36 protein-coding genes, 3 tRNA genes and 2 pseudogenes are annotated in these 41,560 nt (G+C 70.8%); 29 read left to right on the top strand and 12 right to left on the bottom strand.

Annotated features, from left to right (window positions below; genetic code table 11):
• Positions 1-1,426, top strand: a 1,426-nt coding sequence (locus VF557_18610; GenBank protein HEX8082226.1) for a DNA polymerase, incomplete at its 5' end; no start/stop codon positions are given.
• A gap of 19 nt (positions 1,427-1,445) precedes the next feature.
• Here VF557_18610 and VF557_18605 read toward each other — a convergent pair.
• Positions 1,446-2,171: a class I SAM-dependent methyltransferase gene (locus VF557_18605; protein HEX8082225.1), complete on the bottom strand. Its 726-nt coding sequence runs from the start codon at positions 2,169-2,171 to the stop codon at positions 1,446-1,448.
• 124 nt (positions 2,172-2,295) lie between these two features.
• On the opposite strand from VF557_18605, the gene VF557_18600 reads away from it, so the two are divergent.
• Positions 2,296-3,750, top strand: a complete 1,455-nt coding sequence (locus tag VF557_18600) for a hypothetical protein (protein ID HEX8082224.1) — start codon at positions 2,296-2,298, stop codon at positions 3,748-3,750.
• Here VF557_18600 and VF557_18595 read toward each other — a convergent pair.
• Positions 3,747-4,955: a hypothetical protein gene (locus tag VF557_18595; GenBank protein HEX8082223.1), complete on the bottom strand. Its 1,209-nt coding sequence runs from the start codon at positions 4,953-4,955 to the stop codon at positions 3,747-3,749. The genes VF557_18600 and VF557_18595 overlap by 4 nt on opposite strands.
• Positions 4,956-5,165: 210 nt before the next feature.
• Here VF557_18595 and VF557_18590 point away from each other — a divergent pair, with 210 nt between their 5' ends.
• The gene (locus tag VF557_18590) at positions 5,166-6,992 is read left to right on the top strand and encodes a hypothetical protein (GenBank protein ID HEX8082222.1); all 1,827 of its coding nucleotides are present in this window, start codon (positions 5,166-5,168) and stop codon (positions 6,990-6,992) included.
• On the opposite strand, the gene VF557_18585 is transcribed toward VF557_18590, so the two are convergent.
• Positions 6,973-8,244 (bottom strand): glycosyltransferase family 4 protein, encoded by a 1,272-nt coding sequence (locus VF557_18585; GenBank protein HEX8082221.1) that lies wholly within the window; start codon positions 8,242-8,244, stop codon positions 6,973-6,975. The two genes, VF557_18590 and VF557_18585, sit on opposite strands and share 20 nt — an antisense overlap.
• A 92-nt stretch (positions 8,245-8,336) precedes the next feature.
• The gene (locus tag VF557_18580; protein ID HEX8082220.1) at positions 8,337-8,516 is read right to left on the bottom strand and encodes a hypothetical protein; all 180 of its coding nucleotides are present in this window, start codon (positions 8,514-8,516) and stop codon (positions 8,337-8,339) included.
• A gap of 105 nt (positions 8,517-8,621) precedes the next feature.
• On the opposite strand from VF557_18580, the gene VF557_18575 reads away from it, so the two are divergent.
• From VF557_18575 to VF557_18565, 3 genes and pseudogenes are all read left to right on the top strand, one after another.
• Entirely contained in the window at positions 8,622-9,929 is a 1,308-nt protein-coding gene (locus VF557_18575) for a S8 family peptidase (protein ID HEX8082219.1), read from the top strand.
• 204 nt (positions 9,930-10,133) lie between these two features.
• Positions 10,134-10,868, top strand: a complete 735-nt coding sequence (locus VF557_18570; protein HEX8082218.1) for a class I SAM-dependent methyltransferase — start codon at positions 10,134-10,136, stop codon at positions 10,866-10,868.
• Positions 10,865-13,981: pseudogene (locus VF557_18565) on the top strand (alpha-(1->3)-arabinofuranosyltransferase family protein). Before VF557_18570 ends, VF557_18565 begins: the two are co-directional and overlap by 4 nt.
• A gap of 926 nt (positions 13,982-14,907) precedes the next feature.
• Here VF557_18565 and VF557_18560 read toward each other — a convergent pair.
• On the bottom strand, positions 14,908-16,119 hold the full coding sequence (locus VF557_18560) for an acyltransferase (GenBank protein ID HEX8082217.1): 1,212 nt from the start codon (positions 16,117-16,119) through the stop codon (positions 14,908-14,910).
• Positions 16,116-17,993 (bottom strand): hypothetical protein, encoded by a 1,878-nt coding sequence (locus tag VF557_18555; protein ID HEX8082216.1) that lies wholly within the window; start codon positions 17,991-17,993, stop codon positions 16,116-16,118. The genes VF557_18560 and VF557_18555 overlap by 4 nt, the downstream gene beginning before the upstream one ends.
• Before the next feature lie 215 nt (positions 17,994-18,208).
• On the opposite strand from VF557_18555, the gene VF557_18550 reads away from it, so the two are divergent.
• Positions 18,209-19,150, top strand: coding sequence for a DUF3068 domain-containing protein (locus tag VF557_18550; protein ID HEX8082215.1), 942 nt, complete (start codon positions 18,209-18,211; stop codon positions 19,148-19,150).
• A 63-nt stretch (positions 19,151-19,213) separates the two neighbouring features.
• Here the strand turns inward: VF557_18550 and VF557_18545 are convergent, their stop codons facing one another.
• Complete coding sequence (locus VF557_18545; GenBank protein ID HEX8082214.1) at positions 19,214-20,041, bottom strand: class I SAM-dependent methyltransferase; 828 nt, start codon at positions 20,039-20,041, stop codon at positions 19,214-19,216.
• Between the two features lie 216 nt (positions 20,042-20,257).
• Between VF557_18545 and rpsA the strand changes: the two genes are divergently transcribed.
• The 6 genes from rpsA (at position 20,258) to VF557_18515 (ending at position 23,631) form a co-directional block, all read left to right on the top strand.
• Positions 20,258-21,715, top strand: coding sequence for a 30S ribosomal protein S1 (rpsA, locus tag VF557_18540; GenBank protein ID HEX8082213.1), 1,458 nt, complete (start codon positions 20,258-20,260; stop codon positions 21,713-21,715).
• Between the two features lie 203 nt (positions 21,716-21,918).
• Positions 21,919-22,596 (top strand): hypothetical protein, encoded by a 678-nt coding sequence (locus VF557_18535; protein HEX8082212.1) that lies wholly within the window; start codon positions 21,919-21,921, stop codon positions 22,594-22,596.
• An 11-nt stretch (positions 22,597-22,607) separates the two neighbouring features.
• Complete coding sequence (gene coaE, locus VF557_18530; protein HEX8082211.1) at positions 22,608-23,216, top strand: dephospho-CoA kinase; 609 nt, start codon at positions 22,608-22,610, stop codon at positions 23,214-23,216.
• 110 nt (positions 23,217-23,326) lie between these two features.
• A tRNA-Gly gene (locus tag VF557_18525) sits at positions 23,327-23,399 on the top strand.
• A gap of 44 nt (positions 23,400-23,443) precedes the next feature.
• Positions 23,444-23,514: transfer RNA gene (locus tag VF557_18520), tRNA-Cys, on the top strand.
• 42 nt (positions 23,515-23,556) lie between these two features.
• Positions 23,557-23,631 (top strand) — tRNA-Val (locus VF557_18515).
• 227 nt (positions 23,632-23,858) lie between these two features.
• Here VF557_18515 and VF557_18510 read toward each other — a convergent pair.
• Positions 23,859-24,794, bottom strand: coding sequence for a DMT family transporter (locus tag VF557_18510; protein ID HEX8082210.1), 936 nt, complete (start codon positions 24,792-24,794; stop codon positions 23,859-23,861).
• A gap of 96 nt (positions 24,795-24,890) precedes the next feature.
• On the opposite strand from VF557_18510, the gene VF557_18505 reads away from it, so the two are divergent.
• The 9 genes from VF557_18505 (at position 24,891) to VF557_18465 (ending at position 32,239) form a co-directional block, all read left to right on the top strand.
• Positions 24,891-25,814: a LysR family transcriptional regulator gene (locus VF557_18505; GenBank protein ID HEX8082209.1), complete on the top strand. Its 924-nt coding sequence runs from the start codon at positions 24,891-24,893 to the stop codon at positions 25,812-25,814.
• A gap of 1,245 nt (positions 25,815-27,059) precedes the next feature.
• A complete protein-coding gene (locus tag VF557_18500; GenBank protein HEX8082208.1) occupies positions 27,060-27,692 on the top strand; it encodes a hypothetical protein in 633 nt (210 codons plus the stop codon).
• Positions 27,685-28,188 carry a hypothetical protein gene (locus VF557_18495; protein HEX8082207.1) on the top strand — a complete coding sequence of 168 codons (504 nt, stop codon included), beginning with the start codon at positions 27,685-27,687 and terminating at the stop codon, positions 28,186-28,188. Before VF557_18500 ends, VF557_18495 begins: the two co-directional genes overlap by 8 nt.
• Positions 28,185-29,138: an FAD:protein FMN transferase gene (locus tag VF557_18490; GenBank protein ID HEX8082206.1), complete on the top strand. Its 954-nt coding sequence runs from the start codon at positions 28,185-28,187 to the stop codon at positions 29,136-29,138. The genes VF557_18495 and VF557_18490 overlap by 4 nt, the downstream gene beginning before the upstream one ends.
• A complete protein-coding gene (locus VF557_18485) occupies positions 29,135-29,782 on the top strand; it encodes a hypothetical protein (protein ID HEX8082205.1) in 648 nt (215 codons plus the stop codon). The genes VF557_18490 and VF557_18485 overlap by 4 nt, the downstream gene beginning before the upstream one ends.
• Positions 29,782-30,996, top strand: coding sequence for an NADH-ubiquinone oxidoreductase-F iron-sulfur binding region domain-containing protein (locus VF557_18480; GenBank protein ID HEX8082204.1), 1,215 nt, complete (start codon positions 29,782-29,784; stop codon positions 30,994-30,996). The genes VF557_18485 and VF557_18480 overlap by 1 nt, the downstream gene beginning before the upstream one ends.
• Positions 30,993-31,229 carry a ferredoxin gene (locus VF557_18475; protein ID HEX8082203.1) on the top strand — a complete coding sequence of 79 codons (237 nt, stop codon included), beginning with the start codon at positions 30,993-30,995 and terminating at the stop codon, positions 31,227-31,229. Before VF557_18480 ends, VF557_18475 begins: the two co-directional genes overlap by 4 nt.
• Positions 31,230-31,232: 3 nt before the next feature.
• On the top strand, positions 31,233-31,649 hold the full coding sequence (locus VF557_18470) for a GNAT family N-acetyltransferase (protein ID HEX8082202.1): 417 nt from the start codon (positions 31,233-31,235) through the stop codon (positions 31,647-31,649).
• Positions 31,650-31,702: 53 nt separating this feature from the next.
• Complete coding sequence (locus VF557_18465; protein ID HEX8082201.1) at positions 31,703-32,239, top strand: helix-turn-helix transcriptional regulator; 537 nt, start codon at positions 31,703-31,705, stop codon at positions 32,237-32,239.
• 349 nt (positions 32,240-32,588) lie between these two features.
• Here VF557_18465 and VF557_18460 read toward each other — a convergent pair whose 3' ends face one another.
• The 3 genes from VF557_18460 to VF557_18450 form a co-directional block, all read right to left on the bottom strand.
• Complete coding sequence (locus VF557_18460) at positions 32,589-32,993, bottom strand: PIN domain-containing protein (GenBank protein ID HEX8082200.1); 405 nt, start codon at positions 32,991-32,993, stop codon at positions 32,589-32,591.
• Positions 32,990-33,250 (bottom strand): type II toxin-antitoxin system prevent-host-death family antitoxin, encoded by a 261-nt coding sequence (locus tag VF557_18455; protein HEX8082199.1) that lies wholly within the window; start codon positions 33,248-33,250, stop codon positions 32,990-32,992. Before VF557_18455 ends, VF557_18460 begins: the two co-directional genes overlap by 4 nt.
• A gap of 96 nt (positions 33,251-33,346) precedes the next feature.
• Positions 33,347-34,579 (bottom strand): PQQ-dependent sugar dehydrogenase, encoded by a 1,233-nt coding sequence (locus VF557_18450; GenBank protein HEX8082198.1) that lies wholly within the window; start codon positions 34,577-34,579, stop codon positions 33,347-33,349.
• Between the two features lie 399 nt (positions 34,580-34,978).
• On the opposite strand from VF557_18450, the gene VF557_18445 reads away from it, so the two are divergent.
• The 7 genes and pseudogenes from VF557_18445 (at position 34,979) to VF557_18415 (ending at position 41,238) form a co-directional block, all read left to right on the top strand.
• Positions 34,979-35,278: a hypothetical protein gene (locus VF557_18445; GenBank protein ID HEX8082197.1), complete on the top strand. Its 300-nt coding sequence runs from the start codon at positions 34,979-34,981 to the stop codon at positions 35,276-35,278.
• Positions 35,278-36,285 carry an AAA family ATPase gene (locus tag VF557_18440; protein HEX8082196.1) on the top strand — a complete coding sequence of 336 codons (1,008 nt, stop codon included), beginning with the start codon at positions 35,278-35,280 and terminating at the stop codon, positions 36,283-36,285. The genes VF557_18445 and VF557_18440 overlap by 1 nt, the downstream gene beginning before the upstream one ends.
• Positions 36,282-37,226: a DUF58 domain-containing protein gene (locus VF557_18435; protein ID HEX8082195.1), complete on the top strand. Its 945-nt coding sequence runs from the start codon at positions 36,282-36,284 to the stop codon at positions 37,224-37,226. The genes VF557_18440 and VF557_18435 overlap by 4 nt, the downstream gene beginning before the upstream one ends.
• Positions 37,223-38,173, top strand: a complete 951-nt coding sequence (locus VF557_18430; GenBank protein ID HEX8082194.1) for a VWA domain-containing protein — start codon at positions 37,223-37,225, stop codon at positions 38,171-38,173. The genes VF557_18435 and VF557_18430 overlap by 4 nt, the downstream gene beginning before the upstream one ends.
• 28 nt (positions 38,174-38,201) lie before the next feature.
• Positions 38,202-39,188 (top strand): trypsin-like peptidase domain-containing protein, encoded by a 987-nt coding sequence (locus VF557_18425; GenBank protein ID HEX8082193.1) that lies wholly within the window; start codon positions 38,202-38,204, stop codon positions 39,186-39,188.
• Between the two features lie 230 nt (positions 39,189-39,418).
• The gene (locus VF557_18420; GenBank protein HEX8082192.1) at positions 39,419-40,129 is read left to right on the top strand and encodes a response regulator transcription factor; all 711 of its coding nucleotides are present in this window, start codon (positions 39,419-39,421) and stop codon (positions 40,127-40,129) included.
• A 35-nt stretch (positions 40,130-40,164) separates the two neighbouring features.
• Positions 40,165-41,238, top strand: a pseudogene (locus tag VF557_18415) (HAMP domain-containing sensor histidine kinase).
• 144 nt (positions 41,239-41,382) lie between these two features.
• Here the strand turns inward: VF557_18415 and VF557_18410 are convergent.
• Positions 41,383-41,556 carry a DUF4396 domain-containing protein gene (locus tag VF557_18410; protein ID HEX8082191.1) on the bottom strand — a complete coding sequence of 58 codons (174 nt, stop codon included), beginning with the start codon at positions 41,554-41,556 and terminating at the stop codon, positions 41,383-41,385.
• Positions 41,557-41,560: the final 4 nt, after the last annotated feature.

Raw genomic sequence — 41,560 nt, 5'->3', positions numbered from 1 at the left:
CTACGACCTCGCCGACCTCACGCTCCGCTACCTCAAGCGCGAGCTGCGTGCCGACGTCCCCGAGGACGAGGGGCAGCTCACCCTGGAGGCGGTGGGCGACCCGACGCCCGGTGAGACGACGATGCTGCAGGCCCGTGCCGTGCTCGACCTGGCCGCTGCTCTCGACGAGGAGCTCGCCGACCGGGGCGGCACCGCGCTGCTCACGGACGTGGAGCTCCCGTTGGTGCGGGTGCTGGCCGAGGTGGAGCAGACCGGCATCGCGGTGGACGTCGCGCGGCTGGAGGCGCTCGAGGCGCAGTTCGCCGACGGCGTCCGGAGCGCCGCGGAGGAGGCCTACGCGGTCATCGGCGCGGAGATCAACCTCGGCTCACCCAAACAGCTCCAGACGGTGCTGTTCGACGAGCTCGGGATGCCGAAGACCAAGCGCACCAAGACCGGCTACACCACCGACGCCGACGCGCTGGCCTGGTTGGCCGAGGCCAGTGACCACCCGCTGTTGCCCTACCTGCTGCGGCACCGCGAGGTCACCCGGCTGAAGTCGGTGATCGACTCGCTGCTGCCGATGGTGGACGAGCTGGGCCGGGTGCACACCACCTTCAATCAGACGATCGCCGCGACCGGGCGGCTGTCCAGCGTCGACCCGAACCTGCAGAACATCCCGGTGCGCACCGCCGAGGGCCGCCGGATCAGGCAGGCGTTCATCGTCGCCAGCCGTCCCGAAGGGGCGTTCGAGTCGCTGATGACGGCTGACTACAGCCAGATCGAAATGCGCATCATGGCCCACCTGTCCGAGGACGCCGGGCTGATCGAGGCCTTCACCTCCGGTGAGGACCTGCACACCTTCGTGGCCGCCCGGGCCTTCGACGTGCCGGCCGAGGCGGTCGACGCCGACCTGCGCCGCCGGGTGAAGGCGATGAGCTACGGCCTGGCCTACGGCCTGTCGGCCTACGGACTGGCACAACAGCTCAAGATCACCCCGGACGAGGCCAAGGGGCAGATGGAGGCCTACTTCGCGCGGTTCGGCGGCGTCCGGGACTACCTGTACTCGGTGGTCGAGGAGGCTCGCCGGACCGGTTACACCGAGACCATCATGGGTCGCCGGCGCTACCTTCCCGACCTGAACTCCGACAACCGGCAGCGCCGCGAGATGGCCGAGCGGATGGCGCTCAACGCCCCGATCCAGGGCAGCGCCGCCGACATCATCAAGGTGGCGATGCTGGGGGTGCAGCGCTCGCTGCGCGCGGCCGGGCTGGCCTCACGGCTGCTGCTGCAGGTGCACGACGAACTGGTCCTCGAGATCGGCGCCGGCGAGCGCGAGCAGGTCGAGGAGCTGGTGCGGGGCGAGATGGCGGCCGCGGTCCAGCTCACGGTGGAGCTCGACGTCAGCGTCGGCGTCGGTCCGAACTGGGACGCCGCCGCGCACTGAGCTGACACGCTTCGGCGGCTCAGTACGGGTCGGCCCGGTCGTGGTGCCCGACCAGCCGGGCCAGCGGGTACAGCCGCAGCCGAAGCAGCACCTTGACACCCACATTGCGCAGCCACCACGGCAGTTCCGCCAGGATGCGCAGCCGGTCAGCCGCCGACACCGGCGCGACCTCGAACCGCGCCAGCGAGCCGGTCCGGTCCAGGTAGCGCAGCCGCCGGCTGGGCAGCACATGCCGCAGCAGCCCGAGCGTGACGCCGATCGAGGAGTAGGCGTCATGAATGCAGACCCGGGCGCCGTCGGGCAGGAACTCACTCCAGCGCAGGTCATCCGACAGCGTCCAGTAGTCGTGCTTGCCGTCGATGTAGAGAAAGCCGATCGGCTCGGTCCAGGACCGCCGCAGCTGGGTGCTCTTGGCCTGGCGCAACTCGACCCGCCCGGCCAGGCCGGTCCGTTCCAGGTTCGCCTGGAACCGGTCCCGGGTAGCCAGGCCGCCGAACATCGCGCCGTCGACGAAGGGATCGATCGCGATCACCTTGGCCTGGGGCGCCGCCGCGGCAAGCACGACCGTGGACCGGCCCTGATGGCTGCCGATCTCCACGATCAGGTCACCGGCGGGCACTGGCCGGGCCTCGTCCCACAACGCGCGGGCCTGGGCCTGGGTCAGCCAGCCGCCGATCTCACGGACCTGGCCGAACACCGTCTCGAAGTCGGGCGTCGGCGTGGGGGACTGCTGTTCTGCGGGCACCGCTGGACAGTACGCCCGCGCCGGCCCGGATCGCGACGCCGGATCACGACGCCAGATCACGATGTAGCCACGCGCCGGCACCGCACGGGGTCGATAAGCCGGGTGGTGGTGTTGGATGTGCGGCATGCCCGTACCCCACTTCACCCGAGGCGGCGCGGTCGCAGCAACCGGCGCCGCCCTCGCGCTACTGTTGTCGGCCTGCGGCCAGGACTCGACCCCACTGTCGGACCGCCAGCAGGACGTGCGTTCGAGCGACACCAACGTCAAGATGACCGATTGCGCCTCGCAGTGCACCGGCGAGCTGGACGGCGCGAGGTACTCCATCAAGCTGCCGGTGCGATGGAACGGCACCTTGCTGCTGTACTCCCACGGCTACCGGTTCGCCGCGCCCGCCCCGCCCAGCTTCGACCCGGTCGACACCGACGCCCAGGTGAGCTCGACCGACACCGACGGCACCGGCTCCGACCCGTTGAGCGAGAGCCTGCTCGAGGCCGGCTACGCCCTGGCCGGCTCGTCCTACAAGTCCAACGGCTGGGCCGCCGCCGACGGCGTCAAGGCCGGTGAGGACCTGCGCGCCCAGTTCGTGAAGCTGGTCGGCACTCCGAAGCGGACCTACCTCTGGGGCGACTCGCTCGGCGGGCTGGTCACCCAGCTGCTCGCCGAGAAGCACCCGGAGTGGGTGGACGGGGCCGCGCCGATGTGCGGCGTGCTGGCCGGGCCGAACTACAACTTCGACGCCGCGCTGGACGTCGCCTTCGCGGTCAAGGCGCTGATCGACCCGCAGCTGAAGCTGACCGGCTACACCGACCAGCAGGACGCCAGCGCCAACTGGCAGCACGCCTCGGAGGCCGTGCAGAAGGCGGCCGCGGACGTGGCCGGCGGCGGCACCGCCAAGGTGATGTTCATCGCCTCGCTGGTGGACGCCCCCACGGCGACCACCACCTACGACGGTCACGACCTGCCCTCGCAGGTCAAGGCCCGGGTCGAGGCGCTGCTCACCGCGCTGGCCTTCGGCACCAGCGGCCGCTACGAGCTGGAGCAGCGGGTCGGCGGCAACCCCTCGAACAACACCGAAGCCGACTACCCGGGCCGGATCGACGACGCCGAAGCCAGCCTGATCGGCACGGTCGGCGGCAAGGTCGACACCCTGCAGCAGCAGCTGGAAGCCGCGCCGCGGATCACCGCCGACCCCACCGCCCGGTCGGCCTTCGACGAGCTCGGCGACCCCACCGGCAAGCTCACGGTGCCGACGGTCACCATGCACACCCAGCAGGACCCGCTGGTGCTGGTGCAGAACGAGACGGTCTTCGCGGCCCGGGCCCGCGCCGAGCAGCGCGGGGACAAGCTGGTGCAGTTCTACATCGCGCCGCCCAAGACCTACTCCGAGACCGAGAAGGCGCCCTACGGGGCGGGGCACTGCAGGTTCTCAGACGGTCAGCGGCTGGGCCTGGTCAACGTCCTGGACGGCTGGGTGCGGCGCTCCATCTACCCGAGCCCGGCCGGCTCGGCCGTCCTGATCGGTGAGGGCATCGACCCGGTCTACCAGCCTGGTCCCTGGCCGGGCGAGCAGTCCAGCTAGCCGGTCGCCCGGCTGCCGGCCCCTCGGGCCCGGTAGCCGGGCGCCAGCCGCAACAGCACCGCGGCAGCCGCGGTCAGCAGGTTGAGCCCGGCCATCAGCCCGATCACCAGCCGCACCGACGGTTCGGGGCCCAGGCTCAGGACCAGCACCGCCTCACCGACCACGGTGGCCCAGATCAGCGCCGTGACCGCCATGTTGCGGACCGCCAGCCCGGCGACCAGGGTGAACTGCAGGACGGCCAGGCAGCCGCCGAGCATCGCGAACAGCCAGGCGTCCTCGCGTAGCTGGGGATAGCGGCCGCCGCCGACCACGGCGGTCACCAGGGCGCTGAGCAGCCAGCTGCCGGCCACGATCGCCAGCCCCAGGCCGGCGATCCCGGCGACTGCCCGGGCGAAGACCCGGTGGTGGCGGTCCTCGTCGGTCAGGGTGGCGAACAGCACGCTGGCCACCGACTGCGGCAGCCACAGGCTGGCCTTGGTCAGCACCGAGCCGGCCGCGTAGACCGCGGCGGCCGAGGTGCTGAGCACGTGCCGGGCCAGCAGCACGTCGCTGACGCTGAGCAGCAGGAACACCCCGTAGGCGTGCGAGGCGTGCCCGGCCTCGGTCACCAGTGACAGCAGCGCCCGCCGGCTGCGGCGGCGCAGCTCGGGCAGCGCCAGGACGCAGCCGGCGGCCGGCACGCTCAGCCCGACCGCCAGGCAGGCGAGCGCGGTGGTGCTGGTGCCGCCCACGAACAGCCCGAGCAGGCCGGCGCCGGAGCGGCCGGCGGTGCCGGCGAAGGTCGCCACCGCCAGCCCGATCAGCCGCCGCTCGCCCTGCCAGACGCCCTGGCACAGCCCCTGCAGGGCGGTCCCTGGCATCGACAGCGCCACCAGCAGCGGGCCGGTCAGCCCGGGCAGGTGCAGAAAGGCCACCAGCGCCGGTGACAGCGCCGCGATCAGCAACGCCGCCGCCAGCCCGATCACCGCACCCGCTTCGAGCAGCCCATCCGCCGAGCCGGTGGCCACCCGCCGGGCGGCGACCGCCTGCAGCGCGAACGCGGGCACCGAGCCGATCAGCAGCACGTTGAGCAGGGTGACCAGCTCGGCGTAGTCCGCGGTGCCCAGCCGGCGGGCGGCGGCCAGCAGCAGCAGGTAGCTGAGCACGTTGCCCAGCCAGCCGGCCACCGTCACCCAGAGCAGGCCGCGGCCCATCGGCGCTGGCACGGCTGCCCCCGGCTGCGACGGCGGGACGGCGGCTGGGAGTGGATCAGCGCCGGTGGGCGGTGCCTGACCCGGCCGTGACCGGAATGGCAGTGCCCCCTTGACCAAGTCGCCCAGCCTCTCTGAGGTAACGGATACAGTCTGGAGTCGGCCCGCACGCAGGGCGTCAGCTGGGAATGAGCCTAACGACCCGGACGGCGAGAGGAGCGGTGCGTGCGTCCCCGGACCCGATCGGTGTTGCTGGCCGACTGCTGGGTGCTCGGGTTGAGCGTCCTGCTGCTGTGGCCGCAGCGGCTGGCCGGTTACGGCTTGGGCCACGACATGGTGTTCACCCCGCGCCAGCCGCTCACCGACCAGTCCCTGGGCCTAGGGTCGGTGGCGCCGCGGGCGGTGCCGCTGGACGCCGTGGTGGCCCTGGCCAGCCGGGTTCTCGACGGCGCGGTGCTGGGCCGGATCGCGCTGCTCGCGCCGTTGCTGATGGCCGGCTGGGGCTGCACCCGGCTGCTGCGGGCCGGCTCACGGCCCGGGTCGCCGGCCGGTTCGCTGGCCGGCTCGCTCGCGGTGGCCGGCTTCGCGGTCTGGAACCCGTTCGTCATCGAGCGGCTGGCGCTGGGGCAGTGGGCGCTGCTGTGGGCCTACGGGGCGCTGCCCTGGGTGATCCGGGCGGCCAGCCGGTTCAGCGCCGAGCCACCGCCAGGCCAGGCGCCATCCGCCGAGCCGCCGGGACCGGGCAGTCGCGGCACTGGTTGGCTGCACCCGACCGCTGTTCTGCTGTGCTGGCTGGCCTGTTGCGCGATCACCCCCACCGGCGCCCTGATCGGAGCCGGGGTGGCGGTGGTGGTGGCGGCCTCCCGGCAGTGGAAGCGGCTGGCGCCGGTGCTGGCGGTCGCGGTGCTGGTGCAGCTGCCCTGGTTGGCGCCGGCGCTCACCTCGGCGGCCGGCGTCACCAGCGACCCGGGAGGGGTGGCGGCCTTCGCGGCTCGCTCGGAACGTCTGGGCGGCGCCTGGGCGAGCCTGTTGGGGCTGGGCGGCATCTGGAGTGCCGACGTCACCCCGGCCAGCCGTGCGGGCCTGCTCGGCTATCTCAGCACCGTGGTGGTGCTGGCCGCGTTGCTGTTCGGCCTGCCCGCGTTGCGGGCCGGCCTGGCTGAGCGGTTGTGGCGGCGGCTGGTGCTGCTGGGCCTGGCCGGCCTGGTGCTGGCGGTCGCGGGCACGGTGCCGGGCCTGGCCGCCGTGCTGCGGTGGGCGGTGCGGGAGCTGCCCGGCGCCGGGCTGCTGCGCGACGGGCAGAAGTGGCTGATGCCGTTCGTGCTGCTGGCGGTGCTGAGCGTCGGGGCCGCGGCGCAGCGGCTCACCGACGGGCTGCGGGACCGGCTGGCCAGTCAGCTGCCGGGCTGGCCGGCGGTCCTGGCCGCGTTGGCGCTGCCGCTGGTGTTGCTGCCTGATGCCCCGGCCACCCTGAAGACGCCGCTGACTCCGGTGCGCTACCCGGCCGGGTGGCAGCAGGTCGCCGACCAGCTGCGGGGGACGTCGGCGGCGGTGCTGGTGTTGCCCTTCGGCTCGTACCGCAGCTTCGACTGGGCGCCGGGACGGACGGTGCTGGATCCGGCGCCCCGCTGGCTGCCTGCCGAGACGGTGGTCGATGACCGGCTGGCGGTGTCGGGCAGGGTGCTGGGCGGTGAGGACCCGGCTGCCGCGCGGGTGGCCGCGCTGCTGGAGTCCCGGCCCGCTCCGGCCGCGCTGGCGAGCGCGCTGGCCGGGCAGGGGATCGGCTGGGTCGTCCGGGAGACCGACACGCCCGGTCCGCCGGTTCCGGACCTGAGCCGGCTGCAGCCGGTGCTCACCGGCGGCGCGGTCGAGCTGTACCGGGTGCCCGGTCAGGTGACGGCGGCCCCGGCCGAGCCGGCCCGGCGTCGGCTGGTGCTGCTGCTGGATCTGCTGTGCGCCGCGGCCGTTCTGACGGCTATCGGTGTCAGGGTCGGATTCGCGGCACGGAGGTTGTTACACTCGCCGGTAACATCTAGCTCGGAGGATTCTTAGTGGGCAAGCTCATCTCAGGTGTCGTCGGCGGCGTCATCGGCGTGGTGCTCGCTGGAGGGGCCGTCTGGGGCGTGGTGTCGTCCACGACCGCAGCCCCGAAGGAGAATCCCGTCGACACGGTCGCGGTCATCCCGTACGGCAACCGCTGATCCCGCTGCTCCATCAGCAGGTGCTCGAAGGCTTCCGCTGAGCGCTGCCAGCCGAAGCTCTCAGCCCGGTTCCGGGCTTTCTTTCCCATCGCCAGCCGTGCCTCGCTGTCGGTCAACAGCGCCTGGCACTGGCTGACGAGCTCGTCGAGGTCGGCCACCAGGACGCCGGTCTCACCGTCGACGATCGACTCGGTCACCCCGCCGGCGAAGGAGTAAGCCAGGGCGGGCACCGACCGGGCGGCAGCCTCCATGATGGCGATGCCCCAGCCCTCCTTGATCGAGGGCACCAGCATCAGCCAGCTGGCGTCGAGCAGCGCATCGCGCTCGATGTCGCTGACGTGGCCGTGGAACGTCACCAGGTCGCTGACGCCCAGTTCCTCGGCCGCGGCGGCCAGTTCGGCCGACCACCAGCCCGAGCCGATCACGTCCAGCCGCAACTCCGGCATGCTCATCCGCAACCGGGCCATCAGCCGTAGCGCGTGCTCGAACTGCTTGTGCGGCACCAGGCGGCCGAGCACGCAGATCCGTGGGCTCGCCGAGCGCGGTCGCAGCCGGGACGGGTGCGGAACGTCGATCCCGTTGCAGACCACCGAGATCCGGTGAGCGGCGACGCCGAGCCCGACCAGGTCCTGCTTGCTGGACTGCGACACGGTGACGTAGGGGTGCCGCCGGTACAGCCGGGGGGCGAGCCAGGACTCCACCCACCAGCCGATCCGGCCGCGCAGGCCCGGATAGATGATCTGCCACTGCTCGCGGTGCACGTGGTGCACCAGCACGTGCAGGCGCCGGCGGCGAACCAGCGGGGCGGCGAACGGGATGCCGTTGTGGACGTCGACCACGATGTCGGCGCGCCGGCCGGCCGGGCTCAGCAGGTAGGCCAGCCCGCGCGGGTAGACGCTGAGCCAACCGCCCCGGCGGTGGAACCGGACGCCGTCGCGGACCTCGTCGCGGGGGGCATTGGGGTGTGCCGCGCAGAAGATGGTGACGTCGTGCCCCCGGCCGGCCAGCCAGCGGGCCATGTGCTCGACGTAGACCTCTGAGCCACCGCCGTCGGGATGGGCCGTGTCGCGCCACACCAGAAAGGTGATGCGCCGCGGCGTCATCGTCTGATCCATTGCTCCCCGACCGCTCAAACAGTTACTGGAGGGTAGCCCAACTCACTGCCGGTCACGACTTCCCTGGTGCGCGCACGGGGTCACGAGCCGTCGGCCGAGGCGTCGCGCAGCGGGGCCGGAGCAATTCCTGCGCCAATAAAGGTTTTATAACGACGAATTTGCTTATGTGTGGGATAGGTCAAGGGAATAGGGCCAATTTCAATTGAGGGGTGCGAATTCTCTTGCAAAAGGTTAAACTCAAGGAATACCTGAAAAGCCAAGGACTGCTTGTGTTGTTATACAAAGGAGATCTGATGCGTCCGCCATTATTCCGTGCCGCAACCGTGGCCGTGTGTGCTGTTGCTTTGAGTATTCCCGCCGTGGCCATGTCTTCCGCGTCGGCCGCGCCCACCACTCAGGCCGCCGCCCCGGCCGCCCCGTCCGCAGTCGCCAACGAGGTGCTGGTCGGCTATGTCAGCGGTGCTGCCGCCACCGATCGGGCTCGGGCCCGTGACCGCGCCGCCGCCCGGCTGGCCGAGCGCGTGGTGCCCGGCGCCGGTTCTCGCGCCGAGGTGGAATTGCTGCGGTTGCCCTCGGGTGCTGACCGGTCCCGCGCCATTCAGGCGCTGAAGGCCGACCCCGCAGTGGCCTACGCCGAGCCGAACTGGATTTACACCCACGCAGCCACCAGCACCGATCCCTATTACACCGATGGCAGCCTGTGGGGCATGTACGGCCCGAGCACGACTCCGGCCAATGCCTACGGCAGTAATGCCGCCGCGGCCTGGGCAGCGGGCACCACTGGTTCAGCGAGTGTGTACATCGGCGTCATCGATGAGGGCATCCAGTACAACCACCCCGACCTCGCCGGTCAGGTGGGCAACCCGCTCGAGACCGCCAACGGCGCCGATGACGACGGCAACGGCTACGTCGACGACGTCTACGGCTGGGACTTCGACGGCAACAACAACTCCGTCTATGACGGCACCACGCTGGGCGTCGCGGACGACCACGGCACCCACGTCTCGGGCACCATCGGCGCCAAGGCCAACAACGGCGCCGGCGTGGTCGGCGTGAACTGGAACGTCAAGATGATCAGCGGCAAGTTCCTGGGCGCGGCCGGTGGCAACACCGCCAACGCGATCAAGGCGATCGACTACTTCACCGGCCTGAAGGCCCGCGGGGTCAACATCGTGGCGACCAACAACTCGTGGGGCGGCGGCGGCTACTCCCAGGCGCTCGGTGACGCGATCGGGCGGGCCAACAACGCCAACATCCTGTTCATCGCCGCGGCCGGTAACGGCGGCACCGACCAGGTCGGGGACAACAACGACACCACCCCGAGCTACCCGTCCTCCTACCCGCACGCCAACGTGGTCTCGGTAGCCGCCATCACCAAGACCGGCACCCGGGCCAGCTACTCCAACTACGGCCCGACCAGTGTCGACATCGGCGCGCCGGGCTCGGCGGTCTGGTCCACCACCGCCTACAACACCTACGGCTCCCTCAGCGGAACCTCGATGGCCACCCCGCACGTCACCGGAGCGGCCGCGCTCTACGCCTCGACCCACCCCGGGGCAACGGCCGCCGCGATCAAGAACGCCCTGCTCAGCAGCGCCGTTCCGACCGCATCGATGGCTGGCGTGACCACCACCGGTGGCCGGCTGGACGCCTTCGCGGCCCTGTCCCGGTAGGTCCGGCCAGCTCGTAGTCCGACAGTCCAACTCCATACCGAAGGGCACCGAGCCCGCGCCGAAGCTCCATCGCGGCGCGGGCTCGGTGCTGCCCGTGCCCGGATCGAGGAGCCGGTCGGGGTGGGTGGCGGTCGGAGTCCTGATTCCTGCCCAGCTGTCGCCTCGGGTTTCGTGCGGCCCTGATGCGGCGGGTACGGTTCGCCGGTGCGCGCACACCCTCGCAGCGGTCGCCGGGCGACCCTGCGCCGCTCGATCCGGCTGTTCCGGCTGTTCCTGGTCGAACAGACCCGGCCGGCGGACTTCTACTCGGCCCTGGCTGCCGACGCGGTCGAGCAGCTGGCTGAATGGGTCGCGCTGCCCGGGGCGCAGGTTCTCGATGTGGGCGGTGGACCCGGTTATTTCGGGCGGGCCTTCCAGCAGGCCGGGGCCAGCTATATCGGGGTCGAGCTCGACGTGAGCACCGACCTGCCGGCTGAGATCGTCGGGCTGTGCGCCTCCGGCGAGGCGTTGCCGATCCGCTCGCAGGCCGTTGACGTGGCCTACAGCTCCAACGTGGTGGAGCACCTCCGTAACCCGTGGGTGATGGCTGATGAGCTGCTGCGGGTCACCAAGCCGGGCGGCACGGTGTTCCTCTCCTTCACGCCCTGGTTCTCACCCTGGGGCGGGCACGAGACGGCGCCCTGGCACTTCCTGGGCGGCGGCTATGCCCGGCGGCGTTACGTCCGCAAGACCGGCCGTCAACCGAAGAACGTGTTCGGGCAGTCGCTGTTCGACTATCGGGTCAGCCAGGCACTCGCCTGGGCCCGCAACCACCCGGACGCCGAACTGGTGGCCGCCTTTCCTCGTTACCATCCGTGGTGGGCATGTTGGCTGGTCCGGGTTCCGGTCCTTCGAGAGGTGGCGCTCTGGAATCTCGCGATGGTGCTGCGTAAGCGATGACGACGACCGCGACGCAGGCCCGGATGGGAGACGCGGCCCCAGCCGAGCCCGACCGTAAAGCACTGCCACCGCTGGCGGTGCAGCGACTGCGCCTGATCATCCTCAGCTTCGGGCTGACCTTGCTGGTGTTCTCGCAGAGCGCCGGCCGGACGGCTCCGGACACCAAGCTGGATCTGGTGGTCGATCCGGTGCGGTTCCTGCGGCGGTCCATGACGCTCTGGGATCCGCTGGGAGCCGCCGGGCAACTGCAGAACCAGGCCTACGGCTACTTGTTTCCGATGGGGCCGTTCTTCGTGCTCGGCAAGCTCGCGGGCCTGCCGGCCTGGGTGGTGCAGCGCGGGTGGGAGTCCGCGCTGGTGGTCGCGGCCTTCCTGGGCATGGTGCGGCTGGCCAGGCTGCTGGGCGCCACCGGGTTCTGGCCGAAGGTCGCCGCCGGCCTGAGCTATGCCCTGGCGCCGAGGATGCTCAGCGAGCTGGGCTCGATCTCCTCCGAGCTGATGCCGATGGCGGCGCTGCCGTGGATCATGATTCCGCTGGTGATCGGCGCCGAGCGCGGTTCCACCCGCCGCGCCGGCGCGCTTGCCGGGCTGGCCCTGCTCTTCGCCGGCGGCGTCAACGCCGCGGCGACCCTGGCGGTGCTGCCGGCGCCCGCGCTGTGGCTGCTCACCCGCCAGCCTGGCCGCCGGCGCCGGGAGCTGATGCTGTGGTTCAGCCTGGCGGTGCTGCTGGCCAGCGCCTGGTGGATGCTGCCGCTGCTGCTGCTCGGCCGGTACAGCCCACCGTTCCTGGACTGGATCGAACCGAGCAGCGTCACCACCGGGATCACCAGCCTGATCGCGTCGCTGCGCGGGGCCGATCACTGGCAGGCCTACCTCGGACCCGGAATCTGGCCCGGCGGCTGGATCCTGGTCGCGGTTCCCGCGGTGATCCTGGGCACCACCGCGGTGGCGGCGGCGGGGCTGGTCGGGTTGAGCCACCGCGACAAGCCCAACCGGCTGTTCGCGATCAGCTGCCTGCTGCTGGGGCTGGCGCTGGTCACCATGGGGTACCTGGCGCCGGTCGGGCCGCCGGCCGGGGGCTGGTTGCGAACCCAGCTGGACGGGCCGCTCAACGCCTTTCGCAACGTCCACAAGTTCGACCCGCTCATCCGGCTGCCGCTGGCACTCGGCCTCGGGTGGCTGCTCAGCCGGCTGCGGCTGGCCGAGCGCTGGCACCCGCGCTGGTACGGCAAGGCCCTGGAGCTGCGCCCGCGGCTGATAGCAGCCGCGCTGGCTGTCACCATCGGCACGCTGGCGGCCGCTCCGGCGGTGGTCACCAGCGTCATCCCACAACCGCGGTCGGTGACCGAAGCCGACTGGTGGCGCCAGGCCGGCGCCTGGCTGGGCAGCAATTCCGGCGCCGGCCGGTCGCTGGTGGTCCCCGGCGCGTCCCGGCCGACCTACGTCTGGGGAGCCACCGTCGACGATGCGCTACAGCCGGTGGCCGCCGCGCCGTGGACGGTCCGGGACGGGATCCCGTTGACCCCGGCGGCTTACATCCGGCTGCTGGACGATCTGACGTTGCGGATCGCCTCGGGTCATCGCGATGACGCGCTGGCGCCGTTGCTGGCCCGCGCCGGCATCCGCTACCTGGTGGTGCGCAACGACCTGAACACCGCGGCGTCCGCAGCCACCAACCTGGCCTTCGTGCACGCGACGCTGCGGGCCACGCCAGGCTTCTCGGCGGTGACCTCGTTCGGCAGCATCCAGGAGTTCGCCCCGGACCGGAACCGGCTGGTCGATGTCGGCGCCACCGTCGTCCGGCCGGCGATCGAGATCTTCGGAGTGCCGGGATGGTCCGGCGCGGTGGGCCTGCTGCCCGCCTCGGGCACGGTGCTCGCCACCGGATCGGCAGACTCGCTCGGAGCGCTGGTCACTGCCGGGATCGACCCCGACACCCCGGTGCTGTTCGGTTCCGACGCCCGGGCCGCCGAGGGCGTCACCGTGGTCACCGACGGCATCCGGCGCCGGGAGGCGACGTTCGGCCAGCCCGGCGGCACCTCGGCGACCCTGACCGCCAACCAGCCGTACCGACAACCCCGGGCGGCTCAGGACTACCTGCCACCGTCGCCGGGGGTGCTCTCCACGGTCGCCTACGGCGGTGGTGTCACCGACGTCCAGGCGTCCTCGTCCGGGGCGGAGGCCGTCGCGCTGGTCAATCGCGGCGCCGGTTACGGGCCGTGGTCGGCGGTGGACGGTGATCCCGCGACGTCCTGGCGCAGCGGCACGCTCGCCGGCGTCAAGGGCGAGTGGCTGTCGGTGACCCTGGCGGTGCCGACCTTCCAACCCACGGTCGAGGTCGCCTTCGCCGACGCCCTCGGTGGATATCCGAACCGGGTCCGGATCACCACCGACTCGGGAACGCGGGACTCCGACGTCTCGCCCGGACCCTTTCCGCAGCAGCTGGCGCTGCCGCCCGGGCCGGCCCGGCAGCTGCGCCTCACCGTGCTGGACGCCTCACCCGGCACCACCTCGGTCGGCATCTCGACGTTCACGATCGCCGGACTCACCCCTACCCGAACGCTGGTGGTGCCGACCACCGGGGTGGCTCCGGACGCGCTGAGTTTCGCCACCGAGCTCGGCGGCCGATCCACCTGCCTGACCGTGGCGGGACGGGCCGCCTGCGATGCGACGTTCGCCAGCAGCGGTGAGAGCGACGGCATGATCGACCGGACCTTCACGATGCCGGCCGGCCAGCGCTACGGCATCACGGCCACCGTCACGCCTCGGCCCGGCGCGGCCCTGGACGAGCTGCTGGACGCCGGCGCCGCCATCACCGCGACGGCGTCCTCGGTCGACGACGCCGATCCCCGCGAGCGTCCCGGCGCGGCGGTGGACGGGGACCGGGCGACCAGTTGGGTGGCCGCACCCGGCGATCAGACACCGTCGCTGACCCTGGACCTCGGAAGCCGGCAATCGGTGTCCACCCTGCGGCTGCACCTGGACCGGGACACTCCGATGGCCCTGCCGCGGCAGGTCGCGGTGGCCGCGGGCGGGCGTAGCTGGACCTTCGAGGTGCCTGCCGGGGGGCTGCTGAGGCTGCCGGCGCCGGTACTCACCCGCACCCTGAGGATCACGGTGCTGAGCGCCGAGCTTCGCGCCACCACCAGCACCCGCTTCGGCGCGCCCCGGCTGCTGCCCGCGGGCATCACCGAGGTGGCCGTCAACGGGGTGGTCAACCGGCGGTCGGCCGGGCCGATCGAGTTCAGCTGCTCGTCCGGACTGGCCGTTCTGGTCGACGGCATCCCGCTGCCGATGCGGGCCGAGGCCACCCGCGAGCAGCTGCTGGCGGGTGAGCCGGTGAGGGCACGCACCTGTGATCAGGCGCCGACGACGCTGGCGGCAGGCGCCCACCGGCTCCGGTTGGCCGCGAGCCCGTCGGCCAGCCCGCTCACCCTGACCCTGCGGCGGCCCGGGCTGGAGCTGGCCGGCAGCGCCCCGGCCGGGACCGCCACACCGCTGAGCTGGCAGGCCACCAGCCGGACGGTCCGGGTCGAGACCACGGCCCCCGCGCTGCTGGTGGTCCGGGAGAACTTCAACGCCGGCTGGCAGGCCAGCCTGGACGGCCGCCGGCTCGCGGCGGTCCGGGTGGACGGCTGGCAGCAGGCCTGGCGGCTGCCGGCCGGCGCCAGCGGGGAGGTGTCGCTGCGCTATGCCCCGCAGACCGGTTTCCGGGCCGGCCTGCTGCTCGGGTTACTGGCGGTGGTGGGGCTGCTGGTGCTGGTGGGCACCGCTCGGCGACCCTCTGCCGCACCCCCGGTCGGCGAGCGGTCGATGCCGCCCCGTTGGGCCACGGCGCTGTGCGGAACGGCATCGTTCGTGCTGGCCGGGTTCGTCGGATTGGCAGTTGCCGCGGCAGCAATCGGCCTGGGATGGCTGGCCGTGCGGTGGCGAGGTGGCCTGCCGGCCTGGTCCCCGGCGGTGCTGATCCTGCTGGCGGGCTGCGCCGAAGCGATCCGGCCGAGCGGGGGGCCGCAGCCGCTGGCCGGCTCGGCCGGGGTTCAGGTGCTCTGCGTGATCGGCATCTGCTTGGCGGTGCTCGGCTCACCCACGTTGCGCCAGGTCGGCCGGGAGTACCGGCGAAGCAAAGGCCGCTCCAGCAGGTACCACGACAGCGTTGCCAGTACGGATGTCAAACCGACGGTGAGCACCAGGAGCTTCCAGAAATGACCCTGCCAGATCGGGATGTCCAGCGTCCGGTGCAGGAAGAGCAGCACCGGTAGGTGCCACAGGTACACGCCGTAGGAGATCTGGCCGAGGAACCGCGGCACCCGGCTGCTCAGCACCTGCCCGATCACCCCGCCGCTCCCCAGGGTCAGCGGCAGCAGCAGGAAGAACACCACAGCGGCCTGCAGCAGGTTCTTGGCCAGGTGCTCACCGGCGGTGGGCACCCTCAGGTCCAGGGGGCCCGCCAGCGGAAGGGTCAGGAACCAGTACAGCAGGATGGCCAGCAGCCAGCACAGCTCGGGAGATCCGGCCCACTGGCTCAGCACCTCCCGGGTCCGGCGCAGGGCGGTGCAGCCGGCCGGCGTGACCGACAGCGTGGCGAGCAGCATGCCGAGCGCGAACCAGTCGACGGTGCCGGGCAGCCACTTGGTCGCGACGAAGCCCAGGAATTCGACTTCGTACACACCCAGCTGCCAGGCCACGCTGGCCACCAGCAGCGCGCCGATCAGCAGGAACTGGCTGCGCAGGAGCTGCTCGGGGCTTCGGCGGCCACGCAGGGACAGCGCCAGCAGCGGAAGCGCCGCGTACAGCGACACCTCGGCGGCCAGGGTCCAGATGTGGGTCAGCGACGGATCGACGTCGTGACCGTTGTAGACCTGGGTCAGGGTGAGGTAGGAGAGCCAGTCGCCCAGGCTCGCGCGGTGGGTGCTGAGCAGGCCCAGCGTGATGACGGCTGTGACCCAGAAGGCCGGCAGCACTCGCAGCGCCCGCCGCCAGTAGAACCCCGCGGTCCGCGGCACCGGCAACCCGCGGAAAGCCCGCGCCACGAAGGGCCGGTAGAGCAGGAACCCCGACAGCATCAGAAAGATCGGCACCGCGGTGTCCAGCCGGGACAGCCAGGGCGCCTGCGGCCCGGTTCCGAAGGACCGGCCGGACTGGAAACCGACATGGGTGAAGATGACCGCGTAGCTGGCGATGGCCCGCATGCCGTCCAGCGCGTCGAAGTGCCGGGACAGGTCCGTGCCGGCGGTGTTCGGGGCGGTCATTTTTCTGCCAACGCGTACGGCACGCCCACCACTATGGCGCCGATGCAGACATTGGTGTCCAGGCCCTCGCTGCGCACCACCAGCGATTCCGCCGTCGTCAACGGCAGCCGCAGGTAGAGATAGGCCAACTGGAAGGGCAGTTCCCGGCGCGAGCCGCCTTCGGGCTCGACCGTCCTGCCGGTCTGGTCGCGGATCGCGAGGTAGAGCACCGAGGCCTTCTGTTGCAGGTAGCTGAGCTGGACGAAGTACTCGTTGGAGCCGAGCCTCTTGGACAGCGGGATGGTCCAACTGCCCTGGCCTTGCACCAGCCGGGTGCAGGAGCCCTTGTTCGGTCCGATCTGGGTGGCGACCGGAAACAGGCTGGCCGGCGCCAGGCTGCCGTCCGGCTTCACCAGCATCGGAGGGGTCTGCGCGTCCTGGAACCGGGCGGGTAGCTTGGCCAGCTTCAGCACGTCAGAGACGTGGTTGTGCTCGGAGAAGAAGGCCAGCACCCCGGGCGGCACCCTGCTGTCCCACAGGTTCACGCCAGGTCCGGCGGCGCGCACCGAACTTCTCAGCCTGTCGACGTAGGCCTCCGACGGGTTCTGCGCCCAGCGATCGGTGAAGGTGGCAGCGGACAGCCCGCTGGACACCAGGAACAGCGTGGCAAGCGCCGCTGGGACGACCCGCGGCCGCCATCTCAGCACGGCGGGGGTGTCGGGCAGTCCGCTGCTGGCGGCCCGGGCCGCCACCTGGGCCGCGGTGCTGGGCAGCAACGCCACCGCCGCTGCCACCGCCAGGGGAACCGCGACCGGAAAGGCGTAGTTGAACGAGCGGGGGCTCAGGTCGCCGAACACCTGGAACCGGCCCAGGGCCACCACCAGGGTGCTGATGAGAAAGGTCAGGACTGGCAGCGACCAGGCCAGCACGCTGCGGGCGCCGGATCGACGCCAGGCCACCAGCACGGCGGCCACGATGCAGGCCTGCCCGAGCAGCACCGCGGCCAGCGGTGGATCGGCGATCGGGAAGTACACCTCGCCCCGGTGGAACCACCGCCAGGGACCGCCCAGCAGGGCCGGGCCGAGCGCGTCCAGCCAGCCCACCCGCAGCACGTGCAGGGCTGAGCCGAAGTCGAGCCGGTGAGCCGCGCCGCCGTACGGGCCGGTCACGAAGTACCCCAGCCAGCCGGCCAGGGCGGCAGCGAGCACCAGCCAGCCCGGCCAGCGCCGCAGGCCGGCCCGCAGGCGTTGCCCGGCGGTGCCCTCGTGCAGGAATCCCAGGGACAGGATCGGCAGCAGCAGCGCGGTGATCCCCGAGAGTTCCCAGAACGACAGGGCGCCGAGCAGCGCGGCCGCGGTCCCCACTGCCAGCCGGAGCCGTCCGGTCACGGTGTAACGGATGTGCAGGTCGATGGCCAGGATCACCAGCAGTTGCGAGCACAGCAGGTCGACCGCGGTGGTCAGCCAGAGCGAGCCGGGCAGCAGCAGGGTGCCGAAGGCGTACCAGCCGGTCAGCAGCAGCACGCCCGGCCGGCGACCGGCCAGCAGCACCAGTAGCCGGTAGAGCAGGACGGTCGCCACCGCTTGCAAAGCCATCCGGGCGATGATCGTGATGTCGTAGTTCAGCCCGGTCGCGCGGTTCATCAGCCAGAACAGCAACCGCAGGCCGGGGACGAAGTGGTCGTTCACCGGAGCCGACAGGTAGGCCCAGTTCAGGCTCTCACCGGTGGCGGCGCCCAGGTAACTCAGGTCATCGCCGTAGAACCAGCCGCGGCTGGCCAAGTAGCCGAACCAGCCGGCCTGGACGAGCACGATCAGGCCGATGACCGTCGGATACCCGATCGAGCGCTGCGGCGCGTCGCTCTCAGCGGTGGGGAGTGGAGCCGTCGTGCTCATGCGCTCCTCTGCCGCTTCGGATGCCGAGGCCGCCGGATGGCCTCGCCGCTGAATGTAATGCCGGCCGGATGCTATGCCGGCTGGATGCTATGCCGGGCGGCCCGGCAGGCGCACCGCCGACGTTGCGCGATTGTTTCCACCCAGATGCTACGGACTCGCCCTACTCGCTGGTAGCGTCGGCCAATCGTCGGCACACCCGTAGGGGGAAAACAGCTGTGCGCAAGATCCTCACTGCCGTACTGATCGGGCTCGGCGTCTTCAGCTTGGTGCTCGCGGGATTGTTGCGCTTCTACGCCCCCTCGCAGGTGGAGAAGGCTCCGCTGGACCTCAAGGTGCCGCAGCAGACCGCGACCGGCCCGGCCAAGGTGTACAACGTCGGCACCGGAAAGCTCGAGGACGTCGAGCTGATGGCCACCCGCCAGGTGGTGGCCGACTCCGCGGCCTCGGACTCCAAGGTCGTGGTGAACCAGGTGACGCTCTGCATCATCAAGGTGATCGACGACCCGCCCTACTGCGGCACCGACCCGGCGGACAAGCGGATCGTCCGGGTCATCGTCGACCGCGCGCCGGCCGACCGCAAGACCGGCATGGCGGTCAACGACCCCAAGTACGGCGAGAACATCGACGGCGCGCCCGTCAAGCACGTCGGCCTGACCTACAAGTTCCCCTTCCACGCCAAGAAGACCACGTACAAGCTCTTCGACGTCAACTCCAAGCAGGCCGCGGACGCGCGCTTCATCGGCACCGACAAGGTCAAGGGGCTGGACACCTACAAGTACGAGGCAGTCCTCAAGGACATCCCGCTCGAACTCGGCGGCGGCATCCCCGGCATCTACTCTGACACCCGGGTGCTCTGGGTCGAGCCCAGGACCGGCGCCATCGTCAAGGGCACCCAGCACCAGGTGCGCACCACGACCACCGGGACCACGGTGCTCGAGGCCGACCTGGTGTTCACCGACGCCACCATCGACAACCAGTCCAAGCTGGCCAAGGACGGGTTGAACAGCCTCCGGCTGCTCGGCGTGATCCTGCCGCTGGTGCTGCTGCTGGTGGCGCTGCTGGCCTTCGCCGGGGCGTTCCTGCTGCACCGGCGCTCCTCGGAGCCTGGCCCGCCCAGCCGGGCCGACACCGAGCCGCAGCCGGCCGGGCGGCTGTAAGGCTCAGCCGCTGTAGGGGTCGGCAGGGCTCAGCCGCTGCCGGATTCGGGCGGCGAGCTGGGCTCAGCCGGCCAGCTGGGTCACGAAGATCGCCGTGCCGGGCAGCAACCGCCCGCGCAGCGGCGACCACTGACCCCACTCACGCTCCAGGTCCTCAGGCCATTCCGGCTCGATCAGGTCCAGCAGCGCGAAGCCGGCGCCGACCAGCTCGCGGACCCGGTCACCCAGCGTCCGGTGCTGCTCGACGTAGGTCGCCCGGCCGGCCGCGTCGAACTCCACGTACGGGCTGCGGTCGAAGTAGGACATCGTCGCGGTCAGCCCGTCGGGGCCGGGGGAGTCCGGAAAGGCCCACCGGATCGGGTGGCTGACAGCGAACACCCACCGCCCGCCCGGGCGCAGCACCCGGGCCACCTCGGCCATCACGGCAGCGGAGTCGGCGACGAACGGGATCGCGCCGAACGCGCTGAACGCCAGGTCGAACGAGCCGGCCAGGAACGGCATCCGCTGGGCGTCGGCCTGCACCAGCGGCACCGCCGTGCCGGTCTCGGCGGCGGCCCTGACCGCGTGCCGCAGCATCCCGGCCGAGACGTCGAAGGCCACCGGACGCGCTCCCTGGCCGGCCAGCCAGCGCGAGCACATCGCCGAACCGGCGCCTACCTCCAGAACGCGGTACCCGGCCAGCGAGCCGGGCGGGCCGAGCAGCCGGGCCTGCTCCTCGCGCAGCCCCTCCGGGCCCCAGACGAAGTCCGCGGCGCCCAGGAAGCTGCCGTGCTCGGCGTGGTAGTCATCGGCGTCGGCGTCCCACCAGCGCCGGTTGGCCCGGGCCGACTCGTCGGCCTCGACTGCCCGGCGGGCGACGCCGACCGTGCCCAGCTGTGTCTCGGTGCCCATGGCAGAAATCTAAACCGTGCATGATAGTCAGCGATTTCCGCACGGACAGGGCTCTGGAGTAGGCTTGGCGCCTGCGGAACAGGTCTGTGGCCTCGACATGGAGTAGGCCACTCGTCCACCCTTTCTTGCCGGCAGCGAAAGCCGCCGGCAAGAGATCTGGGACGAACCGGATTGGTCCCGCAGCCGCTCTAGAAACTGTCAGGACCAACCCACTACATGACGTCCACAATCGATCCGACTCGCACCACCCCGCAGGTTGCAGTGAACGACATCGGCTCCGCCGAAGACTTCATGGCGGCAATCGATCTCACCATCAAGTACTTCAACGACGGAGACATCGTCGAAGGCACCATCGTCAAGGTCGACCGTGACGAGGTCCTGCTCGACATCGGCTACAAGACCGAAGGCGTCATCCCGTCCCGTGAGCTGTCCATCAAGCACGATGTCGACCCGTCCGAGGTCGTTTCCGTGGGCGATGAGATCGAGGCCCTGGTCCTGCAGAAAGAGGACAAGGAAGGCCGGCTGATCCTGTCCAAGAAGCGCGCGCAGTACGAGCGCGCCTGGGGCACGATCGAGCAGAAGAAGGACAACGACGAGGTCGTCGAGGGCACCGTCATCGAGGTCGTCAAGGGTGGTCTGATCATCGACATCGGCCTGCGCGGCTTCCTGCCCGCCTCGCTGGTGGAGATGCGCCGGGTCCGCGACCTGCAGCCCTACGTGGGCAAGGTGCTCGAGGCCAAGATCATCGAGCTGGACAAGAACCGCAACAACGTGGTGCTCTCGCGCCGCGCCTGGCTGGAGCAGACCCAGTCCGAGGTCCGCAGCGACTTCCTGAACAAGCTGGCCAAGGGCCAGGTGCGCACCGGCGTGGTGTCCTCGATCGTCAACTTCGGCGCGTTCGTCGACCTTGGCGGCGTGGACGGCCTGGTGCACGTCTCCGAGCTGTCCTGGAAGCACATCGACCACCCGTCCGAGGTGGTCGAGGTGGGCCAGGAGGTCACCGTCGAGGTGCTCGACATCGACCTGGACCGCGAGCGGGTCTCGCTGTCGCTCAAGGCGACCCAGGAAGACCCGTGGCGGCAGTTCGCGCGCACCCACGCCATCGGCCAGGTCGTGCCCGGCAAGGTCACCAAGCTGGTTCCGTTCGGCGCGTTCGTGCGGGTGCAGGACGGCATCGAAGGCCTGGTGCACATCTCCGAGCTGGCCGAGCGCCACGTCGAGATCCCCGAGCAGGTCGTCATCGTCGGCGACGAGCTGCTGGTGAAGGTCATCGACATCGACCTGGAGCGCCGGCGGATCTCGCTGTCGCTCAAGCAGGCCAACGAGGGCGCGCTGGCCGAGGAGAACTTCGACCCGTCGCAGTACGGCATGGAAGCCCAGTACAACGAGAAGGGCGAGTACATCTACCCCGAGGGCTTCGACTCCGAGACCCAGGAGTGGCTGCCGGGCTACGAGGACCAGCGCGAGGCGTGGGAGAAGCGGTACGCCGCGGCCCGCGAGCGGTTCGAGGCGCACAAGAAGCAGCTCGAGGGTGCTCAGAAGGCGGACGCGGACGCCGCGACCGAGACCGGCGAGGCCACCTCGTACTCCTCCGAGGCTCCGGAGGAGACCAGCGGCACGCTGGCCTCGGACGAGGCCCTGGCGGCGCTGCGCGAGAAGCTGGCCGGCCGCTGAGCCCACTGTGACAGGCCGGCGTCGCTGAAGATCGGCGGAGACCGGCGCTGACAGCACCACACACCAAGCCCGGGAGGTTCGCCTCCCGGGCTTGGTGGTTTCCGGCGGTTACCGTTAGAGGTGTGGCAAGCAGATCCGCACCCGGTGTTTCCCGTGCCCGCCGCGCCCGCCGCGTTTCCCGCGGCACCCGCGCTCGCGGTGCGGTGGCGGTCCTGACGGGCGTGCTGCTGCTGGCCGGCTGCACCCAGGCGGAGGCTCCCGGCGGCGACGCTTCCAGCAGCGCGGCGGCGTCGACGAGCGCGTCCTCCAAGCCCGCGTCCTCGTCGAAGCCGGCGAGGCCCGCGCCCACCGCGACGGGCGAGCCCTCGCTCGGCGGCCGGTGCGAGGACCTGCTGCCGGTCGGCGCCGTCAACATCGCGCTGCGCCGAACCGTGATCGGGCGGACCGCCTTCGTCCTCGGGGTGGCCGAGCCCGACATCGGCCGGCTGACCTACCTCAACTGCCGCTACGGCCTGAGCGCCCCGGTGAAGGGCAAGCCGACGCCGGCGCCGCAGGTCGAGATCGGCGTCAGCCTGTACAGCTCGGCGGCCCAGGCCGCCCGGCGGATCCAGGCCACCGTCGAGCACTACCGGTTCAACGGGGCCGGTGACCGGCCGGCCCGGGTCGGATCGCTGCAGGGCGTCATGCTGAGCGGCTACGGCCAGCCGACGCTGGTGGTGGCCGACGGGCCCAGGACGGTCGCGGTCACGGTCACGCCGAAACTGCTGACGCCCGGCTCGACCGGCGAACTGGCCTCGCTGGCCAAGGCGGTGCTGGACGCGACCGCGGGCTACACCGGCGTCGGCCCGGCGCGCAGCGCCTCGCCGAGCAGCACCGGCTGAGCTGGTCCGCGGTGCTCAGGGTCGGGTTGACCGGCGGGATCGGCAGCGGCAAGAGCACCGTCGCGGCCCGGCTGGCGCAGCTCGGCGCGGTGGTGATCGACTCCGATCAGCTGGCCCGCGAGGTGGTCGCGATGGGCAGTCCCGGCCTGGCGCGGGTGGTGGAGCGGTTCGGTGAGGGCGTGCTGGCCCCGGACGGCAGCCTGGACCGCCCCCGGCTCGGCCGGCTGGTGTTCAGCGACCCGGCGGCGCTGGCCGACCTCAACGCGATCACGCACCCGCTGATCCGGGCCCGCAGTGCGGAGCTGAGCTCGGCTGCCGCCGCCGGCGGGGCCGCCGCGGTGGTGCACGACATCCCGCTGCTGGTCGAGAACAAGCTGGCGGCCGGCTTCGACAAGGTCATCGTCGTCGAGGCGCCCCTGGAGCTGCGGCTGAGCCGGCTGGCCGGCCGTGGCCTGGACGCCGAGACCGCCCGGGCCCGTATCGCGGCGCAGGCAACGGATGAGCAGCGCCGGGAGGTGGCCGACATAGTGCTGGACAACTCGGGCTCGGTCGCCGAGCTGGTGGCGCAGGTCGACGCGGCCTGGGCGAACCTGGTCGGCGGGACGTCCGGGCAGGCTTGACGCCTCGCGGCCCCGGTTTGGAGCGGCTCGCCGCCATCGGCTAAAGTTTCGCACGGTGCCGGTGCTGGCAGCCTTGGGTGAACCGGGGCCGAACATCGGGTCGACACCATGCGGACGTAGCGCAGCTGGTAGCGCACAACCTTGCCAAGGTTGGGGTCGCGGGTTCGAATCCCGTCGTCCGCTCGGTGGACGCCATAGGCGTTCCCCAGGCCGGGCAGCCGGTCCCTGGTGGAGTGGCCGAGAGGCGAGGCAACGGCCTGCAAAGCCGTGTACACGGGTTCAAATCCCGTCTCCACCTCGTAGCCGACTACTCGCGGTTCGCCGCGCGTGGTTGGAGTACGGGCGATTAGCTCAGTGGGAGAGCACTACCTTGACACGGTAGGGGTCACTGGTTCAATCCCAGTATCGCCCACCAAGTTACAGGCCCCGGACTCCGGGGCCTGTGGCGTTTCAAGAGACTCGCTCGGGAGTGGTAGGACCGGGGCGGCATTGGGCCCACGAGAGAATTGCGCCCCGCAGCGCGCCAGGCTGCCGCCGACGGCGTGGAGATCGCCATCGAAGAGACCGGCGTAGATGTCCAGCATGATCGCCGCGCGCAGACCTTGGATCTCACCGACTTCGCTTACACGTGTCGGTTGATTGTCAGCCTCTGGGCGCGGCCAGTGCGGCCGGGGTCACGGCTTCCGTGGGCAGGCGCTGCCTGCGCCGGCGCGACATACCGACACCGACCAGCACGATGACCATCCCCGCGACCATCCGGAGGCCGACGTCCTCACCGAGCACGACGCCTCCCAGCGCGACTGCAACCACAGGCAGCAGGTAACTGACCGTCGCTGCGTTGGTCGCGCCTTCGTCCGCGATGATGCGGTAGGTGAGGTGGAAGGTGATCCCCGTGGCGAAGATCCCAAGCACGACAACAGCGATCAAGGCTGTCGCATCCAGGTGAACGGGCGCCAAGCCGCCGGCCGGCAGCCACAGCGCCGTGAGCCCAGTCGCCGCGCAGAGTTGCGCCGCCGATAAGGAGATCGTCGGGATACCGCGACCCACAAGATTGTGGCCCATATAGGAGAAGGCGACGGCATAACTCGCAGCGGCCGCAACGATCGCCAGCGCGCCCCAACCGACTCCGCCAGTCTGCTGCCAGGGCGCGAAGATCACTACCGTCCCGCTGAATCCGAGGACGAGGCCGCATAGCCGGCTCGGGCGGATTCCGCGTTCGGTGCCGATCAGGATGCCGACCAACAAGGACCACAGCGGGGTTGTCGCGCTCAGCACGCCAGCGACCCCTGAGCTCACGGTCTGCTGGCCAATGCTGAACATGGCGAATGGCAGCGCGTTGCAGAAGAAGGCTGCCACGAGAATGTGGCCCCAGGTGGCCAAGCTCCGGGGCAACCGTTCACCGGTCATGAAGCACAGGACGAGCAGCGAGGCCGATCCGAGCACGCATCGACTGAAGGTCACCTGCACCGGAGACAGCGCCGTGAGAGCCAGCTCGATCCATAGGTAAGTCGACCCCCACAGCAGAGCCAGTACCCCCACCCGCACCCAAGCCCGTGCCTGGGCCGATCCACCACTCACTCAGATACTCCTTCAACGGGTCGTTCTCAGCAACGGTGCCCGATGGAACTCGGAAGAACAAGCGAAAAGACATGTATGTGGATTAAGCTCTTCTACATGCTCGATGTGCGACGTATGCAGATTCTTCGGGCCGTGGTGACCAGTGGGTCCGTGACCGCGGCGGCAGCGCACCTTGGCTACACCCCTTCGGCCGTCAGTCAGCAAGTCGCGGCGCTGGAAAGAGAAACCGGAATCGCGTTGCTTGAGCGTGTCGGGCGGGGCGTGCAGCCGACGGCCGCCGGCCGGCTGCTGACCGGTCATGCTGCGGTCATCAGCCAGAACGTTGCCGAGGCCGAAAGCGCTTTGGCCGACCTGCGGGCGGGCCGCACAGGGAGGATCGCGATCTGCTATTTCGGCTCGGTTGGTCCGACTCTGCTCGCGCCCGCCCTGGCGCGGTTCCGTCGTGAGTACGAGAACCTCACCATCGATCTCACGCTGACCGAGCTCGAAGATCCGTTGCGCGGTATCACCCAGGGCGACACGGACTTGACCATTACGGTCGGCGCGAGCGCCGAAGGTCGACCCGGCATTCGCGTGGTTCATCTGATCGACGATCCCTACCGCGCCGTGCTGCCCAGAGGACACCCGCGTGCGGGGCAGCGGGTGTTGAACCTCGCCGATCTCGCGGGCGAGCCGTGGGTCGGCTGCGAGCCGCCCGGCCCGTGCCTCGAGCCGGTTGTCGATGCCTGCGCGGCCGCCGGCTTCAGCCCCGACTTCGTCGCGAACAGCGAGGACTACGCCACGGCGCAGGGTTTTGTTGCCGCGGGACTCGGCGTCAGCCTTATCCCGCAGTTGGGATTGAGCACCAGTCATCCCGACGTTGTCATCCGCCGGGTCCGCCGCCCGGAGCCGGTGCGGGCGATCTACGCCGCAGTCCGGGAAGTCGCCCTGGCGCAGCCCGCAATACGAACCCTGCTTGACGCACTCAAGTCCGCCGCCGAGGAGTGGCACATGCAGTTGGCGACGCGTTGCTTGGAGTAGGGCAGGAATCGCGTATCGAAGATGTGCCGATCGGCGAGGAAATCCGAGGCCCACATGAACGCCTCTCGAACCGGACCAACCCATTCCAGGTAGTCGTCGAGCGTCACCTTCAGCACGTCTTCGCGCTTCGGGGAGACGGCGGGCGGCCGGGGCCCAGTGTTGGCAAGGTTGCGCTTGCGCGTAGCCAGCAGCGTCACCGCTGGAGGAAGTCGGTGTTCTCCGGACCCGCAAGCGCCGGGTAGGCAGCGAACTTGCCCTGGGTCTGCGATGAGGATGTCTGAGTTAACCGAGAGATGTTCTGTTAGGACCACCACAGTGGCAAAAGTCAGACCACGGACACATGAGGTGACCCGGTGCCGGAAGGTGCCGGGTTTTCTTTCGTGCGGCATCGAGGAATGGCGCAACGAGGAGGCCGACGCAATAGCTTTGAGCGGCAAGCAGGGCTGCGCGATGGCTGCTACGTACGTCGGCGAGGCTGCCGGTGACTGCTCAGTACCTGGTTACAGATAGGCCTACGGGGTTGCCAACAACAGCTCGATGCCGGTTCGAGGCTCGGACGGAAACGAAATGCTTGACCGGCGAAGGGATCGGAGGACTCGTCGTGATACCAGGTTGGTACCGAACTGTGCGGCGGGCCGGCGTAGCCGCGATTGCACTAGGCTGCCTCGGCTTCGTCTTATCCTTTCCTTTCATCAGCGGTGAGCCCGAATCGGTTACTGAAGCCGATGACGTCAATCCCGCGTGGTTCACAATTCTTGGCGGTGTATGCATAGGCCTGCTAGTTTTCGGTCTCATACTGTTACTACTGCCAATCGCACATCGAGCGCTGCGCCGGAAGTTGGCTTACCCAGGCCGAAAGGTCCATGACATCCTGCCGGCCCATCTTTTTACTGCTGCCGATTGCACATCGGGCGCTGCGCCGTAAGTGAGACTCGGCTCCTTGTAACGACGAACAGCGGTCCGGCGAACGTTAGACGAGGCTGCCGTCCCCGGCGTGGGGCCAGCTGGATCAGCTCACAGTTCTGACTCGTTTCACGCTGCTTGATCGAGTTTGGGCGCCTAAGTACTAGTCCTGGTACTAGCGGTGACCGCGTCACTGCTCCTTCCGTTCTCATGGGGTCCTTGTGAGGCGCTCGAAGCCAGCCTGCCGCCTGACCGCCACCCCGTGAGACGTTTGCACCCGGTTTGGTGCTAGTCCCATCGTCGTATTGAGCAGCGCCCGTTCGATAGGGGAGAACGGTAAGCATGAATCGGTTTCCCCGAACGCTGCTGACCGGCGTGGTCATCACCGCGATCACCGCTTGTGTCATCGCCATCTCGCTGTCAGTCGTGAACTTGGGCCGATCGGAACAGACGGCTTCGGCGCCCGGTGCGGTCACCGGCGCGATGACGAGTGCGGTGGCGAGCAACCGCGACGAGAGCGCCGCAGTCAGAGCGCGGCTCGCGGCCCAGCAGAAGAAGGCCGCCGAGCTGCGCTCGAAGATCGCCCAGGCCCGGGCCGCGCTCGCCGCCAAGCGGGCGCAGGCCGCGGCTGCCGCTGGTGCGGTCCGCCGGGCAGCGCCGCCGCCGGCTGCCGTCGTCGGCCAGGCCGGGGCGCCGCCGGCTGCCGTCGCCCAAGGCCCGGTCCAGGCACCGGCGCAGCGGACCAGCGGCGACCACCATGCCGATGACGGTCACCACTCCGGTTCCGACCACGATCGGGACGAGGACTCCAGCGGGCACGGCGGCCGTGACGACGACGATCGGGACGACGACTCCAGCGGGCACGGCGGCCGTGACGACGACGACTGGGACGACGACTCCAGCGGGCACGACGGCCGTGACGACGACGACCGTGACGACGACTCCAGCGGGCACGGCGGTGACGACGATGACTGAGCGCAACCACTCCCGGCCGAGCACGGTCGCGGCGATCGTGGCGCCGGGCGCGGCCGCACTGCTGTCCGCAGCGACCGCGTTCGCGCTGCACCACAGCCCCGCCCCCGCGCCCAAGGCGTCGCCGGTGAAGGCAGCGGCGCCCAAGGCGTCGCCGGTGAAGGCAGCGGCGCCGAAGACCCGGGCGAAGGACGTGGCCGTCGCTCGCTTGCGCAGCCAGAGCAAGACCGTCGACGCCGAACTCCAGCGTTTGCGTGCGGAGTTGGCGCAGGTGAGCTCCGAACTCGCGAAGGCAGAGTCAGCGCCCGTCCAGCTTCCGCGCGTGGACACCGCCGGACCGCCGACGGATTCCGCACCCGCCGCGATCGGGCCCGCGCCCGCTGCGCCCGCACCGGCTGCGCCCGCGCCGGCCGCACCGGCTGCGCTCCCGCCCCCGCCGCCCCCCGCACCCGCTCCACCACCCCCGCCGCCGGTGGACGCCTCGACGGGGGCGTCATGACCGCGCTGCTGACCCGGCCGCTGATCCGGGAGTTCGCCACGATGGGGACGACCGCCCGCGTGCGCGTCGAGCGCCCCGGACCCGACGCCGAGCGTGGCGTCGACGCGGTCGAGGAGCTGTTCCGTGCGGTCGACGCGCAGTGCACCCGGTTCGACCCGGCGAGCCCGCTCATGCAAGCCAACGCCGCCGGCGGCTGGCACCAGGTGCCGCAGTGGTGTTACGCCGCGCTCGAGGAGGCGGCGGCCGCTCACCTGCGCACCGGCCGGCTGTTCGACCCGCGGGTCCTGACCGAGCTCGTCCAACTCGGCTACGACACCAGCCTGCCGTTAACTGCCGGTCCCGTCTCGCTCCCGTCGCGGCAATTCCGGCCGGTGCGCACCATCCGGGTGCTGCCGTGGCGACCGCGCTTCGACGCTGCCGCCCGCGCCGTCGCGGTGGGCCCGGCCGCTGTCGACCTCGGCGGCATCGCGAAGGGGCTCGCGGTTCGCTGGGCCGCGGACCTGCTGCGCGACAGCGCCGGCACGTTCTTCGTGGACGCCGGTGGCGACGGATACTTCGCCGGAGCCGGCCCGGCCGGTCGCGGTTGGTCGGTCGGGGTCGAGGACCCGCTCGGCGGCACGGACCCGGTCGCGGTCCTGGCAGTGCGGAACCAGGCGTGCGCGACGTCCTCGACGCGGCTGCGGCAGTGGCGGGTCGGCGACCGGGCGGCTCATCACCTGATCGATCCCCGGACCGGCGGCCCAAGCGCCGGCGGGCTGGCATCGGTGACCGTGGTCGGGTCCGACCCCGCCGCGGCCGAGGTCTGGAGCAAGACCCTGTTCCTGCACGGAGCCGACCGGATCGAGACCGTTGCCGTGGCTGAGGGAATCACCGCGCTGTGGGTGCGCGATGACGGCGGAATCGGCGCGACCGGTGACATGGGGCCGATGCTCGTCTGGAGCCGGTCGTGAACCGGGTCGTGTCCACGGTCGCGACGATCGCGGGTGGCGCGGTCGTCGGCATGTTCGCCGGGCAGATCGCCACCGCGGTGAGCGGCAACCGGATGGCCCCGTGGATCGTCGGTCGGGCGACCGGTCTGGCCGCGTACCTGCTGATGGTGCTGCTCGTCCTCGTCGGGCTGCTGCTCTCGCACCCGTGGCGCGCGGAGTTCGGTCGGCCGAACACGCTGACCCGCATCCGGGTGCACGCCGCGTTGGCCGCGTCGGCGTTCGCTCTGACCGGGCTGCACATCGCCGTGCTCGCCACGGACCACCACGCCGGTGTCGGCTGGGCCGGCGCCCTTTTGCCGATGGGCGCGCAGTATCGCCCCGTTCCGGTCACGCTGGGACTCGTCGGCATGTGGCTCGGTCTCGCGGCCGGAGTCACAGCCGCGCTCGCGCCGCGCATCGGCTCGCGAGTGTGGTGGCCGGTGCACAAGGTGGCGATCCTCAGCATCGTCCTGGTCTGGGCACACGCCGTGCTGGCCGGCACCGATTCGGCGGCACTGATCACCTGGTACCTCGCCACCGCGGGGCTGGTGATCGCGGTTGCCGCCAGTCGCTACCTCGCGGTGTCGCCGCAGCGTCGCCGTCCGGTCGTTAGGCAGGGATCCTGATGTTCTCGCCCGAGACCCGCCTCGCGACCGGGGCCGGCCTGCTCCAGGGTCCGGTCTGGTTCGATTCCGTCGATGCCGTGCCGTTCGAGCCGGTGTTCGCCGAATCGCTGCACCAGCACACCGTTCGGCTCGGCCCGCGACCCGCGGGATCGGGTGCCCTGATCGACGTCATCGAGAGCCGGGGCGAGGGTGGCCGCGGCGGCGCCTGGTTCCCGGTCGCGGCCAAGTGGCGATCGATGCTGGCGCAGCCGCCGGGAGGTGTCGTCGTCGGCAACGGAGCCGAGGGTGAGCCGGCCAGCGCGAAGGATGCCGCTGTCCTGCAGAGCCGCCCGCATCTGGTGCTGGACGGCATCGAGATCGCCGCCGAGGCGGTCGGCGCCACCGAGATGATCATCTGGCTGCACGAGGGCGATGACCGCACCGAACTCGCGGTCCGGGAGGCGCTGGCGCAACGTCAGCAGAACGGCCCGCGCGGCGCGATCCGGGTCGAGGTAGGTCCGGCCGGCTACCTGACCGGTGAGTCCAGCGCGGTGATCCGCGGGTTGTCCGGCGGGCCTGCTTTGCCGATGTTCCGCCACGCGCCGGCCACGGTCAGCGGCGTGGGTGGGCGCCCGACCCTGCTGCACAACGTCGAGACGCTCGCCAGGATCGCGCTCGTCGCCCGCTACGGGCTCGTGCCGGACACCCGGTTGCTCACGATCACCGGTGACGGCGGCCGGACCGCGATCGAGATCGACCCGGCCGCGACGATCACCGACGCCGTCGTCGCGGGCGGGGTCGAGGAGAAGACTCTGCAGGCAGTGCTGCTCGGCGGGTACGGCGGGCAGTGGCTGCCGTGGTCGGACGCCGCGGGCCTGCCCCTGTCCGCGCTCGGGAAGAGCCTCGGCGCCGGCATTCTCATCCCGCTGGCCCGCAATCGGTGCGGCCTGCGCCTCACCGCCGAGCTGGACCATTACCTCGCCGCCGCGAGCGCCCGGCAGTGCGGGCCGTGCATGTTCGGCCTGCCCGCCCTGGCCGACCTGTTCCGGCAGGTGGCCGACGGCGGCGGCGGGCGCCGTCACCTGCGCCGCGTGCGCGAACTGCTCGACGAGGTCACCGGACGTGGCGCCTGCCACCTGCCGGAGGCGGCCGTGAACATCACCACGACGGCCCTGGCCTGCTTCGCCGCCGACGTCGACAGCCACGTCAACCGGGGCAGGTGCCTGCACGGATGACGGCGCGGATGACGGTCGACCCGACGATCTGTCGTGGTGTGGGGATGTGCGCGTACGCGGCGGCGGGTCTGGTGCGCCTGGACCGGTGGGGCTACCCGATCCTGCCGAGGACGCCGCTCGACGACGGTGAGACGGCCGAGGCGAACCGCGCGGCGAAGGCATGCCCGCACCGCGCGTTGTTCGTGCGAGAGGTGGTGTCAATTGACCTGGACCGCTCCGGGCAACGAGGATGACGGATGCTCCGACACCTTTCCGGCGGTTACCAGCTCGACGACGACCCTGACCGGCTTGACCGGAATGCCGTCGTCGCCTTTCTGACCACCGAGGCGTACTGGCACCGGTGGCGGGTCGCTGAGGACATCGTCGCGCAGATCGACTCGGCGTGGCGCTGCCTCGGGCTGTACGCGCCCGACGGCGTCCAGGTCGGCTTCGCGCGGGTGGTGTCCGACGGGGTGGCGTTGGGGTATCTGGCCGATGTCTATGTGCTCGCGGCGCATCGGGGCAGGGGGCTGGGGCTGGCGGTCATCGGCGAGGCGGTGGACAGCCAGCCGAGCTGGCGGTGGATGTTGCACACCGCGGATGGCCATGCGCTGTACGCCAAACTGGGCTTTCAGCCGGCCCCGGACACCTACCTGGAACGTCCCCGCCAGTAGCCAGCAGGCATCCGGCACCTACAGTAATGTATCCGATCGGATACATTTGATTAATGGAGGTCGGCATGAAGGGCGCGGAGCTACTGACGCGGGCCCGGCGCACGGCTGGGCTGAGCCAGGACGAGTTGGCGCGTCGCGCGCGTACCTCACGTACTGCGATCTCGGCTTACGAGCACGGTCACAAGTCGCCGTCGTTGGAGACGGTCGAGCGTTTGCTCGACAGTTCCGGGTATGACCTGGAGGCGCGGCCGCGCATCCGCTTCGTCGAGGCCGCCGGCTCACGCGGGCGCGCCGCTCTGGTGCCGAACCGGCTGCCAAGGCTGGAGCTCGAGTGCGCGCTGGCGGCTGTGGAGCTGCCGTTGGCGCTGAATTGGTCCCAGCCTGGCCGGGTGTTTCGGTTGGCTGATCGCGATGACCGCGCTCGGGTGTACGAGATCGTTCTGCGCGAGGGTGTCCCAGACGATGTGCTGCGCTATGTCGACGGCGCGCTGCTGGTGGATTTGTGGCACGAACTCGTGCTGCCCCGCCATGTCCGCACTGCATGGTCGGCGTTGATCGCGGAGTACGTCGATGCGTCGGCCATCGCGTGATGGCTGGTGGCGACACGTTCCTGACACGCTTCCAGTTGGAGGTGGCGCGGCTGTTCTTCGGGCTGCCGGCCAGCAAAGGCTTCCTACTCGCTGGAGGCGCGGCTTTAGTAGCACAGCAGCTCACCGCGCGTCCAACGCGCGATCTTGACTTCTTCACTCGACCCGGCGGTGGAAACGTGCGTCAGGCTCGCGGCTGGTCCATCGAAGACGTCCAGGACAGCGATAGCTTCTGCCGGCTGCTTGTTCACGGCCATGAAGACGTGCTTGTCGATCTCGCCATGGACTCCGCACCTACCCGACCAGCGACGGCAAGCATTGCCGGGCCGACCTTCGCGCCAGCGGAACTTGGTCAGACGCGGACAACCGGTGGACCGCCGACGGCTTCGATCGGTTCGAAGTCGTCGTCCTGCGTCACAACGGTTAGGTTGTTGGCTGCCGCGATGGCCGCGATCCATAGGTCGTTGACCTTTGCGCGGTGGCCTTCCTCGGCCAGTCTCACCCTGAGCGTGGCCCATTGCGCTGCGGCCGCTGCGTCTACTGGCAGGGGTTCGAGTGCGGCCACAGCCTCCAGGGTCGCCAGCCGTACGGCGCGAGTGCGGGTGTCTTTAGCCGCTAGTACTCCGGCGTGCAGTTCACCGATCGTGATGACGCTGATGAACGCCTCGTCCGGCAGCAAAGCAGTATCGAGAAAGCGCCCGGACTCGGTCGCGATGAAGACTGAGGTGTCCAGAAGTCCCCGCGGCAGCGTGGTCACGCAAGGGGGCCTAGGTCGTCCGTCGTGTCGGCGGTGAGCGCAGCCAGATCCTCTCTCAAGCCCGCGTCTGCCTGGTGCCGAGCCAGCACCGTGATCAGCTCGCGTCTAGGCATCGAGGGGCGGCGAGCAGATGTCACCGGTGCGAGTTCAGCAACGGGCGCCCCGTTCACGGTGATCGTCACTCGTTCTCCGTCGGCGACCTTACGCAGGATCTCGGCCGTGTGATTGCGTAAATCTCGGGACGCCACCAGACTCATGTGCGCAATCGTAGCACTTCAGCCACATACTGTTCTGCAGCCTTCTTCTCAACCAGGTGGCACCTGCAGCTGCCAGGCGGTTTGTGTTCGTACCGCTCAGCGCGGTGGGAACCGCAGGATGCGGTCATCGCCCTCCCGGACGTCGCCCCGGCCGTCGGTGTTGGACGTGGTGAGCCACAGCGAGCCGTCCGGCGCGGTCTCCACTGTCCGCAGGCGGCCATAGCGTCCTTGCAGCTCTGGCCTGGACTGCCCGGCAGACTCTCCGGTGAGCGAGACGCTCCACAGCCGCTCCCCGCGAAGGGCGGCGACGTAGGCGGTGTTGCCGGCGATGGCCATACCTGAGGGTGAGGCCTCATCGGTCGACCAGGTGACGAGCGGGTTGGTGAACCTGCCCCCGTCGGTGTCGCCGGTTCCCTCGACGATCGGCCATCCGTAGTTGCGGCCGGGCTGAATGAAGTTGACCTCGTCCACGTCGTTCTGCCCGAACTCGGTCGCGAAGAGCCGCCGGTCGGAGTCCCAGGCCAGGCCCTGGACGTTGCGGTGCCCGAGGCTGTACACCGGCGAACCCGCGGTCGGGTTGCCCCGGGCCGGCGACCCGTCCGGCATCAGGCGCAGGATCTTTCCGCTGGGGCTCGACGGGTTCTGGGACTGCTCGGTGTCGCCGGCGTCGCCGGTGCCGACGTAGAGCATCCCGTCCGGGCCGAAGGCGATGCGCCCGCCGTTGTGAAAGCCGGCCTTGGCGATGCCGTCGAAGATCACCTCGGGTTCTCCGCCGCCACCGAGCCGGAAGCGGACGACGCGGTTGTCCTGCTCGCCGGTGTAGTAGGCGTAGACCAAGTTGTCCCTTGCGAAATCAGGGGAGACGGCGAGGCCGAGCAACCCGCCCTCGCCGCCGGCCGCCACGCCGGGCACGTCATAGACCTGCCGGGGCGCGCCCCCGCCGGCAGCCAGTCTGAGGATCCGGCCGGTGTTGCGCTCGCTGATCAGCGCGTCACCGCCGGGCAGGAAGGCCAGGCCCCAGGGCACGTCCAGGCCCTGTGCCATCACCCGCGGCGCGCCGAGGTCGGGCATCCGGGAGGGGAACGCGCTGGACGGCGACGTCCTGGACGGGGTCGTTCGGGAGGCCGTGCTGGACGGGGTGGCGCCGGCCGTCGTGCTCGAGGCGGCGGTTCCCGGACTGCTGGCGGTGGCCGACGCGGTGGCGGAAACGGCGGGAGCGGCGTCGGGCTCGGCGCTGCTGTCACAGCCGGCCACCGCGACCGCGGCGATCAGCGCGGCGGACGCCCAGCGCCACCGTGCGCCGGCGGGCCCCGCAGGCCGGCCTGTCACGCCGAGTCCGTTCGTGGTGGGCGGCCGGATCGCCCGCCGGCATCGCACTTGATCATGTGCCCACCCTTTCGACTGATCTCGTTCGCCACGGTCCGGCAGACGTTTGTCCGGCCAGGATTCCAGGCTATTAGGCCGCTGTGACCTCCCGTGCCCTCGGACGTCGGTTGCAGGCAGAACTTAGGAGACTCCTACCGGCAGGCCAGGGCGGTCCTATCAGCCGAACTGCCTTCGCTCACGAAGCGGAACCGACGGGTCTCCGCGGCTGTGCGGCAATGCCGTCGACACAGTGCTCAGGAGCGCTTTCGTTCGGCTTTCGCTCGGCTTGCCGGTCATTTTCTACCTCCCTTGCTGAAGTGGTGGCAGTCCCGACCAAGGGACGTCGAAGACGGAGGAGATCCAGTGACCACCACCTTGAACCACCGAACAACCAAACCTCGGCGGGCCCCGAGACGCGCTGTCCTCGCCGTGATGCTGGGCGGCCTGGCGCTCATCACCGGCACCGGGGCAGCGTCGGCGGCCGGCTCGCCGAACGGTGTGATCGAGACCGGCTACGCGACCGTGATCGAGGATTCGCCGGCGGCCGCTGCTGGCATCGACTGCCCCGCCCCAGCCAGCGAATCAACCGTGCCGGCCAGCGAATCCACCGCGCCCACAGGCGAATCAACCGTGCCCACAAGCGAATCCACCGGAGACCTCTGATGAGCGAACACACCACCCGCCCCGCGGCGACCCTGGCCCTGGAGCGCACTCTCTTCGAGATCAAAAGGGTCGTCGTCGGCCAGGACCCCATGGTCGAGCGGATGCTGATCGGCCTGCTCGCCCGCGGGCACGTCCTGCTCGAGGGGGTGCCCGGGGTGGCCAAGACGCTCGCGGTCCGCACCTTGGCCGACGTTTTCGGCGGCACCTTCTCGCGGTTGCAGTTCACCCCGGACCTGATGCCCGCCGACATCGTCGGCACCCAGGTGTGGCGGCCCTCGACCGAGCGCTTCGACACCGAGCTCGGCCCGATCTTCGCCAACCTGGTGCTGGCGGATGAGATCAACCGGGCGCCGGCCAAGGTGCAGTCGGCCCTGCTCGAAGCCATGGCCGAGCGCCAGGTGAGCATCGGCGGCGACACCTACCAGCTGCCTCCGCCGTTCCTGGTCCTCGCCACCCAGAACCCCATCGAGACCGAGGGGGTGTACGTCCTTCCGGAGGCCCAGCGGGACCGGTTCCTGCTGAAGGTCGACGTCGGTCATGCCGACGAGCTCGACGAGCTGACCATCGTCCAACGGATGAGCGTCGCGCCGCCGAAGGCGAAGCAGATCCTCACGGTGGCCGACCTCGTCGCGCTGCAGGAGCAGACCGACGCGGTGTTCGTCCACCACGCCGTCGCCCACTACGCCGTGCAGCTGGTCATGGCCACCCGCGACCCGCAGCGGTTCGGCCTGGCACTGGGCGGGGTGCTCGAGTACGGCGCGAGTGCCCGAGGAACCCTGGGCCTGATCGCCGCGGCGCGAGCGCTCGCGATCCTGCGCGGTCGTGACTACGTGCTGCCCAATGACGTCGTTGACATCGCCGGTGACGTCCTGGCCCACCGGCTCGTGCTGTCCTTCGACGCGGTCGCCGAAGGGGTCGACCCGCGTGCGGTCGTCCAGTCGATCGTGGATGTCATCCCGCGGCCCCGGGTCGCCCCGGATGACCAGAGCCTGGCCTCGGTCGCGTGAGCACCGCGCCGCCGGCCGACCGCTCAGGCGCCCTTCCGCGCTTTCGCGGTCTCGACCTCACCGTTCGCCGCCGCCTGGACGGGCTGCTGCACGGCGACCACGCCGGCCTGCGGCTAGGCCCGGGCGGCGAGGCCGAGGAGTTGACCCGTTACCTGCCCGGGCACGACGTGCGGCGCATCGACTGGAACGTCACTGCGCGAGCCCGCGAGCCGCACGTCTGGCTGACCAGGGCCGAGCACGAGCTCAGCACCTGGCTGCTGCTCGACCAGTCACCCAGCATGGCCTTCGGGACGACGACCGCCGAGAAGGCTGAGCTGGCCACCACGATCGCGGGGGCTGTCGGCCTGCTGACCGACGCCCCCGGCAACCGGCTCGGAGTCCTGGCCCTCACCACTGACGGCCTGGTCTGGCACCGGCCGCTCGCTGGGCGCGTCGCCGCGCAGCGCTTGCTGCGGGCGGCTCCGGCCACCCGGGACGGCGAGGTTCCGCTGGGCCTGGCCGAGGCGCTGACGGTGCTCGCGCGCCGGCACCGGCGACCGGGGCTTCGCGTCGTGGTGTCGGACCTGCTCGACCCCACCGGCACGCTGGCGCGGCCCTTCGACTGGGAGGACCCGCTCCGCCGCCTGGCGGCCCGTCACGACGTCGTCGTCGTCGAGGTGCTCGACCCGCGCGAGCTGGAACTTCCCCCGGTCGGGCAGCTCGTCCTCGTCGACCCGGAGTCCGGGCGGCAGCGCGAGGTGAGCACGGGCGACCGCCGGGTCCGTTCGGCCTACGCCGTCGCCGCGGCCGCGCACCGGCAGCAGACCGCCGCGGCGGTGGCCGCGGCGCGCGCGGGCCACCTGCTGCTGCGCACCGATGGCGACTGGGTGCGCGAGCTGTCCCGATTCATCCGCTCCCGTCGCCGGATTCCGGCACGCCACCCCGCGAGGAGAAGCTCATGACCTTTCTGACACCGCTCTGGCTGTTGGCACTGCTGCCGGTCGCCGGCCTCGCGCTGGCCTACGTCCTGGTCCAGAGGCGCCGGCAGCGCTACGCCGTTCGGTTCGCCAGCCTGCCGATGCTCGAACGCGTGGTGCCCCGGCGTCCAGGGTGGCGCCGGCACGTCCCGGCGGCCTTGGTGCTGCTGGCCCTGGCCTCGATGGGGCTGGCAGCGGCGCGACCCGAACTCTCCCTCCGGGTGCCTTATGACCGGGCCACGGTGCTGGTCGCCATCGACGTCTCCGGATCCATGGCGGCCACGGACGTGGCGCCGAACCGGCTGGAGGCCGCCAAGACCGCGGCCGGCGCGTTCGTCGAGGAACTGCCCGACAGCATGAACGTCGGCATCGTCACCTTCGCCGGGACGGCCGCGACGGTGGCGCCGCCCAGCACCGACCACGACGAGGTCCGGGACCGGATCGACGCGCTCACTCTCGGCGGCGGGGGAACGGCCATCGGCGAGGCCGTCTTCAGTTCCCTCAGCGAGATGCGACGCTTCGCCACCGAGGCCGCTGATGAGCCGGCCCCGACCCGCCTGGTGCTGCTCTCCGACGGGGCCAACAGCTCGGGCCGTTCACCGGAGCAGGCCGCCGCCGCCGCTCTGGCCGCCGAGCTGCCGGTGTCCACCATCGCCTACGGAACCCCCGACGGAACGATCGAGAACGGCGGACGCCAGCTGCGCGTTCCGGTCGACCACGAGGCCCTGCGCGACCTTGCCGAGGGCACCGGCGGCACCGCCTACACCGCCGAGAGCAGCGCGGAGCTGCGCGGCGTCTACTCCGACATCAACTCCTCGATCGGCTGGCGCACCGAGGAGCGCGAGGTGACCGCCTACCTCGCCGCCCTTGGCCTGCTGCTCGCCCTGGGCGCCGGCGCCCTGTCACTGCGCTGGTTCTCCCGCCTCATCTGACCACCCGCCACTTTGGAGAGGACCTCTCATGCCGACTTCCGACAGCCCCCGCGGGCTCGGCACCCCCGCCGGACCTGAGCTCACCTGGGAGACCGGGCCGCCGCCCGCCCGGTCCGATCCGTTGCCGCAACCGGTCTCTCGCCTGACCGGCGCGGGACCGGCCGCCACCTTTCCTGGCCCGCCCGCACCAGCCGCACCAGCCGCGCCCTTCGCGCCCAGCCCACCTTTCGCGCCCGGTCCACCCTTCGCGCCCGGTCCACCCGCCGCGCCCGGTGATCGAGCACGACCGCGACTGGCCGCCGTGCTGGCCGCGGCAGTGCTGGCGGGCGGGGTCTCGGGGGCGGGTGTGGTCCTCAGCGCGGACCGGATGACCGACCGTGCGGGCGCTGTGATCGTGCAGCAGCGTGGCGCTCCCGCGGGCGGCAACCCGGCCACCGCCGGCGCCGAGACCGCAGCCGCGCGGATCCTGCCCAGCGTGGTCCAGGTGCGCGCGGGCCGTGGCAGCGGCTCGGGCGTCGTCTTCGACGGCGCGGGCCACGTCCTGACCAACCACCACGTGGTGGCCGGGGCACGCGCCGTCTCCCTGGTGCTCGCCTCCGGCCGCAGCGTGCCCGCCACGGTGGTGGGCAGCGATCAGGAGAACGACATCGCGGTGCTGCGCGCTGACTCCGGCGACGATCTGGCGCCTGCCCGGCTCGGCGTTAGCGCCGACCTGCGGATCGGCCAGCCCGTCATCGCCGTGGGCTCACCGCTCGGACTCAACGGAACCGTCACCTCCGGAGTGGTCAGCGCCCTGGACCGCCGTTCGACCGCGGCGGCGATGATCCAGACCGATGCCTCTATCAACCCCGGCAACTCCGGCGGACCGCTGGTCGACCTGGCGGGTCGCGTCATCGGCATCAACACCTCCATCGCGACCCTGGGCGGAGCCCGGTCCGGCAACATCGGCATCGGCTTCGCCGTGCCGATCGATCGCGCCGTCGAGGTCGCCCGGCAGATCCTGGCGGGCGGATGAGCCACCCGGCAGATCCGGGCCGGTGGAGAAGCCACCCGGCAGATCCGGGCGCGCCGGAAGGGTCCGCCGATCGAGAGGGGTTCTGCCAGTACCTGGATAAGCACACCCTGCCACCGCCGGCCGAACCGGGGTTCGCTGGAACTTCGGGACCTGCCCGTGCGTAAGGCGGTGTACCACGCTCGGGTCGCGGACGGCGGCCGGCAGCGGCAGGGAAAGGAGTCGGCCCTGAGATGCGGTTGCTGATCGTGGAGGACGAGGAGGGCCTGGCCAGCGCCCTCAAGGTCGGGCTGGCCCGAGAGGGCTACGCCGTCGATCTGGCCGCCAGCGCCGCCGAGGCGCGCGACAAGCTGGGCCTGGCCGAGTACGACGCCGCGCTGCTGGACATCAACCTTCCGGACGGAGACGGCTTCGACCTTGCCCGCGGCATCCGCGGCGGACGGGTGGCGTGCCTGTCCGGCAAGGACCTGCGGATAGTCATGCTCACGGCTCGCAGCTCGCTGACCGACCGGGTGCTGGGCCTGGACGTCGGCGCCGATGACTACCTGGTCAAGCCGTTCGCGCTGGCCGAGCTGGCGGCCCGGTTACGAGCCGTGCTGCGGCGGGAGTCCAGCGGGGCCACCTCGGTGCTCACGGTGGGGCCGGTTCGACTGGACTCCTCCCGGCACCTGGCGCACCGGGGAGACCGCGAGCTCAAGCTGACCCTCAAGGAGTTCGCGGTGCTGCGGTACCTGCTGAGCCGTCCGGGCCACCTGGTCTCCTCCGAGGAACTGCTCGAACACGTCTGGGACGAGAACGCCGACCCGTTCACCCAGACCGTCCGGGTGACGGTGGGGACGTTGCGCCGCAAGCTCAGCGTGGCAGGCGAGACGCAACTGCTCGAGACGCTGATCGGCCGCGGCTACCGGCTGCGCGCCGAGGAGCCCGCCGGGGCCGTGTCGTGATCGCCAGGCTGCCGCCGTGGTTGCGGACCATCCGGATGCGGCTGGCGCTGACCTACTCCGCGCTCCTGTTCGGCATCACCGCGACGATCCTGGCGGCGGTGTATCTCGCCCTGTCGCGGACGATCGACGCCGCACCCCTGGACGCGGTGACGGTGAAGAAGTTCACCCGGACCTCCGGTGGCACGGTCGTCTACCGACCGGGGGAGCAGTTCCAGGCCGCGGACCTGGCCAGTGTTCAGCGGGCGGTCAACTTCACCGCGCTGAACACGTTGCGCAACTACTCGATCGCCGCGCTCGCGATCATGTTCGTGCTCAGCCTGGCCATCGGTTGGTGGGTGGCCGGACGCGCCCTGCGGCCGGTCGAGATGATCACCACCACGACCAGGGACATCACCGCCACCGACCTCTCCCGACGGATCGGGGCAACCGGCCCGCGCGACGAGCTGCACACCCTTGCCAGCACCATCGACAACATGCTCGAGCGGCTCGAGGCCGCCTTCCGGGCCGAGCGCAGGCTCGTCGAGGACGTCTCGCACGAGCTGCGCAATCCCGTCGCGGTGATCCAGGCCAACGTCGAGGCGGTGCTCGGCAATGACGCCTCCACCACGCAGGAGCGCCGGGACGCGGCCGCGGTGGTCACCCGGGCCACCCGCCGGATGAGCCGGCTGCTGGAGGACCTGCTCGCCACCGCCCGGACCCGCTCGGCGGCCTTCGGAGACCGTGAGGTCGATCTGGCCGCGGTGGCCCGGGACGCCGCCGAGCAGTACCGCCTGCTCGCCGGCGAGCGGGGGATCCGGCTGGACCTGCGACTGCCTTCCGGGCCCGTCGTGTATGCCGACACCGAGTCCCTGGACCGCGCGCTGTCGAACCTGCTCTCCAACGCCGTCCGCCTGGCGCCGGTCGGCAGCGTTCTCACGGTCGGGGTGGGAAGCCGCGGCGGCTGGGCGTGGGCGGCGGTCACCGATCAGGGCCCTGGAGTCGCCGACGTCGATCAGGACCGGGTCTTTGACCGCTTTCACCGGGGCAGCAACTCCGAGGCCGTCGCGACCCGCGGGTCCGGACTCGGGCTGGCGATCGCCCGGCAGATCGTCGAGAGCTACGAAGGGCGGCTGGCCCTGTTCAGCCAGCTCGGGGTCGGAAGCAGCTTCGTCATCTGGCTCCCGGACCGGGCGATGGCTCCGGAGCGGGCCGGCCCGCCACCCGAGGAGGACCCGCAGCCGGCGCGCTGGGGGTCCTCCTGGCACGGTCGGGCCTCAGTGGCTGCCGTGAGCGTGGGCGTCATCCCCACCATGGAACTGGTGGACGACGGCGTGGCCCTTGCCCCGGCTGATGAGCCAGCGGTTCACCGGCACGGTGACGACGAAGGCGATGGCCAGGGCCACAGCCAGCGCCCCCCAGAACAGCGGGGAGCTGAGGCCGGCATCCATGGCG

Origin of the sequence: Jatrophihabitans sp. (assembly GCA_036389035.1) — a bacterium.
Classification (GTDB): Bacteria; Actinomycetota; Actinomycetes; order Mycobacteriales; family Jatrophihabitantaceae; genus Jatrophihabitans_A.
Note: the sequence above shows the minus strand (reverse complement) of the source record. Positions and strands in the feature narration are given on the sequence as shown.

Excerpts from the sequence above, each read along its gene's own strand:
- VF557_18600 (HEX8082224.1), top strand. The coding sequence starts at position 2,296 with ATGCCCGTACCCCACTTCACCCGAGGCGGCGCGGTCGCAGCAACCGGC.
- VF557_18585 (HEX8082221.1), bottom strand. The coding sequence starts at position 8,244 with ATGACGCCGCGGCGCATCACCTTTCTGGTGTGGCGCGACACGGCCCAT.
- VF557_18575 (HEX8082219.1), top strand. The coding sequence starts at position 8,622 with ATGTCTTCCGCGTCGGCCGCGCCCACCACTCAGGCCGCCGCCCCGGCC.
- VF557_18560 (HEX8082217.1), bottom strand. The coding sequence starts at position 16,119 with ATGACCGCCCCGAACACCGCCGGCACGGACCTGTCCCGGCACTTCGAC.
- VF557_18555 (HEX8082216.1), bottom strand. The coding sequence starts at position 17,993 with ATGAGCACGACGGCTCCACTCCCCACCGCTGAGAGCGACGCGCCGCAG.
- VF557_18545 (HEX8082214.1), bottom strand. The coding sequence starts at position 20,041 with ATGGGCACCGAGACACAGCTGGGCACGGTCGGCGTCGCCCGCCGGGCA.
- rpsA (HEX8082213.1), top strand. The coding sequence starts at position 20,258 with ATGACGTCCACAATCGATCCGACTCGCACCACCCCGCAGGTTGCAGTG.
- VF557_18505 (HEX8082209.1), top strand. The coding sequence starts at position 24,891 with ATGCTCGATGTGCGACGTATGCAGATTCTTCGGGCCGTGGTGACCAGT.
- VF557_18500 (HEX8082208.1), top strand. The coding sequence starts at position 27,060 with ATGAATCGGTTTCCCCGAACGCTGCTGACCGGCGTGGTCATCACCGCG.
- VF557_18495 (HEX8082207.1), top strand. The coding sequence starts at position 27,685 with ATGACTGAGCGCAACCACTCCCGGCCGAGCACGGTCGCGGCGATCGTG.
- VF557_18490 (HEX8082206.1), top strand. The coding sequence starts at position 28,185 with ATGACCGCGCTGCTGACCCGGCCGCTGATCCGGGAGTTCGCCACGATG.
- VF557_18480 (HEX8082204.1), top strand. The coding sequence starts at position 29,782 with ATGTTCTCGCCCGAGACCCGCCTCGCGACCGGGGCCGGCCTGCTCCAG.
- VF557_18475 (HEX8082203.1), top strand. The coding sequence starts at position 30,993 with ATGACGGCGCGGATGACGGTCGACCCGACGATCTGTCGTGGTGTGGGG.
- VF557_18470 (HEX8082202.1), top strand. The coding sequence starts at position 31,233 with ATGCTCCGACACCTTTCCGGCGGTTACCAGCTCGACGACGACCCTGAC.
- VF557_18465 (HEX8082201.1), top strand. The coding sequence starts at position 31,703 with ATGGAGGTCGGCATGAAGGGCGCGGAGCTACTGACGCGGGCCCGGCGC.
- VF557_18455 (HEX8082199.1), bottom strand. The coding sequence starts at position 33,250 with ATGAGTCTGGTGGCGTCCCGAGATTTACGCAATCACACGGCCGAGATC.
- VF557_18440 (HEX8082196.1), top strand. The coding sequence starts at position 35,278 with ATGAGCGAACACACCACCCGCCCCGCGGCGACCCTGGCCCTGGAGCGC.
- VF557_18430 (HEX8082194.1), top strand. The coding sequence starts at position 37,223 with ATGACCTTTCTGACACCGCTCTGGCTGTTGGCACTGCTGCCGGTCGCC.
- VF557_18425 (HEX8082193.1), top strand. The coding sequence starts at position 38,202 with ATGCCGACTTCCGACAGCCCCCGCGGGCTCGGCACCCCCGCCGGACCT.
- VF557_18420 (HEX8082192.1), top strand. The coding sequence starts at position 39,419 with ATGCGGTTGCTGATCGTGGAGGACGAGGAGGGCCTGGCCAGCGCCCTC.
- VF557_18410 (HEX8082191.1), bottom strand. The coding sequence starts at position 41,556 with ATGGATGCCGGCCTCAGCTCCCCGCTGTTCTGGGGGGCGCTGGCTGTG.